Origin of the sequence: Pseudorhizobium tarimense (genome assembly GCF_022968135.1) — a bacterium.
Taxonomy (GTDB): Bacteria; Pseudomonadota; Alphaproteobacteria; order Rhizobiales; family Rhizobiaceae; genus Neorhizobium; species Neorhizobium tarimense.
On the sequence record NZ_JALJRA010000021.1, the window covers coordinates 1 to 56,382 of the forward strand.

At 61.6% G+C, this 56,382-nt stretch carries 52 protein-coding genes and 4 pseudogenes (1 of these 56 only partly in view); 25 read left to right on the plus strand and 31 right to left on the minus strand.

Annotation, left to right across the window (positions count from 1 at the left end):
• Nucleotides 1-213: 213 nt before the first annotated feature.
• Complete coding sequence (locus MUU54_RS20635) at nt 214-1,119, minus strand: LysR family transcriptional regulator (protein WP_247245848.1); 906 nt, start codon at nt 1,117-1,119, stop codon at nt 214-216.
• 67 nt (nt 1,120-1,186) lie between these two features.
• On the opposite strand from MUU54_RS20635, the gene MUU54_RS20640 reads away from it, so the two are divergent.
• Together MUU54_RS20640 and MUU54_RS20645 are read left to right on the plus strand one after the other, a co-directional pair.
• Entirely contained in the window at nt 1,187-1,519 is a 333-nt protein-coding gene (locus tag MUU54_RS20640) for a cupin domain-containing protein (protein ID WP_247245849.1), read from the plus strand.
• Between the two features lie 67 nt (nt 1,520-1,586).
• Nucleotides 1,587-1,994 (plus strand): VOC family protein, encoded by a 408-nt coding sequence (locus MUU54_RS20645; RefSeq protein ID WP_247245850.1) that lies wholly within the window; start codon nt 1,587-1,589, stop codon nt 1,992-1,994.
• A 647-nt stretch (nt 1,995-2,641) separates the two neighbouring features.
• Here MUU54_RS20645 and MUU54_RS20650 read toward each other — a convergent pair.
• From MUU54_RS20650 to MUU54_RS20660, 3 genes and pseudogenes are all read right to left on the minus strand, one after another.
• Complete coding sequence (locus MUU54_RS20650) at nt 2,642-3,001, minus strand: STAS-like domain-containing protein (protein WP_247245851.1); 360 nt, start codon at nt 2,999-3,001, stop codon at nt 2,642-2,644.
• Nucleotides 3,002-3,080: 79 nt separating this feature from the next.
• Entirely contained in the window at nt 3,081-4,040 is a 960-nt protein-coding gene (locus MUU54_RS20655) for an ATP-binding protein (protein ID WP_247245852.1), read from the minus strand.
• Nucleotides 4,041-4,498: 458 nt separating this feature from the next.
• Nucleotides 4,499-4,789: pseudogene (locus MUU54_RS20660) on the minus strand (reverse transcriptase domain-containing protein); the annotation flags it as partial.
• Nucleotides 4,790-5,177: 388 nt separating this feature from the next.
• Here MUU54_RS20660 and MUU54_RS20665 point away from each other — a divergent pair.
• The 3 genes from MUU54_RS20665 to MUU54_RS20675 are packed head-to-tail and all read left to right on the plus strand — an operon-like array spanning nt 5,178 to nt 7,832.
• Nucleotides 5,178-5,846, plus strand: coding sequence for a TadE/TadG family type IV pilus assembly protein (locus MUU54_RS20665; RefSeq protein ID WP_247245853.1), 669 nt, complete (start codon nt 5,178-5,180; stop codon nt 5,844-5,846).
• Nucleotides 5,833-6,432, plus strand: a complete 600-nt coding sequence (locus MUU54_RS20670; protein WP_247245854.1) for a TadE/TadG family type IV pilus assembly protein — start codon at nt 5,833-5,835, stop codon at nt 6,430-6,432. Before MUU54_RS20665 ends, MUU54_RS20670 begins: the two co-directional genes overlap by 14 nt.
• A gap of 17 nt (nt 6,433-6,449) precedes the next feature.
• Nucleotides 6,450-7,832 carry a TadE/TadG family type IV pilus assembly protein gene (locus MUU54_RS20675; protein WP_247245855.1) on the plus strand — a complete coding sequence of 461 codons (1,383 nt, stop codon included), beginning with the start codon at nt 6,450-6,452 and terminating at the stop codon, nt 7,830-7,832.
• A gap of 155 nt (nt 7,833-7,987) precedes the next feature.
• Here MUU54_RS20675 and MUU54_RS20680 read toward each other — a convergent pair whose 3' ends face one another.
• Both MUU54_RS20680 and MUU54_RS20685 read right to left on the minus strand, forming a co-directional pair.
• A complete protein-coding gene (locus MUU54_RS20680; RefSeq protein ID WP_247245856.1) occupies nt 7,988-8,644 on the minus strand; it encodes a hypothetical protein in 657 nt (218 codons plus the stop codon).
• A 288-nt stretch (nt 8,645-8,932) separates the two neighbouring features.
• Entirely contained in the window at nt 8,933-9,148 is a 216-nt protein-coding gene (locus MUU54_RS20685; RefSeq protein ID WP_312038857.1) for a DUF1217 domain-containing protein, read from the minus strand.
• Between the two features lie 818 nt (nt 9,149-9,966).
• Here MUU54_RS20685 and MUU54_RS20690 point away from each other — a divergent pair.
• A complete protein-coding gene (locus MUU54_RS20690; protein ID WP_247245858.1) occupies nt 9,967-10,275 on the plus strand; it encodes a hypothetical protein in 309 nt (102 codons plus the stop codon).
• A 134-nt stretch (nt 10,276-10,409) separates the two neighbouring features.
• Here MUU54_RS20690 and MUU54_RS20695 read toward each other — a convergent pair.
• Both MUU54_RS20695 and MUU54_RS20700 read right to left on the minus strand, forming a co-directional pair.
• Nucleotides 10,410-11,165, minus strand: a pseudogene (locus MUU54_RS20695) (ATP-binding protein); the annotation flags it as partial.
• Nucleotides 11,162-11,563: a GNAT family N-acetyltransferase gene (locus MUU54_RS20700; protein ID WP_247245859.1), complete on the minus strand. Its 402-nt coding sequence runs from the start codon at nt 11,561-11,563 to the stop codon at nt 11,162-11,164. The pseudogene MUU54_RS20695 and the gene MUU54_RS20700, both read right to left, overlap by 4 nt.
• 79 nt (nt 11,564-11,642) lie before the next feature.
• On the opposite strand from MUU54_RS20700, the gene MUU54_RS20705 reads away from it, so the two are divergent.
• The gene (locus MUU54_RS20705) at nt 11,643-11,801 is read left to right on the plus strand and encodes a hypothetical protein (protein WP_247245860.1); all 159 of its coding nucleotides are present in this window, start codon (nt 11,643-11,645) and stop codon (nt 11,799-11,801) included.
• A gap of 225 nt (nt 11,802-12,026) precedes the next feature.
• On the opposite strand, the gene MUU54_RS25215 is transcribed toward MUU54_RS20705, so the two are convergent.
• From MUU54_RS25215 to MUU54_RS20720, 3 genes and pseudogenes are all read right to left on the minus strand, one after another.
• Nucleotides 12,027-12,335, minus strand: coding sequence for an AAA family ATPase (locus MUU54_RS25215; RefSeq protein ID WP_247245861.1), 309 nt, complete (start codon nt 12,333-12,335; stop codon nt 12,027-12,029).
• 856 nt (nt 12,336-13,191) lie between these two features.
• Nucleotides 13,192-14,145 carry a 1-phosphofructokinase family hexose kinase gene (locus MUU54_RS20715; RefSeq protein WP_247245862.1) on the minus strand — a complete coding sequence of 318 codons (954 nt, stop codon included), beginning with the start codon at nt 14,143-14,145 and terminating at the stop codon, nt 13,192-13,194.
• A gap of 96 nt (nt 14,146-14,241) precedes the next feature.
• A pseudogene (locus MUU54_RS20720) lies at nt 14,242-14,989 on the minus strand (alcohol dehydrogenase catalytic domain-containing protein); the annotation flags it as partial.
• A 372-nt stretch (nt 14,990-15,361) separates the two neighbouring features.
• On the opposite strand from MUU54_RS20720, the pseudogene MUU54_RS25220 reads away from it, so the two are divergent.
• Both MUU54_RS25220 and MUU54_RS20730 read left to right on the plus strand, forming a co-directional pair.
• A pseudogene (locus tag MUU54_RS25220) lies at nt 15,362-15,620 on the plus strand (heavy metal translocating P-type ATPase); the annotation flags it as partial.
• Nucleotides 15,621-15,705: 85 nt separating this feature from the next.
• A complete protein-coding gene (locus MUU54_RS20730; RefSeq protein WP_247245864.1) occupies nt 15,706-15,930 on the plus strand; it encodes a hypothetical protein in 225 nt (74 codons plus the stop codon).
• A 29-nt stretch (nt 15,931-15,959) separates the two neighbouring features.
• Here the strand turns inward: MUU54_RS20730 and MUU54_RS20735 are convergent, their stop codons facing one another.
• From MUU54_RS20735 to mscL, 5 genes are all read right to left on the minus strand, one after another.
• Nucleotides 15,960-18,791 (minus strand): EAL domain-containing protein, encoded by a 2,832-nt coding sequence (locus MUU54_RS20735; protein ID WP_247245865.1) that lies wholly within the window; start codon nt 18,789-18,791, stop codon nt 15,960-15,962.
• 56 nt (nt 18,792-18,847) lie between these two features.
• Complete coding sequence (locus MUU54_RS20740; RefSeq protein ID WP_247245866.1) at nt 18,848-19,642, minus strand: FecR family protein; 795 nt, start codon at nt 19,640-19,642, stop codon at nt 18,848-18,850.
• A gap of 83 nt (nt 19,643-19,725) precedes the next feature.
• A complete protein-coding gene (galE, locus tag MUU54_RS20745; RefSeq protein WP_247245867.1) occupies nt 19,726-20,760 on the minus strand; it encodes a UDP-glucose 4-epimerase GalE in 1,035 nt (344 codons plus the stop codon).
• A 141-nt stretch (nt 20,761-20,901) separates the two neighbouring features.
• Nucleotides 20,902-22,071, minus strand: coding sequence for a pyridoxal phosphate-dependent aminotransferase (locus tag MUU54_RS20750; RefSeq protein ID WP_247245868.1), 1,170 nt, complete (start codon nt 22,069-22,071; stop codon nt 20,902-20,904).
• A 97-nt stretch (nt 22,072-22,168) separates the two neighbouring features.
• The gene (mscL, locus tag MUU54_RS20755) at nt 22,169-22,597 is read right to left on the minus strand and encodes a large conductance mechanosensitive channel protein MscL (RefSeq protein ID WP_239998624.1); all 429 of its coding nucleotides are present in this window, start codon (nt 22,595-22,597) and stop codon (nt 22,169-22,171) included.
• Nucleotides 22,598-22,770: 173 nt separating this feature from the next.
• Here mscL and MUU54_RS20760 point away from each other — a divergent pair, with 173 nt between their 5' ends.
• Nucleotides 22,771-26,277, plus strand: coding sequence for a PAS domain-containing hybrid sensor histidine kinase/response regulator (locus MUU54_RS20760; protein ID WP_247245869.1), 3,507 nt, complete (start codon nt 22,771-22,773; stop codon nt 26,275-26,277).
• A 176-nt stretch (nt 26,278-26,453) separates the two neighbouring features.
• The gene (locus MUU54_RS20765; RefSeq protein ID WP_247245870.1) at nt 26,454-27,674 is read left to right on the plus strand and encodes an OpgC family protein; all 1,221 of its coding nucleotides are present in this window, start codon (nt 26,454-26,456) and stop codon (nt 27,672-27,674) included.
• Nucleotides 27,675-27,693: 19 nt separating this feature from the next.
• On the opposite strand, the gene MUU54_RS20770 is transcribed toward MUU54_RS20765, so the two are convergent.
• Both MUU54_RS20770 and MUU54_RS20775 read right to left on the minus strand, forming a co-directional pair.
• Nucleotides 27,694-29,226, minus strand: a complete 1,533-nt coding sequence (locus MUU54_RS20770; RefSeq protein WP_247245871.1) for a D-arabinonate dehydratase — start codon at nt 29,224-29,226, stop codon at nt 27,694-27,696.
• Nucleotides 29,227-29,280: 54 nt separating this feature from the next.
• Nucleotides 29,281-29,982, minus strand: coding sequence for a FadR/GntR family transcriptional regulator (locus tag MUU54_RS20775; protein ID WP_247245872.1), 702 nt, complete (start codon nt 29,980-29,982; stop codon nt 29,281-29,283).
• Nucleotides 29,983-30,201: 219 nt separating this feature from the next.
• Here MUU54_RS20775 and MUU54_RS20780 point away from each other — a divergent pair, with 219 nt between their 5' ends.
• The 9 genes from MUU54_RS20780 (at nt 30,202) to MUU54_RS20820 (ending at nt 39,167) form a co-directional block, all read left to right on the plus strand.
• Nucleotides 30,202-31,752 (plus strand): sugar ABC transporter ATP-binding protein, encoded by a 1,551-nt coding sequence (locus MUU54_RS20780; protein WP_247245873.1) that lies wholly within the window; start codon nt 30,202-30,204, stop codon nt 31,750-31,752.
• A gap of 7 nt (nt 31,753-31,759) precedes the next feature.
• Complete coding sequence (locus MUU54_RS20785; RefSeq protein WP_247245874.1) at nt 31,760-32,779, plus strand: ABC transporter permease; 1,020 nt, start codon at nt 31,760-31,762, stop codon at nt 32,777-32,779.
• Between the two features lie 100 nt (nt 32,780-32,879).
• A complete protein-coding gene (locus tag MUU54_RS20790; protein ID WP_247245875.1) occupies nt 32,880-33,821 on the plus strand; it encodes an ABC transporter substrate-binding protein in 942 nt (313 codons plus the stop codon).
• Nucleotides 33,822-33,885: 64 nt separating this feature from the next.
• On the plus strand, nt 33,886-34,899 hold the full coding sequence (locus tag MUU54_RS20795) for an aldo/keto reductase (protein ID WP_247245876.1): 1,014 nt from the start codon (nt 33,886-33,888) through the stop codon (nt 34,897-34,899).
• Nucleotides 34,900-34,903: 4 nt separating this feature from the next.
• Nucleotides 34,904-35,740, plus strand: a complete 837-nt coding sequence (locus tag MUU54_RS20800) for an amidohydrolase family protein (RefSeq protein ID WP_247245877.1) — start codon at nt 34,904-34,906, stop codon at nt 35,738-35,740.
• 10 nt (nt 35,741-35,750) lie between these two features.
• Entirely contained in the window at nt 35,751-36,758 is a 1,008-nt protein-coding gene (locus tag MUU54_RS20805; RefSeq protein ID WP_247245878.1) for a zinc-binding alcohol dehydrogenase family protein, read from the plus strand.
• A 9-nt stretch (nt 36,759-36,767) separates the two neighbouring features.
• Nucleotides 36,768-37,097: an L-rhamnose mutarotase gene (locus tag MUU54_RS20810; protein ID WP_247245879.1), complete on the plus strand. Its 330-nt coding sequence runs from the start codon at nt 36,768-36,770 to the stop codon at nt 37,095-37,097.
• Between the two features lie 31 nt (nt 37,098-37,128).
• Nucleotides 37,129-37,863, plus strand: a complete 735-nt coding sequence (locus tag MUU54_RS20815) for an SDR family oxidoreductase (protein ID WP_247245880.1) — start codon at nt 37,129-37,131, stop codon at nt 37,861-37,863.
• A 26-nt stretch (nt 37,864-37,889) separates the two neighbouring features.
• Complete coding sequence (locus MUU54_RS20820; RefSeq protein WP_247245881.1) at nt 37,890-39,167, plus strand: L-fuconate dehydratase; 1,278 nt, start codon at nt 37,890-37,892, stop codon at nt 39,165-39,167.
• 78 nt (nt 39,168-39,245) lie between these two features.
• On the opposite strand, the gene MUU54_RS20825 is transcribed toward MUU54_RS20820, so the two are convergent.
• The 8 genes from MUU54_RS20825 to MUU54_RS20860 form a co-directional block, all read right to left on the minus strand.
• Nucleotides 39,246-40,664: a mannitol dehydrogenase family protein gene (locus MUU54_RS20825; RefSeq protein WP_376742227.1), complete on the minus strand. Its 1,419-nt coding sequence runs from the start codon at nt 40,662-40,664 to the stop codon at nt 39,246-39,248.
• Entirely contained in the window at nt 40,664-41,860 is a 1,197-nt protein-coding gene (gene uxuA / locus MUU54_RS20830; RefSeq protein WP_247245883.1) for a mannonate dehydratase, read from the minus strand. Before uxuA ends, MUU54_RS20825 begins: the two co-directional genes overlap by 1 nt.
• 10 nt (nt 41,861-41,870) lie before the next feature.
• On the minus strand, nt 41,871-42,914 hold the full coding sequence (locus MUU54_RS20835; RefSeq protein ID WP_247245884.1) for an L-idonate 5-dehydrogenase: 1,044 nt from the start codon (nt 42,912-42,914) through the stop codon (nt 41,871-41,873).
• Nucleotides 42,915-42,923: 9 nt separating this feature from the next.
• The gene (locus MUU54_RS20840) at nt 42,924-44,330 is read right to left on the minus strand and encodes a TRAP transporter large permease (RefSeq protein WP_247245885.1); all 1,407 of its coding nucleotides are present in this window, start codon (nt 44,328-44,330) and stop codon (nt 42,924-42,926) included.
• Between the two features lie 3 nt (nt 44,331-44,333).
• A complete protein-coding gene (locus MUU54_RS20845) occupies nt 44,334-44,906 on the minus strand; it encodes a TRAP transporter small permease (protein ID WP_247245886.1) in 573 nt (190 codons plus the stop codon).
• A gap of 68 nt (nt 44,907-44,974) precedes the next feature.
• Nucleotides 44,975-45,952 carry a sialic acid TRAP transporter substrate-binding protein SiaP gene (locus MUU54_RS20850; RefSeq protein ID WP_247245887.1) on the minus strand — a complete coding sequence of 326 codons (978 nt, stop codon included), beginning with the start codon at nt 45,950-45,952 and terminating at the stop codon, nt 44,975-44,977.
• A gap of 35 nt (nt 45,953-45,987) precedes the next feature.
• Nucleotides 45,988-46,737 (minus strand): FadR/GntR family transcriptional regulator, encoded by a 750-nt coding sequence (locus MUU54_RS20855; protein ID WP_247245888.1) that lies wholly within the window; start codon nt 46,735-46,737, stop codon nt 45,988-45,990.
• A gap of 193 nt (nt 46,738-46,930) precedes the next feature.
• Nucleotides 46,931-47,896: a bile acid:sodium symporter family protein gene (locus MUU54_RS20860; RefSeq protein ID WP_247245889.1), complete on the minus strand. Its 966-nt coding sequence runs from the start codon at nt 47,894-47,896 to the stop codon at nt 46,931-46,933.
• A gap of 165 nt (nt 47,897-48,061) precedes the next feature.
• Here MUU54_RS20860 and MUU54_RS20865 point away from each other — a divergent pair, with 165 nt between their 5' ends.
• The 4 genes from MUU54_RS20865 to MUU54_RS20880 all read left to right on the plus strand — a co-directional run bounded on the left by MUU54_RS20865 (nt 48,062) and on the right by MUU54_RS20880 (nt 50,162).
• Nucleotides 48,062-48,424 carry an ArsR/SmtB family transcription factor gene (locus MUU54_RS20865; RefSeq protein WP_247245890.1) on the plus strand — a complete coding sequence of 121 codons (363 nt, stop codon included), beginning with the start codon at nt 48,062-48,064 and terminating at the stop codon, nt 48,422-48,424.
• A gap of 2 nt (nt 48,425-48,426) precedes the next feature.
• A complete protein-coding gene (locus tag MUU54_RS20870; RefSeq protein ID WP_247245891.1) occupies nt 48,427-48,957 on the plus strand; it encodes an SRPBCC family protein in 531 nt (176 codons plus the stop codon).
• A gap of 117 nt (nt 48,958-49,074) precedes the next feature.
• Complete coding sequence (locus tag MUU54_RS20875) at nt 49,075-49,446, plus strand: CidA/LrgA family protein (protein WP_247245892.1); 372 nt, start codon at nt 49,075-49,077, stop codon at nt 49,444-49,446.
• Nucleotides 49,443-50,162, plus strand: coding sequence for an LrgB family protein (locus MUU54_RS20880; protein ID WP_247245893.1), 720 nt, complete (start codon nt 49,443-49,445; stop codon nt 50,160-50,162). The genes MUU54_RS20875 and MUU54_RS20880 overlap by 4 nt, the downstream gene beginning before the upstream one ends.
• 7 nt (nt 50,163-50,169) lie before the next feature.
• Here the strand turns inward: MUU54_RS20880 and MUU54_RS20885 are convergent, their stop codons facing one another.
• The 3 genes from MUU54_RS20885 to MUU54_RS20895 form a co-directional block, all read right to left on the minus strand.
• Nucleotides 50,170-51,480, minus strand: a complete 1,311-nt coding sequence (locus tag MUU54_RS20885) for a mechanosensitive ion channel family protein (protein WP_247245894.1) — start codon at nt 51,478-51,480, stop codon at nt 50,170-50,172.
• A gap of 89 nt (nt 51,481-51,569) precedes the next feature.
• Entirely contained in the window at nt 51,570-53,147 is a 1,578-nt protein-coding gene (locus MUU54_RS20890) for a DHA2 family efflux MFS transporter permease subunit (protein ID WP_247245895.1), read from the minus strand.
• 38 nt (nt 53,148-53,185) lie between these two features.
• Nucleotides 53,186-54,385 carry an HlyD family secretion protein gene (locus MUU54_RS20895; RefSeq protein ID WP_247245896.1) on the minus strand — a complete coding sequence of 400 codons (1,200 nt, stop codon included), beginning with the start codon at nt 54,383-54,385 and terminating at the stop codon, nt 53,186-53,188.
• Nucleotides 54,386-54,516: 131 nt separating this feature from the next.
• Here MUU54_RS20895 and MUU54_RS20900 point away from each other — a divergent pair, with 131 nt between their 5' ends.
• On the plus strand, nt 54,517-55,200 hold the full coding sequence (locus tag MUU54_RS20900; protein ID WP_247245897.1) for a TetR/AcrR family transcriptional regulator: 684 nt from the start codon (nt 54,517-54,519) through the stop codon (nt 55,198-55,200).
• A gap of 183 nt (nt 55,201-55,383) precedes the next feature.
• Here MUU54_RS20900 and MUU54_RS20905 read toward each other — a convergent pair whose 3' ends face one another.
• Both MUU54_RS20905 and MUU54_RS20910 read right to left on the minus strand, forming a co-directional pair.
• On the minus strand, nt 55,384-55,617 hold the full coding sequence (locus tag MUU54_RS20905; protein ID WP_247245898.1) for a hypothetical protein: 234 nt from the start codon (nt 55,615-55,617) through the stop codon (nt 55,384-55,386).
• Between the two features lie 683 nt (nt 55,618-56,300).
• Nucleotides 56,301-56,382: the end of an SOS response-associated peptidase gene (locus MUU54_RS20910; RefSeq protein ID WP_247245899.1), read on the minus strand. It continues 548 nt past the right edge of the window; only the last 82 of its 630 coding nucleotides appear in the window; its start codon lies off the right edge, out of view; it ends in the stop codon at nt 56,301-56,303.

Below are 56,382 nucleotides of genomic sequence, written 5' to 3' on the forward strand. Positions count from 1 at the left end.
GCACGATCTAATATAGACGGATGACAGCCACTCCGGTCAAACCGGCCAAGTCAATGCGCATGGAAATGAGCGCTTACAATTAAAGATAGAGATTGGTAACTACGGTGGAAGACCGCAGGTTGCGGCCGGGGTTCTACGCGAGTGCAGCGCCTACAAGACATTGTGCGTTAGCGCCACCGGACACAGCGGCGACGCTCAACTAATGGAAGACGACTATTGCTGCCTCTCAGGGTAAGCACCCCCAAACAGCGGCCGTAGCGCGTGGAATTCGCGTGCAAGGAAGTCGGACAAGGCCCTGATCCGCCCGGTGTGTCGCAGTTCACTATGCGTGAGGAACCAAAGATCACTCGACAGTTCATCAATGGGTTCGCCGACCCTGGTGAGCCTTGGATCGGCGTCCGCAAGGTAGCAGGGGAGGATACCTTGCCCGAGACCATTGGCGACGGCTTCGGCAAGCGTATAGAGACTGTTTGCTTGAAGCGCGGCGTCGGCGTATCGGCCAGCTTGCTTCAGCCAGCGAACCGAGGCCAGGTGTCCCAACTCAGCATTGGGGACAACCCATGGCTGAACGCTCGAAACTCCCTCGGCCATATTGCTTCGGTACACTGAGACTGCAATCCGGCAGAGCTTCCTGCCAACCAGGCTCTCGGGCGGCTCACCGCCGGCACGCAACGCGGCGTCGACTTCTCGCTGGCGCAGATTCGCCATACCAATGCCTGAACGGAGGTCGAGTAGGATGGCCGAGTGTTCCGCTCTAAAGCGCTGTATCAGCGGCATCAGCGGACCCGCTATCAGAGTGTCGACGGTAGCCAAACGTACTGTTCCAGCTGCGTCGGAAATTTCGTTCCGGACACGCGCCTCCAGCGCACCAATCTCCTCGTCAAAGCGTTCAGCCAACGCGGCCGCCTCTCGCCCTGCCGCGGTGAGAGAGACGCCGGTCGTATCACGATGGAAGATCAGAGTATCTAGCCGCTGCTCCACCGCCTTCGCATGACGGAATACCGTAGGAGTACTGACGCCGAGACGTACGGCAGCACCCGCGAATGAACCCGATCGCGCCACCGCCAGAATCAGGCTGAGATCGTTCCACTGAAGTCGCTGCTGCACGTAATCCAGCATTTCATTTTTGTCGCTACCCGATTTCCATTTTTAGCGCCTATTGTTCCAACAGGCAATGGAGACCCTCATGAGGACCATCGATAGCGAATGGATACACGAGACGACGCCTTTATATGGCGAGTTCGAGGGAGAACGATGTGGATCCGACGTCTCGATCATATTCACCCGGCTCGACACTCCGGGTAGAGGGCCGGCACTTCACCAGCATCCCTATTCCGAGACGTTTCTCATCCGGAAGGGTGTTGTCCGTTTCACGCTCGGAAAACGGAGAGTGGATGCTGTGGCGGGTGAGATCGTGGTGGCCACACCGGAGACGCCGCATCAATTTGTGAGCCTTAGCGATGAGGTCGAGATGATCGACATCCATGCAAGTGGCCGGTTCATCACAGAATGGCTGTAGCCGCGGCCGACTTCGGCCGCCGGTGCCAAAGCAGCGCGAACAGAGTTTAACCAGGAAAGGATAAGCCATGTCAAAAATGATCTTCGTCAATCTGCCTGTGAAGGATTTGGCTGCGGCTACCCGCTTCTATGAGGCGATCGGTTGCCAGAAGAACGACCAGTTCAGCAATCATCAGGCGTCGAGCATGGTCTGGTCGGACGTCATAACGTTTCAGTTGCTGTCGAAAGACTATTTTGCAACCTTCACGCCCAAGCCTGTCGCTGACGCGCATGCAACTACCGAGGTGCTGATCGCACTCAGTCACGACAACCGACAGCATGTGGATGCCATCGCGGACGCGGGAGCGGCGTCGGGCGGCAAGGCCGATATCCGGGAGCCCCTTGACTTGGGTTTTCTCTACAATCGCTGTGTCGAAGATCCCGATGGCCACGTATTGGAGCTGGCATGGATGGATGTGAGCACGCAGGCAACATGACAGGCGGCTAATCCCGGCCCACTTGTTAGGTGTATCCGAGGCAACGGCGTTTTAGCTCACCAGTTCGGAGCCAGCCAGAAATTGTGAAGCCGGTTCCGTCTCCACCTTCCCGTTGCCTTCTGAGGAAGGCGGAACGTCAGGCCCAGGAACGCCAGGAAGCTTAGGCTTTCTAACTAAGCACCGACATCGATCGCACGGTGAAAGAGCCTACCCAGCGACAGTACATCCCGTCGCGCCCGCCTCAGGAGGTGGACTATCTGAGCGGTGAGATCGTAAATATCGATTGCTCGCTCAGCATCGATGGAAGTCCGAGAGCTTTCAAACGCTCCACCAGTCGCGAGGTTGAAGAGCTCGAGGGACATCTCCCGATACTTTGATGCTTCCGCGCTGCAGAGGCTATCCATCTCCGAATACAGATGTGTAGTTGCGGCATGCGCAGCTCGCACTTTCGCAGCGGCCGCTCGCTCCTCATCCTGGCTTGCCGGGACCTTCAGCCAGTACGCTTGCGCCGCATCGCAGAATTTCTCGATGTCTTTTATGTGCTCGTTGATTAGGGCCGCATCTTCGGATCTAGCGACCCGATACTGCTGCAGGAACCAACCCAGGAGTGCACCAACTACTAGGAAAGTTGATTTTTCCCACATGGGTTAGGAATGCAGGACGCCATCGAATTCAGGCTGCGCACTCTTGATGTAGCCAGAGATCGAGTCTCGGAAGATCATCAGGTGCGGTTTCGAGCACTCTATAACCAACAGTTGCTCGAGTTCATCTCGAGTAAAGCGACGCTTCCTGATGAGGCCAGCGAAAGCCTCTTCCAGGAACGAAGAACCGAACGTCCGAACACCGTCGATATTGACGACGACCTTCTCCGAGCCGTGCGACGTTTTGGCACGGGTCAACGCCGGCAGAAGCACGGAATCTCGGAAAGTCTCGCCGTTGTGGGTCCCGTCCGTCGGAAAGCGACCGGACGGGTAAGGGCTGAACTGTTTTGCCAAATCGATGTTCATTTGCGCACAACCAATTCGTTCGTAGGAAGTTCCATTGCCCACTCTATTCTACGGCAGGACGTCATGTCCCCGTCGCGCATTATATAGCAGCCACTATGGCAAGCGTACCGCCGAGGGAGTATGGTACTGCACCTGAGCTAAAGCGTCCATTTGGGGCCCGGGTACACCAACCGCCACGGCTGAATACAGTCAGGCGGCCTCGACCAATCCGCTTTATAACGTCGATGATCTGCGGCAGACCCTTGCCACGATGCTTCTGATCAGTGCGGGACCCACCGTACTTCATCGCCGCCCGGATATATGTACCATCATTCTCGAAGTCAAACGAGGGCTGCTGACGTAGGGTGCGGCCCAGGTAGTTGTACACCTTCTCCAGTCTCTCTATCCGAGGATACGTCACAGGTATCGTCACCCCTTGGTCGTACACGACTACTGTTAAGGAATGATTGCGGCGATCTGCCGTCGCTGAAACCCAGAACCGACCGATGTGAGGATAGATGGGCTGGTAGTCATCAGGATAGGCGTGGCCGGTGACATTGCTCAGAGCTTCGCTTAAGCCGGTAAGCAGATCAATTATTACGGATTCCGGAATGCTGCTTGTCGGGTTCATGAACTCGCCGAGCTTTTGGAGCGCTGCATCTATCCGCTCCAGATCATCAGCATTCTGACTGCTCACGATCTGCATGGTTCGCACGTCACCTTCATCGATGACGACGTCGGTACGCTTGGGTGTGATCCCAACAATCTCGAAAAAACCAAGCTGGTACAGTTTACGGAAGACTTCGTCGTTCCATCGGTCCAGTACTACCGTGGGCGGGACCTCATCCAGCATCGTTCGCATGCGTTCATACTCGGCAGCCAGCACAACCGCCGCGGCCGTTGAAATGGATGTTGGGTACGAGAAGTCATTGTAGCCTATCAACTGCGGCGAGCGTCCAGGCGATCTGCGCACCAGCGGCTTTTTCTTCTTCACTGCAATGCTGGTGCCTCGCCGCAGAAGCTGTAGGAAGCGAATGCTGTCGCGGGTGTTTGTGGTCAAGCACAGGTTCTTCGGCGGCCGGGATGGTGCCGTCTTACAGACTGCCCACTCAGGTTCTCCGCCTTGCCAAATCTGGACCCAATTGCCGTCCCGCCTTGGCCGCATCCTTGGCCGAGACGGCTTCCGGAACCGGCGCCAACGCCTTCTCCGTTCATTAGCCGCTCGATGCGCATGCCAATTCCTGCAAGCCGCCCCCAGTTTCTTCAAATGCCCCAGCTTCCAATGCTTTATGATTCCCGTTCACGTTCGACCATGGCACCTTCCTCGTCAAGCAAGCATCATGTTCAAAAACCGTCCATAACGCAGTACGGAGCGGATTTTTATTATTGCTTAACAGTTCTTTATCTATTGTGCACGCCTCCCTTGGTAAGGGAGAGGCCGAGAGTTCAAATCTCTCTAGCAGGACCATCCTTCCCTTGTTAATTCAATGAACTCGTTGCCTTGCGGGGGGGGGGGCGGAACTTGCGGCCGAAGACGCTGGCAACGGCGCTCTTGTCCTCGTTCACCGTCAGGTGAAGTCGCCGTTAAGGCGCCGCAGCAGAGCCATTACCCCGCTCACCCGCTCGGCTCGACCGCACATAGTTATTGCAGTCGTCGGCATAGCGGCAGAAGGCATGGCCCGGCTGTTCAAGTTCCTTGTCCACCTCATCCAGCAGCACATTGGCCAAGAGCGGCGACAGCGGTCCGCCCCGCGGCGTGCCTCTGATCCGCTTGATGACCCCATCCCCATCAACAATATCGGCGTTCAGATCGCGGTCGGTGGTTTGATCCCCAGCTTCACACCGACAGAATGCGCCAACGTCAGGGCCGCTGGATATGACCCTCGTTTAAACAGGATCTGCTCTAGCCGCACCTGACCGAGACAATCCCCCTCAGGTGCAGGATCTGTCTCGTTCGCTGAGTGATCTTCTCGATAATCCTATGCCGCCATCTGGCCCAACTCTAGCGAACGCTGTCGACTCCTCTGCATCGCCTCCGCGTATGCCGACATTGCCTCGCCCCGGAAGCATCCTTGGTCTTAAGCCTCTTCCTCCTGAGGGCTTGAGACCAGCCTCGCCGGCAACCCGACCAAAAATTGGTTCTTTCGCCTTTCGGCTACTGGCGGGGATATGGCTTTGGCTCCAACCAGGAACAGCAATGGCAAAAGGCACAGATTTGATGAAAATGAGCAGGAATACATTTGCTGGTTATAAAGTTCTCGATGTTAGGAATACCCTGTCACAGAACAGAGGATTCCACTTGAGGCGGCTGGACATTGTTAGCTTTCAGCGCTCTGAAGATGGTGCGACAGCGGTCGAATTCGCCATGGTCGCTCCCGTTCTCCTGTTCATGACTTTTGCCATCGTCGAAAGCGGTATCGCCTTCGCGGCGGATATCATCTTGAAAAACGCTACGTACGACGCGGCACGAACTGGACGAACCGGGTTCGTCTCTGAGGATTCAACCCAGGATGCTACTGTAAAGCAAAAGATCCTGTCACAGGCGGGCATGATCATGGACGTCGACAAGCTCGTTATCACCAGCCTCTCGTACAAGAGCTTCGATGATCTGAAAAAGCCGGAGCCGTTTGTCGACAAAAACAAGAACGGCCTCCGTGATGACGGCGAGAACTATACCGACGTCAATGGGAACGGAAAGTATGATCTCGACCAAGGCACCACCGGCTACGGTGGCACTGCACAAGTCGTCCTCTACACAGCGACTTACCCGTGGACGTTCCACACTCCCATCCTCAAGGAAGTGATCGGCAACAATGGCACGATTGCTTTGACTGCAACTGCAGTCGTCCAAAATGAACCCTACTGATATGCAGCGGCTGAACCAAAGCGCGCGTGCTGCCTTCGCCTTCGCTCGACGCTTCCTCGCGAACGAAGAAGGTGTGGCCGGTATCGAGATGGCGATGATTACGCCAGTCTTATTGACGCTTTTGTGCGGCGGCAGCGAAATTGCCTATTACTGCAGGTCACACTTCCAGGCTTCACAGATGGCCTCGACCGTAGCGGATGCTGTGTCCCGCTATGAGTCACTGACGTCGTCGGATATTACCTCGATTTTTTCCGTCTCCTCAGAGGTAATGGGCACCAGCGACTTTGCAACGAACGGCTATGTCATCCTTTCCTCGGTATCCCGAACCGACGGGGCAGAACCCCTTGTTTCCTGGCAATGCAAAAGCGGAGCGCTTGTGAGCGAGAGCCGCATCGGCAAGTTGAACAAGGCAGCGACTCTGCCAGGCGGTCTTACACTGGATACATCGGACAATGTCATCATTGCAGAGGTCTTCTACCGCCACACCCCCATCTTCACGAGCTTCGTCCCGCTGGAAAATCAGCTCTTCAAGACTGCAACGTTTCGTCCTCGCCTTGGCAGCTTGACGACGGCGCCAGGCTGTTAGTCAAAGGGAAAACGACCTTGACCTTGCGTTCCTTGATGTTTCGTTTTCGTGAGGACCAGGAGGGCGCGGTGCTGCCGCTTGTCGGGGTTGTCAGCATCGCTCTCATCGGCGCGACGGGCTTCGGTATTGATACTGCTAGACTGGTTCTTATGCACTCCAGCCTGCAGCGGGCGATTGACGCGGGCGCACTGTCGACCGTGGCTAAACTGGACAAAGCGACCATTGACGCGCAGTTGCGCAAATTCACCGTGGCCAACTTCGCCGAAGGACAGATAGGAGCAACCATTGACAGTTTGACCTGGTCCCTTTCCAGCGATGACAAGACCCTGACCGTAGACGCGACTGCGAGCGCCCCGACGACGTTCATGAACATCCTCGGCGTCGAAACGATGAACACGAGCGCGCAGACCGTCATCGAGCGCTCAACTACGGGCCTTGAGCTGGCACTGGTATTGGACAACACAGGTTCTATGTCAGGTTCACCCCTGACGAGCTTGAAATCTGCTGCGAACACACTGGTGGACACGCTTTTTGGCGATGATGCGGTGGCAGAAAATCTTTATGTTGGCATCGTCCCCTTCTCGCAGACGGTGAACGTCGGAAAGAGCCACACTGATTGGCTTGCTTCGGGAGCGCTATCGTCTCTCGATTGGGGCCCAACCTCGTGGGGTGGGTGCGTTGAGGGCTTTTCTTCAAGTACTGACGACATGTCGGATACCGTCCCGTCTACGAAGCCGCTGACTCCGTACTATTGGGAGGATGATGACTACCAAAATGATTGGATCAGCACCAAGGGCAACAGCGGCAAGAAAACCTACGACTCAAACCTCAGCAATGCGAACGGCCCAAACAAATACTGCCCCGCTGAGGTTACGCGGCTTACTCCGAAGAAAGCGACGATCAAATCCGCTATCAGCGCCATGAATGCAGTTGGCAACACCCATATCAACTTCGGCGCGGTTTGGGGGTGGCGCATCCTTTCGCCCAAATGGCGCGGCATTTGGGGCGGCGACATGGCAACGTATGAGCTGCCACTCGACTATGGAGCACCACACATGAGCAAGGCGGCAGTGATCATGACAGATGGCGAAAACACAATGTCATCATCAATCTATACGGCCTATGGTTGGCTTTCAGAGAAGAAGCTGGGAACGAGCAATGAAGGCTCGGCCGTTACCCAATTGAACAACAGGTTGAGCAGTGTCTGCACTTCGATGAAGAACGCGGGAATAATCATCTATACCATCGCTTTTAATGGCCCGGACACAAGCACGCAAAAACTGATGCGCGAGTGCGCCACGCAAGATGCGTTCTATTTCAATTCGCCAACGAACGCGGCTCTCCAGTCAGCCTTTCAGCAGATAGGGGACTCTCTCTCGAACCTTCGTATCAGCAAGTAACGCAAGAGCTCCCGGACCCTCCGTTTTGAAACTGGCTATTCGCTTCGATCTCGTCCATCACCGACCAGCCGGAGCATTACGGCGATGCCTACAAAAAACCCGCCCCAGGCGGTGGGGCGGGTTGACGATCCGGGCTGGTGCCTAGGGACGGGTGTTCAGAACGGACGGTTCGGCATGTCGTCGATGCTGATCACGCCGTCATCGTTGCGATCCATGCGAGCAAACAGCTTGTCCACGGCAACGGTTACTTCCGCCTTACTGAACTGGCCGTTCTCATCCGTGTCTGCCTGACGGTTCAGGTGCATTCCACCCATCTGCGGGCCCATTCGTCCGCCGTGATGCATGCCACCGCGTCCACCTTCGTGACGGCGATCTGCATGCTCGCCGCGGCGACCGGGACGGCCGTTGCTGTGAGCCTTGTCATTGCCGTCATCGTTGCTCTGAACCATCTCCTGGCGGCGCTCTTCACGACGTTCCGCACGTTCGGGGCGCGGATTGTCCTTGCGGAAATCTTCCATCTTGGCTTTGCGATAAGCGCGCAACTCACCGGGGATGAGGTTTCCGTCCTTGTCAGCGTCCATTTCGGAGAACAGCGCTTCCTGGCGTGCGGAGAGCTCTTCTTTGGTGATCTTCGCATCCTTATCGGCGTCTGCGGTCTTGAGCAGGCGGACGAACATCATCTCCTGCATCATGCCGCCTCTGGCGACGTGGCGGCCTGGGCCGTCCCCTCCGGGTGCTGCAAAGCTTGGCAGAGCGGTGCTGGCGACGAGGACGGCTGCAAGTGATGCCAGGATGACTTTGTTGATCTTCATGAGAGGCTTCCTTCTTGTTCTGGTTACAACCCATACGTAGGCCGCAGCGACATGAGGGACCACTTAAACATCCGTAACATGGATGAACGTTCGGTAAGGATCAGCGCGACACGACACCGAAGTGGGGCGCCGAGATCGTCGGGCACATAGCCCGTGTGGCTATCCTCGCCCGAGAGCGTCTCCCGGGGCCTGGCATCGTGAATGCCCTGCATCGTTTCGGTGTAAAAGGCGGCTTCGGCATCCGCCGCCTCGCACGCCACCGTCAGTTCCTCACCATCAGAAAGCGCGTCATCCGACGATATAATCGGGGCGGTATCGCGCATCGTTCCGGCCGACTGTGCCAGAACCGGTGTCTTCACCTCCCCAATCCGCGGTGAAGTTGAAGGCCTGCGCCAGCGTGACGAAGCGTCCGTCCTTTAACTGGTGGAAGTAGCTCTTCGGATCCAGCAGGTCGCTCTTCGGGACGTTCTTGATCGTCAATTGGGAGACGCCATCCGGATCGATGCCGACCGCCTTGAGCGCAAATTTGGTAGACGCTCGTAGTCCCTAGAACTATTTCCGCCAAGCCGAATGCGCTGCATGTGATCGCCGCCGATCTAGTAAGGCCGAGGACCCTCTCCATGTCGAAATGCGCCCCATCATCGACATCGTCCTACCTATGGCTAACGGCGGGTGACGCCTTGTTGAACCGGCAGAGGAGACCGCGGGGGTGTCGAGTGTTCTGCCGGGCTCGATTGAGGGCGTGACGTGCTTGTGGGGCTGCGAGTTTCGCACGGCTGAAGATCCAAGGGACGTCGGGTAGCGGATGACTCGTTCGATATCGCCAGCCCCGTTCGCCAGACGCAGCGTCTTTGGCGTTATCCCCAGCAACTTCGCCGCGCCGCCCAGGTTAAGTCAAGGCTCGACCCCATGGATCTGTGGACGGAAGACCGTAACCTTGCGATATGCTCTCAGCGCAGTTGGTCGCTTACGTGTCTAGCGACTGAGCATGCGCTCGAGATCACGCACGCGTTTTTCCAGGTCGCGAACCTGGGAGGCGGCGACGAAATCGTCGTCTCCCTGAACGGCGGCGTAATCGCCCTCAAGCCTGCGAGGCTTTGAGGCATAGAGCTGGGGAAGGGAAACTCCATCACGGCGTGCACATAGGAAGCTCATGCCCCGGCTGCGTGGATCCCTCCACCGGCCAAACCTCTTCGGCGACTGATCAGCGTCGCCGGCCACGATCGCTTTCCCGTCTTGATGGCTCGCGAGTGATCCTCGACTTCGCAAAGAGTTAAGGAAGCAAGGCTATAGCGGATGAATTCTATCGCAAAGGCTTTCAGATGATCAATTCAGTCTCCGCTTCAGCAGCCACGTCGATCACATCCTCTGCCTCATCGTCTAGTGGCGCTTCTGACTTAGAAGCTCAGGTCGCCGCAAAGAAGGCCGCATTGGCTGAGGCGAAGACCGATGAAGAAAAGAATCAAATTCAGAGCGAGATAGACGCGCTCGAAGCAGAAATAGAAAGCCAGAGCACCTCCGCAAAGGCAGAACAGCCCGCGCTTGCTCTCCCATCGGGAGAGAGCCCGCGCATCGGCACGAACAATTTTGACGACGACACAGAGTTCGGGAAACGGGTAGCCTATATCTGACCGCCTGCGAATAGACGTCTCGAAGAGCCTCTCGCGTAAAGTGCTCCCGAACCCCTTGTTCAATCAGTCGAACCATCAGGCCGGGGGTTAGCCTCCTTAGGATCTTAGCTCTATACACAGACCTGGCTCAATAGTCAGTCGAGCAGTTCCCGCAGGCCGCCTGCCAACTCCTTGGCTGTGTATGGCTTCTTCAGCCAGCTTCCGGAAGCTGAGAGCTCGCGCCTGGCGATCTCTGGCTCCGCACATCCAGAGGTGAAGAGAACCTTGATCTCGGGACGCTCGGCGCGAACGATCTCCGCCAGCTCGTCGCCCGTCATGCCGCCGGGCATCACCACATCCGTGAAAAGCAGCGCGATATCGGAATTCTGGCGAAGCTTCTCCAGCGCCTGGGCGCCGTTCTCCGCCTCGATCACCGTGTAGCCGAGATCGGTCAGGCGCGACACCGCAACCCGCCGCACCCGGGCATCATCCTCTACCGCCAGGATGGTCTCCGATCCGCCGAGAAGCGCCCGGCTTGCCACGGTTGGCGTCTCGGTCACCGTCCCCGTGTCGCTGGTGTACTGGATGGCCGGCAGGAAGATGCGCACGCTGGTGCCCTGGCCTTCCTCGCTGTAGAGCTGGATGTGGCCGCCAGACTGTTTGGCAAAGCCATAGACCATGCTGAGGCCGAGGCCGGTTCCCGATCCCACGCCCTTGGTCGTGTAGAACGGTTCGAAGGCGCGCTGTTTCACCTCTATCGACATGCCCCCGCCGTTGTCAGTCACGCTGACCAGGACATAGTCGCCGGTACGCACATGCGGATACATCTGCGCATAATCCACATCCAGCTTGATGCGCGAGATCTCGATCGACAGACGACCGCCGCGCGGCATGGCATCGCGTGCGTTCAACCCTCCGGAGGCTCCGATACCACGTCCAGAAAATCAGGCCTTTCGGGTGCGCTGCGCCAGAGCCGCACCGTTTGGCATCCCTCCTCCTCCGCCAGCCGGCGGGTGAACTCGATGAGCTCGCGGCTGACGCCGGCCTCGTCGATCAGGCTGATGGTCGCGAAGACGGGAACGTCAAACAGATCGCCGAGCTCCAAGTGTTTCATCGGCGTCATGCGAATCAGCCCCCGGATGTACCCGTTGCCGTCCTTGGCAGCTGCCCATTGCCGTCGCTGCTGTTCGGTCGCCGTCAGGCTCTTCCAGGTTGCCAGATCGAGGGACGGGACGACGACCTGCATGATTGCGAAGGAGCGCATCACGTCTCCCGGCGTCAATGTAGCGATCTCATATCTGTTGGCCACCCAGGTCTCCGTCCCAACAACTCCGCTTCCTGCCGAATGCATGCTTCGCAGAGTAGAAGCTGAGGACGAGCGGTCATTGATGCGCATCAACCTCGCCTGCCTCTGCAGTCTCGTCAAAGGCGTGGAGAACGATGCAGACGTTCTCATCCACCGGTCTCGCGGCTGGCAAGTGGCGCCACTCGATGCCCGCGGGCCGGCGCTCCAGCTGTGCCGCAAGAAGCGCTGTGTCCGCGTCTGAAGCGCCTCCCGAGCGGCCTGCGATCCGCTGCCAGAGCAGGGCTGGCTCCGCCTCCAGCCAAACTCCCTGAAATGCGACACCGGCGTCCGTGGCGGACTGACGGACAACCTGCCGGTTCTCTCGTCTCTCGAAGACCCGTCGACCACCGCGCATCCACTCCGGCCGAGAATGACCGCCGCACGCCATGCCATTTCGGCGTAGACCTTGCGCGACACTTCGGGCCGGTTAGGCCGCAGGCGGCAGGCGCGTCTCGGGCGGCACGTCATGCAGGCCCTTGCGGAGGCGATCGCTTTCGATGATCCTAGCTCCGGGTGCGGCTCCGAGATTGGGGGCAAGCGCATCAGCGAGCGTCGATTTTCCAGATCCGCTCAGGCCGCCGATCGCCACCAGCCTTGGCTGCTGTCTTCCGAGCAGCGCAAGCGCCAGATCGTAATAGGAACGCGCCTCGGCGGTGAGATCCACTTGCAGTTCCCCTTCCGCCTCTGAAGCTTGCGTCGCCGTCACATGAGCCCGCACCGCCGCGCGCGTCGCCATGAAGAATGGGAGAATGCAGAAGCATCCTCGTCCTGGGCCTCGTCGAGATAGCGGTTCATCACGAGGTTGCATCGGGAGCCGAGCGGTGAAAGCGGGCAATGGCGCGTGCGGTTGCCGTCATCAATGCCAGGCTCAGCCTTCCCTTGCCGACCATCCGGTCGAAAGTGCGGCCTGATCGAAGCGCACCATCTCCACCACAACGTCGACCACCTCCCCTCGCCGCCGAACACCAGCTTGCCATCCGGCTGGCGTGTGATCCGACGGTTCCCGAGATAGAGGTCCGGCGCCGTCATGCTGTTCAGACCTCGTCCAGACAGGACTTCAGCCGGAGCGGGATCGTAGAGAAGCCCACATGGGGGAGCTTCACCGCCCGCTTCATCTTGAAGGCGCGGTCGCCTGCCAGAAAAACCTACGAAGTGTGTGTCCGGATGATCTCGACCGGTTCGCTGATGCCAAAGGCCTCGGAGGCGCCGAGGAAGGCGATGACGGCGCTCTGATCTTGCATGATCACCGACTGGTCCTCCTGCCGCCTCTCGCACGCCGCCGCTAGCGGGCGAGCAGAACCGGCAGCTTCGTTTCTTCCAGAGTCGAGGCGGTAACACCCCGAAGATGCGCTGACGCATCCTCGAGTGACCGTATGCCCCCATCACGACGAGCTCAGCCTGCGTATCCACGGCATGCTGCTGCAGAGCCCTCTTGACGGACATGGCCCGCGCTGGTCAGCTGCTCGAGCATCTCCGTCAGCCCGGACAGCTTCGTGGCCGTCAAGCACAAGGTGACGGAAGCGGAGGCAACGACGGGCGCCGCCCCCTGAGGCTCACCGCTCGGCCGGGTGGCGATGCCGCCCTGCCCTCCCTCAGGTGGCGACAGCCTTCCCGTCGCGAAACGCCGCGTCACCATTCTCGAAGAGCTGGAACACATCCTCCCGCTGGCATAGTTCGGTACCCGGGCTCATCACGGTCGCGGCGCCGGCCGCCACCCCGAAGCGGAATGCCTCCTCGAGCGGATAACCTTTCGTCAAAGCCCAGACCATGCCGCCGACGAAGCTGTCGCCGGCGCCGACCGTCGAGCCGACCGGGACCTCGAAAGATGGCACCTTGATAGCACCCTCCGCAGTCACCAGCACCGCCCCTTCCCGCGCCATTGAGACGCAGACGTATCGCACGGCCCCTTCACGGATCAATTCCTGCGCGGCGGCAATTGCCCCAGCTTCATCCAGTTGCCGGCCGACGATCCCCTCCAGTTCATCGAGACTGGGCTTGATCATGAAGAGACCGCCGATCTCGAGCGCTTTCTTGAGCGATGGACCGGACGCATCGAGGATAAAGCGTGCTTCACGTCCGGCGAATATCCGCGCCATGTGCGCGTAGGCATCCTCCGGTAGTCCGCGCGGAAGGCTACCGCTGACGACGACATAATCCGCGCTGGCTCGCTCCAGGAATTCTAAGGCCTCGCCATACTCCTGCGCACTCACCACGGGACCTTCGGGCACGAACCGGTATTCGCGGCCGGTTTCGATCTCCCTCACCATGAAGGCCACCCGGATCGCGCCTTCGATGGGAAGAGCATAGAGGTTGACCGCCATCTTCCGGAGCGTGTCGACGAGGACGGCGCCAGTCGCGCCGCCGGCCATCACCATGAGGTCAGGACGTTCGCCGAGTTCGGCAAGCACGCGCGCAACGTTGACGCCGCCGCCACCGATATTCTGGCGCTGGTTGCGGATGCGCACCTTCTTCGTCGGCACGACGTGATCCGTCTCATTGGAAAGATCGATCGAGGGGTTGAGAGCGACGCACAGGATGGAAGCCATGTCTTCTCCAGTCTTGCGAGTTTGCGCCCTTGGCGCGGTGAAACTGTTGGCGGGCCGTCCTGCGGCGAACCTACGAGCAGAACGTACAAGTCATGATCAAGGTACAAGAACGGCGGCCCCCGACAACCGGCTGGAACGCAGATCGCCGAGGGCGAGATTGGCGTCGGCCAGCGGGTAGACCGTCGTGTGCGTCACAACATTGGCGGCGTGTGCGATTGGAAAGAACTCCGCGGCACCTGCCCGCGTCAGGTTGCAACAGACGAGATGCTCCTCTCGCCCCAAAGGAGCGCATAGGGCATCTGCGGGATGTCGCTCATGTGGATGCCGCCGCAGATAACCCGGCCGCCTCGACGCACGACCTTCAACGCCTCCGGCACCAGTTCGCCGAAGGGCGCGACGATGATGGCCGCATCGAGAGGCTCAGGCGGCAGATGGCCGGAGAAGCCGCCCCAGGCAACGCCGAGGCGTCTTGCGGAATCCAGCGCCTGCTGATCTCCCACCTTCAGGAAGGAATGGACGCGCCGCTCCTGTCACACACAGATCTGAGCGATGATGTGCGCCGCGGCGCCGAAGCCGTAGAGACCGATGCTTCCGCCCTCCCCCGCTTTCTTCAGCGACCGCCATCCGATAAGCCCGGCGCAGAGGAGCGGGCAAGCGCCACCGGATCGGCGTCCTCGGGCGGATCGAAGGCATAATCCTGATCGGCCACAACATGTGTCGCAAAGCCACCATCCCGGGTATAGCCGGTGAACTGCGGCGTATCGCAGAGGTTCTGTTCCCCGTTGGTACAGTAGGGGCAATGACCGCAGGTGTGGCCGAGCCTGGGAATGCCGACGCGGCGGCCTATGCCGGCATCGTGCGTCTCGTCGAGCAGGCGCGCAACCAGAAGGCGCCGATGTCGCGGCTGGCGGATCGTTACCCCGTCGATTTTCGGCTGATCACGATCATTGTCACGCTGGCCGCTGGGGCTGTCAGCGGCCACCCGGTACGTGCCGTCGCTGTGCTGGTCGTCGCCACGCCACGGCGGCGACCGGCTTCTGCGCAGGCTCCGGGACATGGGGATCGACCATGTGGTGCTTGCAACGGGCGATCATCGCGACGTCGCCGAAAGCCTCGCCTCTGGCATGGGTTTCGATCAGGTTCTCAGCGAACTCAGCTCCGACCAGAAGGTGGTCGCGTCAAGGCGGCGCATCAGTATGGACCGTGATGATGATCGGCGACCGCGGAAGCCGCCGACGTCGTGCTGCTCGTTGATGACCCGTATTCTCTCCGGCATCGGTATCGCGCGGCGCTGCCGAGCCACTGCGTTGCAGAGCATCATGGTCGGAATCGGTCTTTCCCTGTGCGGAATGACTGCCGCTGCACTGGGTTACCTGCAACCGGTGCAGGGAGCTCTGCTGCACGAGGCGATCGATGTCGCTGTCATTTTCAACGCGCTGCGGGCGCTCCGCTCCGGCGAGGAGTATTCAGGTTAGTTGGCGAAACGTCATGTGCCGGACACCGGGGCGAGATAATTTCGTCTCAATTGTCGGCTAGGTTGGCTGCAATGGAGGTGACGCCATGTCGAGCGATCTTACAATTTCGGAAGTCCTGTCCGATCCGCTGATCGGCCTGATGCTCAAGGCGGATGGGCTGGATCGCGATGCGTTTGCAGATCTCCTGGGGGCCGCAGCTCGCGACCAGCTGCAGCAGAAGCTGTCGCAGTTGCGGGAACAAAGAGCGACGCACTTCTACGCGCGTCTCTCGGACTGGCAGGCCACAAGCCAACATCGCAGCCATTGCTGAGCTGCGCCGTAGAAACCTTTCCGGCACGGTCAGCCCGTCGCGCTGAGCGCCGTTGGCAGCTGCTGTTCGAGTGATAGAAGCTCGTCCGCAGTCTGAGGCTTGCCGAACAGATAGCCCTGTCCTTGCTCGCAGCCAAGGTTTGCCAGCATCTGCCATTCCGCAGGTTCCTCGATCCCTTCACAAACCACCGACATCCCGAGGCCTTCGGCAAGCGACTTGACTGACCGAACGATCGCCTGGTTCGCCGGCTTACCCGTGATTCCGCGAACGAAGGACTGATCGATCTTGATCTTGTCGAAGGGAAAGCGGGCGATGTAGCTCAGCGACGAGTAGCCCGTTCCGAAGTCATCCAGCGCCGTCCGAAGTCCCAGCGAGCGCAACTCCGTAAGTTCTTGCAGGAGACGTCCCGGATCGACAAGGAAGGTCGATTCCGTGACTTCGATATGCAGGCGATCCGGCGCAAGGCCTGAGGCTGCAAGCGCGGAACGGACATCGGCGCAGAGGTCGCCCTTGGCGAACTGGACTGCCGAGACATTGACGGCGACGGGAATATCGGACGGCCAGCTTGCGGCGGCCGAGCACGCCTCCATCAGAACCCAGCGTCCAAGCTCGCAGATGAAACCATTCGATTCCGCCACGTCGATGAACTGCACCGGAGAGACAAGGCCAAGTTCCGGGTGCCGCCAGCGGATCAGCGCCTCGCAACCGCATATCCTGCCGGAGGCTAGATCCACCTGCGGCTGGTAGAGAAGAAAGAACTGTTCGTCCCGCAGCGCCGAGCGCATCTGCTGCTCGAGCCGCATTCTCCGTGCCTGCTCGACCGCCGCGATCGGCTCGTAGATGTGCGAGCCCGAGCCGCCCACTTGCTTGGCCTTGTCCAGAGCCAGTTCGGCCGCATCCACCCAGTCGGACGCATCGCCGACACAATGGCTCGCAAGACATGCCCCTACGCGCGCTTCCAGCCTGATCTTGGTGGTTGCGGCATCGAAGCTGCGACCGAAAAGAGCGAGCAGCTTTGCGGGAAGTCCGGCCAACTGGTCTTCGTCAGCAAGGGATACGGCCACGCAGAAGACGTCGCCTCCGAGGCGGCCGACGAGGGCCTGATCCGGATCGGCGGAAACGTCTCGCGCTCCGGCCATCAGCCGCTTTGCCACGCCTCGCAGAAGGTGATCGCCGACACCCCGGCCGAACGTCGAGTTGATCGTGCCGAAGCGATGCAGATCGATCGCTGCGACGGCTATTACCTGTCCACCGCTCGTGCTTTGTCCGATGCGGTGCACGAGCTCGCGCCGGTTCAGCGTTCCCGTTAGGTCGTCGAGCTGCGAAAGCCGGCGCAGCTTGGCCTCATAGGTCTTGCGGGCGGTGACATCGCGCAACGTGACGCAGACGACATAGGAACTCGCCTGCTCACCTTCGCTGGTCAGGTCCTCGAGGCGCGAGACGGTGAAGCTCACCTCGAGTTCGATGTTTTCGCCATCGCGGGAGATCGTAAGTTCTTCATGGTGGCTCGGCTGCAGCGCCACATCGGTCGCGCAGCCTGCCACCGCCTTGTCCAGCGCTTCAACAAGCGCTGCCGGAGCAAGATCCCGGAAGCTCTTGCCTCGCCTCAGCAGGCGATGAATGCCGAAGAACGTTGCTGCGGAGCGGCTGTGCTCGATGATCATCCCCTGAGCATTGATCACGATCACCGCATCGATGCTGTCGTTGATCACCCGCTTGAGGATGCGGCGCGCATTGCGCTGGTCGGCGCTTGCCATCTCCGCAAGCCAGTTGCTGAAGCCGACCTTGTCGAGGAGCAGTCCGGCCAGCGCCATCGTCAGGATGACGTGAAAGGACGTGGACGGAAGGAGCAGCGACCACTCCTTCTGGAGAAGGAAGCCTGCGGCCTCCACAACGCCGGCAATTCCAACGGCGCCTGCGGTGGCCACTCTTACGCGACAGCGGCGCAGCCAGCGGAAGGCTCCGCCCAGTACCAGCACGAGGGCCAGGCCTAGCGGCCAGGCCGGCAGCCACTCCGGCACGCGATCCTGCAGGAGTGTCTCGGCCGCAAGAATATGCAGCATCGGGCCGCTGAGGATGCCGTGGACGGGTACCGGGAGAACATCCTTCAGCTCCGTCGCATACGCGCCAACCACAACGGACTTGCCATTAAGCAGACGCGGACCGACGGCCCCCCGAAGCAGGTCTGCAACGGAGACGGCAGTCACCGTTTCTGGTCGGATGGAGAAATCCACGGGCAGTTCCGATATCTCGGGGGCCTGCAGACCAGACAAGGCGATAGACGCTGAGGGGAGCGGGACGCCATCCATCAACAGGCTCGCATCCATCCTCCTCACCGATCCGCCATCGCCGGGAAGAACGTTTGCTGCCACCAGCCACGCATTGTCGGCAAACTGCGCGATCGGACGGGAGATCGAAGTGGCTTCGGCCTCCTGCACGTTCTGGTGCTGCTCGAATGCCGGCAGCATGACGCCGCCGCCTGCGCGCTCCAAGGCGGCAGACAGCTGATCATCTTCTTCCGCATCCGATGGCGTGCTGAAGTCGACATCGAAGAAGATGTCCTCGGCGCCGCCTGCGACGAGCGCATCGATGATGTCGCCGTGGATAGAACGGGGCCAAGGCCAGGTGCCGACCTGATCGAGCGCCTCCTTATCGATGGCCGCGAACACGAAGCGATCGGAGGCCTCTCTCGGCGCATATTTGCTGCGCAAATCGAATACCTGATTGTCCAACTGCCGGATGATTGTCAGCGTGGGAAGCGCGAAGGGCAGCGACAGGAAAAGCACGGCCACCGCCAGCCGCACAGCCCCGGTGCGGCTAGCGTTTCTCGAGGCGAAGCGATTTAGAAGCGGCTTCAGCACCCTGCTCCCCTTTCCTTCCACTCCTGGTCGTGGCGATGGGCAATCATTTCTGCGCCTCAGTTGCGGCCGCCATTGCCGTTCCCAGCGCCGTTGCCATTGCCGCCGCCGTTGGCTTTTACGCCACCGTTGCCATCGCCGCCGCCTCTACCGTCACCGTTGCCATTGCCGCTACCGTTGTCGCCATTGGTCTGGCCGCTGAAGCTGCTCACGCCCAGTCCCGTACCGATCGGCGAAGGCTGGCCCACCGCGGGGACAGCCGCCTGCGTGGGTTCCACGGAGGACACCGAAGGTGCTCCGTTGCCTGCAACGGCAATGTTCTGTGCCTGATCGACCCTTGCCTGCTGCCCGGGACCCACGTCCGTGCTCTGGCCACCGGTGAACGAGGTGACCTGCACCAGACCACGATCGACCGAGACGGATGCATCGCGGCTGGTCACGGTCACGGTGAAGCTCCTGCCCTTTACCACAGCGGCCAGTAACGGCGTGTGCACATAGGTGTGCGGCCTGCTGCGCTTTTCGATGTCGGCTGCGATCTGTCCCGTCCGCTGAACGACCTCCGTCTTGCGCGACAGCAACCCTTCCCTGGTGATCACGGCAGCGAGCGTCTTTGGCTCGATGGCCAGTCGCTCCGTGCGTCGGGTCAGGGCCAGACGTCCGCGGGGGCCTGTCGACACCCAGGCATTGTTCGGAACCGCCATGCCTCTCTGCAGGGAGACCCAGTTCTCGCGGTCCACCGTGTACATGACCTCCTTCGTCGTCCGTTCGACCTGCCATTCGGCGGCGAAGGCGGTGGCGGCCGAGAGACAAACGAAGAGAATTGTCGTGAAGATCTGGCGCAGATGGCTGAGCATCAGAATTCCTCCCTTTTGCCCAGCACACCATTATCTAATTAAGAATCCATTCAATTAGATGACGGCAATGAAACTTCGATCCGTTAGAATGATGCCGACGCCAGTTTATGGCGAATGGTGCGCAGGTCGCCGTCCTTGCGTTCTACGAGCGCCCGCTCCCAGGTAAGCGCCGTCGTCACGATCAGGTCCAGGTCGTCGTGACGCGGCACCCAGCCGAGCAGCTCGCGAGCAACCGTGGAATCCGCCACCACACTTGCCGCGTCGCCCGGGCGGCGCGGGGAAAGGTTCACCACGAACTCTTTGCCGCTCACACGCTTCACCGTCTCCAGCACCTCCAGCACCGAATAGCCGCGGCCATAGCCGCAATTGGCGATCAGTGCGTCGCCGCCTTTCCTGAGATAGTCCAGCGCCATCAGATGCGCGTTCACCAGGTCCGTCACGTGGATATAGTCGCGCACGCCGGTGCCGTCCGCGGTTGGATAGTCGGTACCGAATACATCGACCGCATTTCGGTGCCCCAGGGCGGCCTCGCAGGCGATCTTGAGGAGATGCGTGGCACCATCCGTCGATAGCCCGCTCCGCCCCTGAGGGTCGGCGCCGGCGACGTTGAAGTAACGCAGCGCCACGAAACGAAAATCGTGCGCCACGGCCGCGTCCTTCAGCATGAGCTCCGACATCAGCTTCGACTGGCCGTAGGGGTTCTTTGGCAGCGTCGGGGCGCTCTCCACAACCGGCCGGTCGTCCGCCACGTCGCCATAGACCGCAGCGGTGGACGAGAAGACGAGGTGACGGATCCCAGCCTCTATGGCCGCCGCCGCGAGAAGACGGGTGTTGCTGGTGTTGTTCTCGTAATATTCCAGCGGATGCGCCACCGATTGCGGAACGACGATCGAGCCGGCGAAGTGCAGGATTGCGTCGATGTTGTTCTCCGCGAAGACCTGCGCCAGAAGATCGCGATTGCCGACATTGCCCAGATAGAAGCGGGCAGCGGGTGGGACCGCCCAGCGGAAGCCGGTCGACAGACGATCGAGCACGACCACTTCCTCGCCCGCATCCAGCAGAGCCCATGCCATGTGGCTTCCGATATATCCGGCACCGCCGGTGACGAGGACGGCCATTTCGATACTCCCTGCCTTTGTTTATTGGCAGGGATCGAAACATCTCTTGTCTTCATCAATGCTTACGTAAGACGGGCTTCGGCGGGTTTATTCCCCGTTACAGCTAAGTAAGCGCTGCTGAATTCGCTCGCCTTTTAGCGATCAAAGCTCGGCGATGTAGTCGGCCAAGCGATCCGCGGCTTGGCGCACCTGCTCGGGGTTCCGGAGGAAGCAGGCACGCAGGAAGAGCTCGCCACCCGGTCCGAAGGCGGAGCCCGGCGCAAGCGCCACCTGCACCTTGTCGACGATGTCGAGTGCGGCGGCGCGACTGTCACTGACCCCATCGACCCTAAGGAAGGCATAAAGCGCGCCCTCAGGCTTGAGCGTCTGGACCCGGTTGGTGGCGATCAGTGTGTCGCACAGGATGTCTCGAGAGATGCGGGCCCGCTCGATGTTCTCGCGGACGAAGTCGTCACCCTGATCGAGCGCGACGACGCAACCGCGCTGCAGGAACTGTGGGACGCCGGAATTGGAATACTGGATCAGGTTCTCGATCACCTGTCCCATCTCAGGCGGAGCCACGAGCCAGCCGACGCGCCAGCCGGTCATCGACCAGTTCTTGGAGAAGGAATTGGCGAAAAGCACCCGGTCACCCTCTTCAATGATGTCCATGAAGGAGGGTGCGCGCGTGCCGGTGCCGTAGTGGTAGAGCACGTAGATCTCGTCGGCGATGATCCACAGGTCGTTGCGGCGAGCGAGATTCAGGATCGCGGCCAGTTCGTCCCGCGAGGCGGTCCAGCCGGTTGGATTGGAGGGCGTGTTGATGAACAAAGCCCGCGTGCGCGGCGTGATCAGTCGCTCGAGCTTCTCGATGTCGAGCGACCAGCCGCCATCGACGAAGTCCAGCGTCAGCGGCACTGCCTTCGCTCCCCCGATTTCGACAGAGGCGACGATGTTCGGCCAGGCCGGAGAGAGGTAGATGAGTTCGTCGCCCGGCTCCGTCAAAGCCTGCACCGCCAGCATGATCGCATGCATGCCAGAACCGGTGACGTAGAAGTGGTCGCTGGGAAGCGAGACGGAGAAGTGGCGGGCATAATATCTGGACAGCGCCTCGCGCAGCTCCGGGATCCCGCGCTGCCAGGTATAAAATGTCTCGCCTCCGAGCAGCGCTTCGCTGGCTGCCCGGTTGATGAAGTCCGGCGACGGCAGGTCGCCCTCGCCTGCCCAGAGCGGGATCAGGCCTTCACGATCTCGGGCATAGGTAATGACCTCGACGATGCCGCTTTCAGGAGCGGCAAGCGCGCGGGGGCTCAGGCTATCAAGCAACGACATGCAGAACTTCTCCGGCTAGAGGTTTCTCATAGCCCACCCGCGCCATGGAATCCCATGAGAATCCGTGAGGCTGGCATCGATTTGCGTGATGCGTCGACTAGCGCGTCTTCAGCAGGTCGCGGATCTCCGTCAGCAGCAGCACGTCTGCCGGCGGCGGAGCGGCGGCCGCTTCAACCGGCTGCTTTTCTTCCTTGATGCGGATGCGGTTCACAACCTTCACCATCCAGAAGATGATCCAGGCCAGGATCAGGAAGTTGATGATGACCGTGATGAAGCTGCCATAGGCGAAAACCGCACCCTGCTCCTTTGCGGCGGCAAGCGTCGGTGCCGTTACCGTGGAGGAAAGCGGGACGAAATAGTCGGAAAAATCGATGCCCCCGATGATCGCGCCGACAATCGGCGTGATGATGTCATTGACGAGGGAGTTGACGATGCCGGTGAAGGCGCCGCCAATGATGATGCCCACTGCCAGATCGATGACGTTGCCCTTGGCAATGAACGACCTGAACTCCGACACGACTGCCATTTTGTTTCCTTTCTCGAGGCGAGGTTCTTGAACAGCATCAACCTGGCACGCGCGTCTGGATTGTCTATATGGCCCGACCTCGATCCATTGAACTATTTGCCAAGAGCCGCGTGATTTCCTAGGCGGGGCTTTTATCCTATTGTCCCTCCCTCAATGCCCGAAGCGGAGGAGACATGCTTCCAGGCTGGCTGCTATTCCTGTCGGCATTCGGCTACATCCTGCTTTTGTTCGGGGTGGCGAGCTATGGCGACCGCAGAAGCCGCCGCTTTGGCGTGCCGGAGGGCGGGCGGCCTGTCGTCTATGCCCTCAGCCTTGCCATCTATTGCACCTCCTGGACCTATTTCGGCGGCGTCGGCCTTGCCTCCCAGCGCGGCCTTGAGTTCACCGGCATCTATATCGGCCCAATTCTCGCCTTCACTATCGGAATGCCGATCATCCGGCGCATCGTCGAACTGGCAAAGGCGGAGAAGCTGACCTCGGTCGCCGATTTTCTTGCCGCTCGCTATGGGAAGAACTCGGCCGTGGCGATGATAGTCGCGGTCATTTCACTGATCGGCGCCATCCCCTACATCGCCCTGCAGCTCAAGGCGGTTTCCAGTTCCGTCGCAGCGATTGTTGACGCTTCGGCCTACGGGATCGGCAGCGGAAATCTCTATTTCGTCGACCTCGCCCTGATCGTTACCCTGCTGATGGCCTGCTTCGCCATGGTGTTCGGCACGCGCCACACGGATGCGACAGAGCACCAGGACGGCCTGATCCTCGCCGTCGCGATGGAATCGGTGGTAAAGCTGCTCGCTTTCGCAACCGTCGGCATCGCCGTGATGTTCGTGCTCTTCGATGGGCCGTCCGACCTTCTGGCGCGTGCATCCGACAACCTGTTCGTCACCTCTGCCCTCTCCTACGAAACCCCGATCAGCCGGTGGCTGATGCTGATTGCGCTGTCGGCGTTCGCCATCATCATGCTGCCGCGGCAGTTCCACGTGACGGTGGTGGAAAACCGAACGGCGCGGGAGCTGCGTATGGCGGCCTACCTGCTGCCGCTCTACCTGATCGCGATCAACATATTCGTCATTCCGATCGCCATGGCCGGACTGATCTCCTTTGGCGGCACCGGCAATGCGGATCTGTACGTCCTACTCCTGCCGCTCGAGAACGAGATGCCGCTGATCTCGCTGATCGCGTTCATCGGCGGGTTTTCCGCTGCGACGGCGATGGTGATCGTCGCCTCGGTTGCGCTCTCCATCATGGTGTCCAACGACATCGTCATGCCCGTCCTGTTGCGCCGCAAGCTGATGCGCCGCTCCGTTCACCGGGCGGACTTCACCAAGACCCTTCTGCGCGTCCGCCGCACCTCCATCATCGTCGTGCTGATGCTGGGCTACGGCTACTACCGTGCTGCCGACAGCGCCACCGGCCTTGCCTCGATCGGGCTTTTGTCCTTCGCCGCGATCGCGCAGGTCGCGCCCAGCTTGATCGGCGGCCTCGTCTGGCGCCGGGCGAACGGTCGCGGTGCCATCCTCGGCATGACCTTCGGCTTCCTCGCCTGGGCCTACCTGCTTTTCGTGCCAAGTCTCGGCGGGGCGAACAACGCTCACCTTGCAGCGGCCGTGCTTCACTTCCTGTTCCCCGGCACGGAACTGTTCGGTGCAGACTCCGACGCCTTTGTGACAGCTACCCTTTTCAGCCTGATCCTCAACAGCATGGCCTTCGTCTTCGGCTCGCTCTCGCGCAATCCGAAGCCTCTCGAACGCATCCAGGCCGGTATCTTCGTGAAGCGGCGCAAGCGCTCCCAGTTCGCGACCCGCAGCTGGAAGACCCGGGTCAGCGTCGGAGACCTGAAGACCACCATTGCCCGTTACCTGGGCGAGGAGCGTATGGAACGCTCCTTCGCCAATTTCGCCCAAGGGAGCGGCCGGCCGTTGGAAGACGATCAACCGGCCGACATGGCGCTGATCCATTTTTCCGAGCAGTTGCTTGGCAGCGCCATCGGCTCGTCGTCTGCCCGGCTCGTGCTGTCGCTCATCCTGCAGAAGGCCGAGGACGCCAATGCGGACACAGCCTGGCTGCTTGATCAGGCGAGCGAGGCGCTGCAATACAATCAAGACATGCTGCAGACCGCCCTGTCGCAGATGGACCAGGGCATCGCCGTCTTCGACAGCTCCTATTGCCTCACCATCTGGAACCGGCGTTTCCGCAGCCTTCTCGACCTGCCGGAGCAGGTTGGCCAGGTCGGCTATCCCCTTTCGGACATCATCTCCATCCTGGTGGAACGAGGGGACGTCAAGTCGGGTGAGCGGATCGAGGTCCTGCGGCAGTTCCAGACGCTTGATACGCCCTTCCCGCTTGTTCTTGGCGACGGCAAGCGCATCATCGAAGTGCGTTCGAACGCCATGCCCGACAAGGGCATCGTCGCAACGCTTACCGACATCACCGAGCGGGTGGCGGCCGACCGCGCGCTGAAGCAGGCGAACGAGACGCTGGAGCAGCGGGTCGAGGAGCGGACGGCGGAGCTGACGCGTGTCAACCGAGAGCTGGCGGAAGCGCGCGCTTCGGCAGAAGAAGCCAATCTAGGCAAGACGCGGTTCTTCGCGGCCGCCGGACATGACATCCTGCAGCCGCTCAACGCCGCCCGGCTCTACACCTCCGCCCTCGTCGAGCGGCTGGGCAGCTCCGACAACAGCGCGCTCGTCCGCAACATCGATTCCTCGCTGGAATCGGTGGAAGCGATCCTGGGGGCGGTTCTCGACATCTCCCGTCTCGACACCGGGGCGATGAAGCCCCGCGTGACGTCCGTCGAGCTGGACGAACTGCTCCGGCGCATGGAAACCGATTTCGCCCCGATGGCCCGGGAAAAGAACCTGGAATTCGTCGTCGTGACAAGCTCGCTGCGCATTCGCTCCGACGTCAACCTTCTGCGGCGCCTCGTCCAGAACCTCGTATCGAACGCCATCAAGTACACGATCAACGGCAAGATCCTGATCGGCGCGAGACGGCGCGGCGACCAGGTGGTGATCGAGGTCCTGGACTCCGGGATCGGCATCCCGCCGGGCAAGTTCAGGACCGTCTTCAAGGAGTTCACGAGGCTGGACGAAGGGGCTCGCACGGCCTCCGGGCTTGGTCTTGGACTATCGATCGTCGATCGCATCTCGCGGGTGCTCAACCACCCGGTGGAGCTGTCCTCCATCCCTGGCAAGGGCACGATCTTCCGCGTACGGGTTCCGCGGGATCTATCGGCCACCCAAGCGGCGCGGCCGGCCGAACAGGTCCCGCGGCGCCGGCGCTCGCAGCCGCTCAACGGGCTAAGGGTGCTTTGCCTGGACAACGAACCGAAGATCCTCGAGGGAATGAACCTCTTGATCTCCGGCTGGGGCTGCACGGTCGGACAGGCGACTTCGCTGGCCGATGTGGAGCAGCTCACATCATCGCGGGAACCGCCTCCAGAGGTGATCGTCGCGGATTATCACCTGAGCGACGGCAACGGCGTGCAAGCCATCCTCGCACTTCGTCAGGCCTATGGCTCGGAGATACCCGGCCTCCTCGTCACCGCCGACCGTACGCTGGACGTTCGCGCCGCCGCCGAACGGCACGACATTGCAGTGCAGCACAAACCGCTTCGGCCGGCCGCGCTCCGCGCTTATCTGACGCAGGTGGCGGGCATCAAGCGCGTCGCTGCGGAATAGCTCCTCCTGTTCATCTACCAGTCATCCGGCCTTCTCTAGGAAGCATCTACGCCTGACGCGGCGAGGGGAACCGACCTCTCATTGTTGCGTTTGAAGCCAAGAATTCCTGGCCCACGAAGGCCTGACCGACCGGGCGACCCAAGCGCATCGGCACGGCACAACGGAGACCGCGACCGATGAAACGGTTTGATATCATTGATGGTATGCGAGGCTACTTCCTCGTCTTCATGCTGATCAACCACCTGATCTTCGCCGGCGGGTACTGGCTGGTGAAGGTCAACCACAACCAGCTCGCCTTCGTCGAGGACGCCCAGGGCTTCGTCTTCCTCTCCGGCCTGCTGATCGGCATGGTCTATGCCCGTAAGATGGTGAAGAACGGTTATGCTGCAGGGCGGCAGGCGATCTACTCGCGCGCCTTCGAACTCTATCGCTACGCGATGGGCATCGTGCTGGCCGTGATGGTCGCACAGATGTTCCTGCCGGACGCCTATGCCGTCTGGTACAACTGGCTCGGCTACACCACGTTCGACGATCCGCTGCGTCTTGCCGCGATCGCCACATTCCTGTTCCAGCCGACCTTCATGGACATCCTGCCGCAATACATCGTCTACATGCTGTTTGCGCCGCTGCTCGTGAAACTCGTCCTGGAAGACAAGTGGCATTATGTGCTCGCCGCTTCCCTTGTCCTTTGGATGGCAGCGCAGCTGGGCCTCCAGCGCATCGTCACCGAGCCTGTGAACCAGCTCGTGATGGGGCCGGACGATCAGGGCATCCGCGCCAGCTTCAACCTGCTCGGCTGGCAGATCGTCTTCTATTCGGGCCTGGTTCTCGGAGCGATGACCTCCGCCGGCAAGATCGATTGGGGCCGCATCCTCACGCCGGAGAACACGTTCATCCCGAAGATGGCGCTGATCGTCGTCCTGTTCTTCCTGCCGCTCCGGATCATGACCGCCAATGGTCTGATGCCCGACTTCATGATCGGCAAGTTTGCGGCCATGGAAGTGCGCGCCGACTTCGGTCCGGTCTATCTGTTGAACTTCATCGCTGTCGCAGCGCTCGTCACCTGGCTGCTCGTGGCCGGCCCGAAGCACCCGTCTAATTTCGTCCGCAGCGCCGCCGGAGTACTGACCTGGGTCTTCTCACTGAAATTCCTGCAGCTAATCGGACGCCACTCGCTTTACGTCTACGTGTGGCACGTGGCGATCGTCTACGCCGTCTATTATTTCGACGGCCGCTCGCCGGAGCTCAGCCAGCTGACGAAGACCCTGATTGCCTTCGTTGGTATTGGCCTCCTTGCCGTCCCCGCAATCTGGCGGGAGCGCGAAAAGTTCTTTGGAACGCCTGCCACTCCGGCTCCGGGCCTGAAGCCGCAGCCGAGGGTCGTCGGAAACCGCTAAACGCTGGAGGCGCGGTGGCTTAGGTCACCGCGCCGATCTGCCACGGCACGAATTCGTTGTCGCCGTAGTCGTAGATCTCGCTCAGGGTCTTCTTGCCCGATGCGACTGCGATGATGTCCTCGAAAATCCGCTGACCCGACTGCTCGATCGTCTCCTCGCCAGTGACGATCCCGCCGCAGTTGATGTCCATGTCCTCCTTCATGTGTTCGTACATCTCGGAGTTCGTGGCGATCTTGATGCAGGGCGACGGCTTGAAGCCAGACACGGAGCCGCGCCCGGTGGTGAAACAGATCACGTTGCAGCCGCCAGCAACCTGTCCCGTGACGGCAACCGGGTCGTAGCCTGGTGTGTCCATGAAAACGAAGCCCGGCTCGGTCACCTGTTCGGCAAACTCGTAGACGGCCTTCAGCGGCATTGAGCCGCCCTTGGCGACTGCGCCCAGCGATTTTTCTAAAATGGTAGTCAGGCCGCCGAGCTTATTGCCATACGAGGGGTTGTTGTTGAGCTCGTCGCCGTTGCGGGCAGTATAGTCCCGCCACCAGTCGATCCGCTCCAGAAGCTTGTGGGCAACGTCCGGCGTGACGGCACGCCGCGTCAGCAGGTGTTCTGCACCATAGATCTCCGGCGTTTCCGAAAGAACCGTCGTTCCGCCATTGCGAACGATCAAGTCTGAAGCGTAACCCAACGCCGGATTGGCCGAAATGCCTGAATAGCCGTCAGAGCCGCCGCATTCGAGAGCCACCTTCAGCTTGGATAGCGGCTGGGGTGTTCGGACGGCGGCGTTCACCGTCGGCAGCATCTCCTTGATGATCTCGATTGCCGCATCGATCGTCTTCTTCGTGCCGCCATGCTGCTGGATCGTCATGGTGCGCAGCCGGTCGCCCTCCTCCATCTTATAGTGCTCGAGGATGGGGCCGATCTGGTTCGTTTCGCAGCCGAGGCCAATCATCAGGATACCGCCGAAGTTAGGATGCTTGGCATAGCCCTGGATCGTGCGGATGAGGACCCGGTAACCTTCGGATTTGTTGTTGAGCGCACAGCCGCCGCCGTGAGTCAGCGCCACGACGCCGTCGACATTGTCGAAACCGTCCAACCCGCCCATGCGGTTGAAGTAGTCGGCAATGTAGCGGGAAACGGTGGCGGAACAGTTTACCGAAGAGATGATGCCGATATAGTTGCGGGTGCCGGCCCCGCCGATGCCGCGATCATAGCCCATGAAGGTCCGCCTCTCGTTTTCCGGCAGCATGCCCTTCTCTTCGACATCGATGCTGAACTGGTGCTCATGCTCGGATGGCAGCATGGCAAGGTTGTGCAGATGCACGTGGCTGCCTGGCTCGATGTCCTGCGTCGCGAGACCAATCACCTGCCCGTACTTCTTCACCTCCGCTCCGGAGGGAATGTGCTTGATTGCCACCTTGTGGCCGCGACCGATCAGCTCACGGGCGACGAGATCGCCGTGGCCGACCAGCCCGCCGGCCTGAACGGAGCGGCGGACAACGCCGACATCGTCGTCGGCATTTAGAATGATGATCGGTGAAATGATGGCATCCATGGCTGCTTCCTCCTCCCCGGAGGTTCTCCTGCTACGATAGCGAAATGGGTTTGGTCACCGCGGCTCGTTTTCCATCCAGCGGCGCTTCGATTCCTCCAGATGCGCATGCATCATGGCCTGCGCGAGAAGAGGGTCGCGTGCATCGAGCGCGTCGTAGATTGCCTCATGCTCACGAAGGGCATTGCGCCAGGTCTCCGGCGTCTCGAACCGCGTGCGGATTTGCGCCGACAGCGGGCTGTGGCGCTCGTCGAATAGGTCACCGACGATATGGGCAAGGACCGAGTTGCCGCTTTGGCCCGCGATGGTCAGATGGAAAAGCCTGTCCTGATCCAGAGGCTTGCGCCCCGCCGCGATTTCCGAGCGCATGGCGTCGAGCGCCTCACGAAGCGACGTCAGGCCTTCTGCGGAAATCCTGGCTGCGGCAGCAAGCGCCACGCTCCCCTCGACCGCAGCCCTCGCCTCCATCAACTCCACCGGGCTTTCGCCCATCGATCCGGTCTGCCAGGTACGGCGCTCCGGCTCCGCGGTGATGTAGATCCCCGAGCCCATGCGGATTTCGACGCTGCCTTCGATCTCGAGCGCGATCAGCGCCTCGCGCAACGACGGACGCGACACGCCCAGCTGTTGCGCAAGATCACGTTCGGCCGGCAGGCGGGCACCGGAGACAAAGTGACCACCCTGGATCAGCGCCCGTATCTGGTCGGCAATCTGCTGGTAAAGCCTGCGCGGCTCGGCGGCCTTGATTGGTCCATTCATTTTCATGTCACCACAAATGTGGTCTTACCATAGCCGTTAAGGACGTCCGGAGCAAGCTCGACGCGTGCTTCCGCGACCCCGTTTCCGGCCCCTCCAGTCCATTCCTGCTGCCCATAGATACGTTATCCGAATAATTGGCTTGACCAGTTTCATCGTGCGGGTTTAACCATTGGGCGTCGGCGGTTGGAGCTTGGCCGACACAGGAGGGAGGAGGTCACCATGCAGCACAAGGCTGACATTCGACATGCCCGTGCGGCATCGCCGGAGCGCAGAGCCCTGTTGCGCCTTGATGGCATCACCAAGGAATTTCCGGGCGTCATGGCGCTCTCGGACGTGCACTTCGATCTCTTCCCGGGAGAGGTTCATGCCGTCTGCGGCGAGAATGGTGCCGGCAAATCCACGCTGATGAAGATTATCAGCGGCGTCTACCAGCCAACCTCGGGCTCGATCGTCTACAAGGGCCAGGAGAGCCGCTTTGCGTCTCCTCTGGAATCCGAAGCCGCCGGCATAGCGATCATCCACCAGGAGCTCAACCTGGTCCCGCACCTCTCGGTCGCGGAGAACATCTATCTGGCGCGCGAGCCCCGCCGCGGCTTCCTGGTGGACCGCAAGAAGCTGCGCGCCGATGCGAAGCGCTGCCTGGACCGGCTAGGCATAGACATCGATCCGGAGACGCACGTGCGCAACCTGTCGGTGGCACAGAGCCAGATGGTGGAGATTGCCAAGGCGCTGTCGCTCGATGCCGAAGTGCTGATCATGGATGAGCCGACCTCGTCACTGACGGAGCAGGAGACGAACCTGCTGTTCCAGGTCATCCGCGACCTCAAGGCCTCCGGCGTCGGCATCATCTACATCTCCCACCGGCTCGACGAGATGGAGGAAATCGTCGATCGTGTCACGGTGCTGCGCGACGGGCGCTATATCGCAACCGACAACTTCCACGACACGACTGTCAACGAAATCGTCGCCAAGATGGTCGGGCGGTCGCTGGAGGAGAAGTTTCCGGAACGGCTATCCGAGCCGTCTGAGGAGATCATCTTCAGCGCAGGCGGCCTGACACGGCGGGGCGTATTCTCCGATGTGGGCTTCTCCCTGAGGCGTGGAGAGATCCTCGGATTTTCCGGCTTGATGGGTGCGGGGCGAACGGAAGTGGCCCGCGCAATCTTCGGAGCGGATCCTCTCGATGCCGGCACGATCACGATGCACGGTGAAACGCTGACGATCAGCTCCCCGCGCGACGCAATTGCCGCCGGAATTGCCTATCTCTCTGAGGATCGCAAGGCGCAGGGGCTGGCCATCAAGATGCCGGTCGATGCCAATGTGACGCTTGCCAACATGGACGAGGTTTCGAACGGTTTCGGCATGATCGACTTCGCGAAGCACAACAAGGTGGCGAACGATTATGTCGAGCTCCTCGACATCCGGACCCCTTCGATCAAGCAGCCGGTTCGGCTTCTGTCCGGCGGCAACCAGCAGAAGATCATCATCGGCAAGTGGCTGTTCCGCAAGCCGAAGGTGATGTTTTTCGACGAACCCACCCGCGGCATCGACGTGGGCGCGAAATTCGCGATTTACAAGATCATGGACGAGCTTGCCGCCGAGGGCATCGGGGTGGTGCTCATAAGTTCGGAGCTTCCCGAAATCCTCGGGATGACAGACCGCGTCGCCGTGTTCCACGGCGGGCGCATCACCGGCGTTCTCGAGACCCGGAACACCGATCAGGAAGAAATCATGCGTTACGCCTCGGGCTACGGTCCGAAGGCGCACTGAGGGGACAATGGCCGATATCAGCGAACAGGGAAGCGTCCGGTTGAGCGACCGGCAGAAGGACATCATCCAGAAGTTTGCCGCACTCGGCAGCCTTTTCGTCCTCGTGGCGGTCTTCTCGCTCACCAGTAGCGCCTTCTTCACCGTCAACAACGGCATGACGATTGCGCTCCAGGTGACGTCGATCGCGCTGCTCGGCATCGGGGCGACCTGCGTCATCATCACCGGCGGCATCGACCTCTCCGTGGGTTCAGTCCTTGCCCTTTCTGGCGTCGTCGCCGCGCTTGCGGTGCGCGACTGGGGTGTTCCGGTGCCGTTTGCCATGCTGATCGGCATCCTGACCGGCTCCCTTTGCGGTTGGATCAACGGCCTTCTCGTCACCAAAATGAAGTTGCCGCCGTTCATCGCCACGCTCGGCATGATGCTGATTGCCCGCGGCGTCGCCCTGCAGATCACCGGTGCGCGGGCCGTCTCCGGCCTCGGCGAATCCTTCGGCGTCCTGGGCAACGGCTCGTTGTTTCGCGTCGTTACGATTGGCGATGACGGCTTTCCGAATGTCAGCTTCCCGGGCATCCCCTACCCCGTGATCCTGATGGTGGTGATCGCGATCGCTGTCTCGATGATGCTGAACCGCTCAGTGCTCGGCCGCCATATCTATGCGGTCGGCTCCAACTCGGATGCAGCACGCCTTTCCGGCGTCAACGTCAGCCGCGTCGTCAGCTTCACCTATGTGCTGTCCGGCACGCTCGCCGGCCTGACCGGATGCGTATTGATGTCGCGCCTGGTCACCGCGCAGCCGAACGAGGGCGTGATGTACGAACTCGATGCGATCGCCAGCGCGGTGATCGGCGGGACCTCGCTCATCGGCGGTGTCGGCACGATCTCCGGCACGGCCATTGGCGCGTTCGTGATCGGCATTCTGCGCAACGGCCTCAACATGAACGGCGTCTCCGCCTTCACACAGCAGATCATCATCGGCCTCGTCATCCTGGGCACCGTCTGGATCGACCAGTTGCGCAACCGCCGATGAGCGAGGAGGCGGTGCCCGTGGCTGCATGGAGCCGCAGAAGCAATGGGAGTGAGGAGCTCCCGCCAACCGGCCGGTGAGGCCAATGAAACTGGAGGAAAACATGAAAAAGCTTGTCACAGCACTGCTCACATCCGCCATTGCGTTCGGCGCCTTTTCGGCCGCGCAGGCCGGCGAGATCGCCGTCATCGTCAAGACGGTCAATTCCACCTTCTGGCAGAACGTCCAGAAGGGCGCAGAGGCCGCAATGAAGGACGTCTCCGAGCACACGATGACCTTCCAGGGTCCGGCTGCTGAATCGGCCATCGCCGATCAGGTCAACATGGTCGAGAACGCGGTCAACCGAGGCGTGGCCGGTATCGTGCTTGCCCCTTCCGATCCGGACGCCCTGGTGCCGGCGGTCAAGAAGGCCTGGGAAAACCGCATCCCGATCGTCATCGTGGACTCCATGCTCGCCGATGGCGCGGAGCAGTACTACCAGTCCTTCCTTGCCACCGATAACAAGAAGGCAGGCGAACTGGCGGCCAAGGCGCTGATCGACCAGATCGGCACCGAAGGCAAGATCGCCGTCATGTCCTATGTCGCGGGTGCCGGGTCCGAAATCGGCCGTGTCGGCGGCTTTACCGACTACATCAAGAACAACTCGAAGCTCGAGATCGTCGGCCCGTTCTACTCGCAGTCCCAGATGGCGACCGCGCTCAACCAGACGACGGACGTGCTGGCTGCCAACTCCGACCTCAAGGGCATGTTCGGTGCCAACGAGCCGACGGCGATCGGCATGGGCCGCGCCCTGAAACAGGCTGGCAAGGCCGGACAGGTCGTGGCCATCGGCTTCGACGGCAATCAGGACCTGCAGGAGTTCGTCAAGGACGGCACGCTCGCTGCCATCATCGTTCAGGGCTCCTATCAGATGGGTGAACTCGGCATCCAGACGGTCGCAAAGCTGATCAACAAGGAAAAGGTCGAGAAGAACGTCGATACCGGCGTCGTCGTCGTCACCAAGGGCAACATCGACAAGCCGGAAGCCAAGAACGTCCTTTACTAAAGGTCCTCCCCCTGACGCGCATCGCAAATGATGCGCGTCTCTTTTCCGGCCAGAGGAGAAAATCATGAACGTCGCCGACACACGAACCGTACCCCGTCGCCCCGTCGACGTCACATTGATGGGCCTCGGCTGCGCTCAGATGGGAAATCTTTACCGGGTCACCAGCTATGAAGAATCGGCAGGCGCATTCCGGGCTGCCTGGGATGCCGGCATCCGCTATTTCGATACGGCCCCCTTCTACGGCTTCACCCGCTCCGAGCGCCGGCTCGGCACGATGCTGACGGACCTTCCGCGCGAGTCTTACGTGCTCAGCACCAAGGTCGGCCGGGTGATGGAGCCGGACGAAACGGTCGGCGAGGAAGAGGACGGCTACGTGCAGCCCCTGCCCTTCCGGCCCGTCTACGACTACAGCTACGACGGCATCATGCGCTCCTTCGAGGCGAGCCAGCAGCGGCTCGGTATCCTGAAGCCCGACATCCTCTACGTCCATGACATTGGCCGCATGACCCATGGCGACAAGCACGAGCACTACTGGAGCCAGTTGACCGACGGCGGCGGCTTCAGAGCTCTCGGCAAGCTGCGCGATGAAGGCTCCACCAAGGCGGTCGGCCTCGGCGTCAACGAGTGGCAGGCCATTCGCGACGCCATGGAAGTTTTCGATATCGACGTGTCCATGCTCGCCGGCCGCTACACGCTCCTCGAGCAGGAGAGCCTGCCGCTGATGGACGAGTGCGCGCGCCGCGGTGTCGGCGTCGTCATCGCCGGCCCGTTCAACTCCGGCATCCTCGCCGGCAACAAGAAGTTCAACTACGCCGATGCTCCGGCCGACGTGCTGGCCCGGGTCGATGGCCTGCGCAAGGCCTGCGAAGAAGAAGGCGTATCGCTGCAGGCTGCGGCGCTGCATTTCCCGCTCACCCATCCTACCGTCGTCACCATCGTTTCTGGTGCCCGGACCGCCGAACAGATCAGCTCGAACGTCGCCTGGTTTTCGGAGGAGATTCCCACCAGTTTCTGGCAAGCCCTGCGCGCCCGTGGCTTAATTGCCGAAGGCGCACCGCTTCCGCGCAAGGAGGCGTAAGGCGATGCGCGTCGATGCCCACCAGCATTTCTGGCGGATCGCCGACCGGGCGGGACAATGGCCGCCCGCGGAGCTCGCTGCGATCCACCGGGATTTCATGCCCGACGACCTGCGGCCGCTCATCGCAGAGGCGAGTGTCGATGGCACCGTGCTGGTGCAGACGATGGAGAACGAGGCGGATACCGCCTTCATGCTGGGCCTAGCCGACAGCAATCCCTTCATCCTCGGGGTCATCGGGTGGGCGGATTTGAAGGCATTGAATGCGCCGCTCGCGATCGCACGGCTCGCAGGCCACCCGAAGCTTAAGGGCTTCCGGCCGATGCTGCAGGACATCGCCGATGACGGCTGGATCGGTGATCCATCGCTCAAGCCGGCGATCTCCGCGATGATCGAGCAGGGCCTGGTCTTTGATGCGCTCGTCCTGCCGCGCCATCTCGATGCGCTTTTTGACTTCGCCCGCCGCTCCACACGTCTGCCGATCGTCATCGACCACGGCGCCAAGCCTCTGATTGCCGAAGGCAGGTTCGCTGAGTGGAGGCGCAAGATGGCGGCTCTTGCCGACCTTCCGAACGTCCACTGCAAGCTCTCGGGGCTCCTCACCGAAGCCGGCGATCAGAAGCCCCAGGCGATCCGTCCTTACGCAGAAACCATTCTCGAGCTCTTCGGTCCGCACCGCGTGATCTGGGGCAGCGACTGGCCGGTGCTGCGGCTGGCGGACGATTATCAAGGGTGGCTCACCCAGTGCCTCGACATCGTGCCGGCGGAGCACCAGGACGCGGTCTTCGGCGCAAATGCCGTCCGTTTCTACAATCTCGGCGGCAAGCGCCGCCAAACTTCATGACAGGCTGACAATGCTGACGATCATCTGCGATTCTCCCGGAACCCTTTCCGCCATCGACCGGCCGAAGCCGACGAGGGGCGAAGGCGAGGTGCTGGTCCGGCTGCGCCGCGTCGGCGTTTGCGGCACCGACCTGCACATCTTCACCGGCAACCAGCCTTACCTCTCCTATCCCCGCGTCATGGGCCACGAGCTTGCCGGCACGGTCGAGGAGGCGCCGGCGGGCAGCCAACTCACGGTTGGCGATACGGTTTCGATCATCCCCTACATCTCCTGCGACCATTGCAGCGCCTGCCGCAAGGGGAAGACCAATTGCTGCCGCAACATCGGCGTGCTCGGCGTTCACCGCGACGGGGGCATGACGGAATATCTCAGCCTGCCGCAGGAGTTCGTGCTAAAGGCCGGCGGCCTCAGCCTCGACCAGGCGGCCATGGTCGAGTTTCTCGCCATTGGCGCCCATGCGGTTGCGCGGGCCAAGGTGGAAAAAGGCCAGAAGGTGCTGATCGTCGGCGCCGGTCCGATCGGCATGGCCGTCGCCATCTTTGCCCGGCTCGATGGCGGCGAGGTCACGCTTCTCGACGGACGCGCTGACCGGCTGGAGTTCGGGAAGGCCCATCTTGGCGCCGCCCATGCCGTGCAGGTCGGCGAGGGCGACGAGGCAGCGCTTTCCAAAATCACTGACGGCGACTTCTTCGACGTCGTTTTCGATGCGACCGGCAATCCGAAGGCGATGGAGCGCGGCTTCGGCTTCGTCGGCCATGGCGGCACCTATGTCTTCGTCTCAATCGTCTCCAGCGACATCAGCTTCTCCGATCCGGAGTTCCACAAGCGCGAGACCTCTCTTCTCGGCAGCCGAAATGCGACGATCGCGGACTTCGAGCGAGTGATGGCGGCAATGCGCGCGGGTGACGTGCCGGAAGCACTGATCACCCACCGCATGATGCTTGGCGAGGTGCCGGAGCGGTTCGCCGGCCTCACCGATCCGGCGGCCGGCGTCGTCAAGGCAATCATCGAAGTCTGAGGAAATACGATGCAGCGCATGGGCATGGTGATCGGCGTCGCGCCGGGCATGGTGGAAGAATACAAGCGGCTCCACGCCGCAGTCTGGCCGGAGATCCTCGAGCTGATCTCCCGCTGCAACATCCGCAACTACACGATCTTCCTGCGCGAGCCGGATAACCTGCTGTTCGGAACCTGGGAATATCACGGGACGGACCTCGAAGCCGACATGGCAAAGATGGCGGCGGATCCGAAGAACCAGGAATGGTGGTCCTTCACCATCCCCTGCCAAAAGCCGCTCAAAACCCGTAAGGAGGGGGAATGGTGGGCGATGATGGAAGAGGTCTTCCACCACGACTGACGCCTTCCCATGATGATAGCCGAGGAATGACATGACCAAAAGCCTTGCACGAAAGACCGTTTTTATCACCGCCGCCGGCCAGGGCATCGGCCGGGCCTCAGCCATCGCCTTCGCTGAAGCCGGGGCAATGGTGCACGCCACAGACATCAACGAGCAGGCGCTTGCCGATCTGCCGAGGGTCGAAAACCTGAAGGCCTCAAGGCTCGACGTGCTCGACGAGGCGGCGGTAAAGGCCGCGGTGGATCAGATCGGCCAGGTCGACATCCTCTTCAATTGCGCCGGCGTCGTGCATGGCGGCTCCATCCTGGAGATGAAGGACAGCGACCTCGACTTCGCCTTCGACCTCAACGTCAAGGCGATGATCCGCACGATCCGCGCGGTGCTGCCCGGCATGCTGGAGCGCAAGGACGGCGCGATCATCAACATGTCGTCCGTCGCGTCCAGCATCAAGGGCGTGCCGAACCGCTTTGCCTACGGCACGACGAAGGCAGCCGTGATTGGCCTGACGAAGCATGTGGCCGCTGACTACGTGACGCAGGGCATCCGCTGCAACTGCATCTGCCCGGGCACCGTTGAAAGCCCCTCGCTGCAGGACCGCATGCGCGCCCAGGGCGATTATGAAACTGCACGCGCCGCCTTCATCGCGCGCCAGCCGATGGGCCGCCTCGGCTCGCCGGAGGAGATCGCCGATCTCGCCGTCTATATTGCGGGCGCCACCTACACATCCGGCCAGGCCTTCTGCATCGACGGCGGCTGGACCATCTGACATCCTACTCCACCACAGAGATTGCCATGACCCGCATCACCGATCTTCGAGTCTTCGACCTGCGCTTCCCTACATCCAAGAGCCTGGACGGGTCGGACGCGATGAACCCGGATCCCGATTACTCGGCTGCCTATGTCATCCTCGACACGGACAGCGAGGGTCTGTCGGGCCATGGCCTCACCTTCACCATCGGCCGCGGCAATAACATATGCTGTATGGCGATCGACGCGATGCGGCATCTGGTGGTGGGACAGGATCTGGACACCTTCCGCCAGAACCCCGGCAAGTTCTGGCGGCATCTGACAAGCGACAGCCAGTTGCGCTGGATCGGGCCCGACAAGGGCGCCATGCACCTTGCCACCGGCGCCGTCGTCAACGCCTTCTGGGACCTTACTGCCAAGCAGCAGGGCAAGCCGGTGTGGCAGCTGGTCTCCGAGCTCTCGGCTGAGGAGATCGCCGACATCGTCGACTTCCGCTACCTCACCGACGTGCTGACGCGGGATGAGGCCGTGGCGATCTTGAAGAAAGCTGAGGCCGGCAAGGCGGAGCGCATCGCCACCCTGAAGCAGGATGGCTATGCGTGCTACACGACGTCCGCCGGCTGGCTCGGCTATCCGGAGGACAAGCTCCGCCGCCTTTGTCAGGAAGCGGTTGATGCCGGCTTCAACCACGTCAAGATGAAGGTCGGCCGCGACCTTGAAGACGATATCCGCCGGCTGACCATCGCCCGTGAAGTGATCGGTCCCGACCGATACCTGATGATCGATGCCAATCAGGTCTGGGAAGTCGATCAGGCAATCGACTGGGTGAAGAAGCTTGCCTTCGCCAACCCCTTCTTCATCGAGGAGCCGACCAGCCCCGACGACGTCGCCGGCCATCGCAAGATCCGTCAGGCGATCGGTCCCGTGAAGATCGCCACCGGCGAGATGTGCCAGAACCGCATCATGTTCAAGCAGTTCATCGCCGAAGGCGCGATCGATATCGTTCAGATCGATTCCTGCCGCATGGGTGGTCTCAACGAGGTGCTGGCGGTACTTCTGATTGCTGCCAAATACAACCTGCCCGTCTGGCCGCATGCCGGCGGCGTCGGCTTGTGCGAATATGTCCAGCACCTCTCGATGATCGACTACCTTGCCGTCTCGGGCACCAAGGAAGGTCGCGTGATCGAATATGTCGACCACCTGCACGAGCACTTTGTGGACCCCTGCATCATCAAGGATGCCGCCTATATGCCACCATCGCGCCCGGGCTTCTCCATCGAGATGAAGCCGGAGTCAATTGCGGAGTACACGTTCAGGGGGTAACAAGCCTCCGCTAACGAAAAAGCCCCTCGGCCCGATTGGAGCGAGGAGCTTTTTTTGTTTAGGCGTCCGGCGATGGACTTAGATCCGGCCCGCCTCGATCTCCGCCAGCTTCGCGTTCACCCGGTCCCGCCAGCCACGATTGTCGATCAGCGCCTTCGGGAAGAGCCCCGGCAGCGCGAAGAACGCCGCTAAGGCATCATCGCCGGCCGGCTCGGCAGCTGCACGACGCAGTTCCTCCCGCCGCGGATCGTCGATGTTCGGCGTTCGCTTGGCATAAGCGATCCATAGCGCGGTCGCGAGTGCTGCCGTCTCAGCATCTTCGCCCTTGGCAAGGGCCTCGGCCGTGCCAGCGAACAGCCGCTGCGGCAGCTTTTGGCTGCCGTCCATGGCGATCTGCTTTGTCCGGTGGGCGATCGTCGGGTTCTCGAAGCGCTCTATCAGCTGGTCAATGTACTGGTCGAGATCGATACCGGGCACCGGGTCCAGCGTCTTGCGCGCGGACTGCATGTGCCGGCGCGCCAGGTCACGATATTCCGGAACGGCCATGACGTCGCGCACATACTCCAGCCCCTTCAGCTGCCCGAGATAGGCGATCATGGAATGGGCGCCGTTGAGGAGGCGCAGCTTCATCTTCTCGTAAGGCTCGACATCGTCGACGAAGAGCGCGCCGGCCTGGTCCCAGGCGGGCCGGCCGGAGATGAAGTGGTCTTCGATGACCCATTGCATGAAGGGCTCGGTTTCGAGTGACAGCGCATCCTCGGCGCCCAGCATCTCGGCCGCCCGCGCACGGCTCTCATCGGTCGCCGCAGGCACGATTCGGTCCACCATGCTTGAGGGGAACGCACCATGGCCGGAGATCCAGTTCGCCAGCGCCGGATCGCGGGCACCAGCCATCTCGATCACCAGGCGGCGGACAATCCGGCCGTTGGTCGGCAGGTTATCACAGCAGAGAACGGTGAAGGGCTCCTGCCGGGCCGCATGACGGCGGGCGAGGCCTTCTACGATATAGCCGATGACGCCTACGGGCGCGCTCGGATTGGCGAGATCGGCCGCCACTGCCGGATGGTTGCGGTCCAGGCCGCCAGTACTCGGATCGAGCCCGTAGGCTTTTTCCGTCACCGTGATCGTGACGATCTTGATCGCCGGATTGACGAGCAGCGCCAGCAGTTCGTCGCGGTCCTCCACCGCCGAAATTCCACGAACGATGGAGCCGACCACCTGCGCGCTTTCACCGGCACCGCTGCGGGTCACCACGGAATAGAGATGGTCCTGCGCCCGCAGGTCGCGAACGATGTCGAGCGAGCGCAGGCTGACGCCAACGATGCCCCAGTCGCCCGGTTCCTTGGCCAGCGCCAGGTCGTTGTAGACTGCCTGGTGCGCACGATGGAAGGCACCAAGCCCGATATGCAGGATGCCAGGCTTCAGCGTCTTCGGTTCGAAGGCGGGCTTGACGACGGTATCGGCGAGCGGGGTCGAGGCTGACAGTCTTTCCATGATCAGGACAATCCGTATCTGGAGTGGGACAACGCGCGTTCGATGCCGCGCAGTTCGGCGAGGCCCTTCAGCCGGCCGATCGCAGGATAGCCGGGCTGGGCGCCGCGGGTGAGGTCGTCGAGGATCTCCTGGCCGTGGTCGGGGCGCATCGGGATCTCGTGATCCTCCCGGCCCTCCGCCTGGCGGCGCTTTTCCTCGGCGAGAAGTTCCGCGATCACAGCCACCATGTCGGTATGACCCTCAAGGTGCTCATCCTCGAAGAAGGAGCAAGGGGTGACTTCCTCATCGCGATGGACATTGCGCAGGTGGACGAAGTGGACACGCTGAGCCAGCCGCTTTACCATGGCCGGCAGGTCGTTATCGCCGCGGGCGCCGAGCGACCCGGTGCAGAAAGTCACGCCATTGGCGCGGCTGTCCACTGCGTTCAGCATGTGGAAGTAGTCGTCCTCGGTGGAAAGGATGCGCGGCAGGCCGAGCAGCGCCCACGGCGGGTCGTCCGGATGAGCACAGATGTTTATGCCGACCTCTTCGGCGACCGGCGTCACCTCCGAGAGGAAGTCGACAAGATGCTGCTGCAGCTTTTCGCGGTTGATGCCGTCATAGGTCGCCAAATGATCGCGCAGCTGCGGCAGCGTGTAGCCGTCGGCCGAGCCAGGCAGGCCCGCGCCGATATTCTTGGAGAGCGCGGTGCGCCGATCATCCGGCATCTCTTTGAAGCGCTTGGCGGCTTGTTCGACGATGCCCTCGTCATAGTCCTCCGCCGCACCCGAGCGCTCCAGGAGGTGGATGTCGAAGGCGACAAAGTCGATCAGATCGAAACGCATTGCCCTTGCCCCGTGGCGCGTCGGCCAGCGAAGGTCGGTACGGGTCCAGTCGAGGACCGGCATGAAATTGTAGCAGACGGTGCGGATGCCGCTGGTCGAGAGACGGCGGAGCGTCTCCTGCCAGTTGGAAACATGCTGGCGCCAGTCACCGGTCTGCGTCTTGATGCTTTCCGACACCGGCACGCTCTCGACCACGTCCCAGAACAAGCCACCCGCCTTGATCGCCTCGTGGCGCTTGGCGATCTCCTCCACCGGCCAGACGTCTCCGGTCGGGATGTGATGCAGGGCGCTGACGATCCCCTTGGCGCCTGCCTGGGCCGCATCCTCCACGCTTACCTTGTCGACCGGGCCGAACCATCGCCACGTATGCCGCATGAAAACTCCTTCAGGAGAGAAATGTAAGTTGAACCTTACAGGCAGTGGCTCGATCGCCAGCCTGCTCGAATGCCTCTACCGCTTCCGTCACGGGGAAGCTGTGGGAAATGATCGGCCGCACGTCGATCTCGCGGCGGCCGATCAGATCCGCCGCCTGCTCGAACTCCAGGTCAAAGCGCTGCGTGCCGACCCAGTGCAGTTCCTTGCCGACCAGCGCGTTGAGCGGCACGGTCACGTCACCCGTCACGCCCACCTGGACGATGAGGCCGCGCGGCCGGACCGTGGTGGTTGCACTGCGGATCGCCGGCGCAGCCGCCGAACACTCGAAGGCGACGTCGAACTGCCCCTTGTCCTGCTCGAAGGCCGCGAGGGCCGCAGCATCCGTCGCCACGTTGATGGTCTGGTCGGCGCCCATGGCTCGGGCACGATCCAGCGCGGCATCGGTCAGATCGGTCACCACGATCTTGGCCGCACCCGCGTGGCTGGCCGCGGCCACCGTCAGCACGCCGATAGGGCCGGCGCCAGTGACGAGCACCTGCTTTCCGTTGAGGTCGCCGGCGCGCGCGACTGCATGCAGGCAGACCGCCAGCGGTTCGGCGCAGGCCGCCTCGCCCGCCGTCACCGTTTCGGCGACCGGCACGCACTGCCTTGCCGGCACCACCAGCCAGTCGCGGAACATGCCCTGGGCGTGCGGCAGCCGCATGGCGCTGCCCATGAACTGCATGTCGAGGCAATGGATCGGCAGGCCTTCCCGGCAGAAGCGGCAGTGTCCGCAGGGCTGGCTCGGATTGACGGCGACCAAGTGGCCGACTGCCAGCCCAGAGACCCCCTCGCCCAGCGCCTCCACATACCCCGCCGCCTCGTGCCCGGGGATGATCGGCTCGCGCACCCGCACCGGGCCAAACCCGCCGTCCTGGTAGTAGTGCAGGTCGGAGCCGCAGATCCCGCCCGCCGCCATCTTCAGCAGTACCTGACCTTCGCCGGGTGCTGTGAAAGGCGCTTCTTCGACCTTCAGGTCCCGCTGCCCATAGAGGCGGGCAAGTCGTGTTAGCATCATCCGCTCCTATCGCAGCAGACCGAGCTGGGTCGGCAACCAGAGCGTGATCGCCGGAATGAACGTGATCAGCAGCAGGGCCACGAAGAGCGGGATCATCCAGGGCAGGATCGCCATCGTCGTCCGCTCGACCGAAAGCTTGGATATGCGCGAGAGCACGAAGAGCACCATGCCGACCGGCGGCGTCAAGAGACCGATCATTAGGTTCAGCGTGAAGATCAACCCCATGTGGACCGGATCGATCCCGTAGCGAGCGGCAATCGGCATCAGGATCGGCACGAGGATGCTGATCGCCGCAATTGTGTCGAGGAATGCACCGACGATCAAGAGCAGGATGTTGACGATGATCAGGAAGGTCCACCAGTTGTCCGTCAGCGAGAACATGAAGTCGGAAAAAAGCTGGGCTGCCTGGCTGACCGTCAGAAGCCAAGCAAAGATGGAGGCCGTGGTGACGATGAAGAGTACCGAGGCGGTCGTTTCGATCGTGTCGAAGCTTGCCTTGGTTAGCGTGCGCAGCGTCATTGTCCGATAGCGCACTAGGCCGAGGAAGAGAGACCAGATCACGGCTGCGACGGCTGCTTCGGTCGGCGTGAACCATCCCATGGTCATGCCGCCGATCAGAAGAACCGGCGTTAGCAGCGCCATCACTGCGGAGAAGTCGAAATACCAGTCGAGCGCGACGAGCGCGACGAGCGCGATCAGCACCGCAATGTTGATCGAGAGGCCCGCCAGGATGAGCAGATAAACGGCCGCCGGGAAAGAGAGAACGATAAAGATCTCAAGAGATGCCCCCGCGAGCCTTCTCAGTTCGAAGGGCGTATCTGAACCCCAGCCCTTGCGATGGGCGAAGATGAAGACGGTCAGCATCATCAGGCCGGTCATCACGAGGCCCGGCAGGATGCCGGCCATGAAGAGCGCGCCGATGGAGACGTTTGCCATCATGCCGTAGATGACGAAGGGCAGTGACGGCGGGAAGATCGGGCCAAGCGTGGCGGAGGCCGCGGTGACCCCGACGGCCGCCTCCACCGGATAGCCGTGATCCTTCATCGCCTTGATCTCGATCGTGCCGATACCCGCGGCATCCGCAAGTGCTGTGCCCGACATGCCGGAGAAGACGACCGAACCGATGATGTTCACCTGTGCCAGCCCACCCTTCATCCAGCCGACGAGCGCCAGCGCGAAGGAATAGATGCGGCCGGTGACGCCGGCGATGTTCATCAGGTTGCCGACGAGGATGAAGAAGGGCACGGCGATCAGCGGGAAACTTTCCACGCCGGCAATCATACGCTGCGCCGCAATGATGTCGGGGGCGACGCCATAGATGACCAGATAGAGAAGCGAAGAAACGCCGAGCGACACCGCGATCGGTGCGCCCACGATCATGAGGGCGAGAAAGGACCCAATAAGAAGCAGCACTGGTCAGACCCCCTGAACGCCGGTTTCGTTCGCCTTTTCGCGAACCGTCTTGTCGTTGATCATGTCCTTGACGAAGTTCTGCACCGATCGCGCCAGCATCAGTGCAAAGGCGGCGAAGACGGTATAGAAGACGTAGCCGCGCGGCAGGTTCACCGTCACCATGCGCTCGTTGCCGACGATGGCGATATAGCGCCACATCAGCCAGGTGGTGTAGGCGAAGAAGCCGATGACGATAATATCGACCAGAAGCTCCAGCCCCCGTCCCAGCTTGTGCGGCAGGAAGCGGTAGAGAATGTCGACGGAGATGTGCCGGCACATGCGCACGCACATCACCGAACCCATGAAGACGATGACGACCAGGCAGTTGGCTGCGATCTCTTCCGTCCAGGCCAGGCTGTTGTTCAAGGCATAGCGGGTGAAGAACTGCAGGAAGACGCAGATCGCCATCACCCAGAAGACAGCCATGTTGAACCAGTCCTCCACCGCATAGGGTGAGAGGTCGACCGGGCCCGCCTCCTCCTCGAAGGCATGTGCCATTTCCTCGACGCTGATGGGCGCCTGATGTTGATCCTGCATGGAAATCCTCCGCCGGTCGTGAGAAGCGACGAGCGCCCGGCGGTTCACCGGGCGCTCGTCCAGCGTGGTTACTGGACGGCGCGGATGGCTTCCCAGTCTTCCTTGTTGTAGCCGAACTCCTCGAAGCTCACCTTGTCGAGGACGGCCTTCTCGAAGTCGGGCTTGTCGACTTCCGTCACCGTGATGCCCATGCCCTTGAACTTGTCGACCAGCGCGTTTTCACGCTCCTCGATGATCTTGGTGCTGCGCTCGGCGGCTTCCTGCATCACCTCGGTGAAGATCTGCTTGTCTTCGTCAGAGAGCTTCGACCACAGCATGCCGGACACGACAGTGTTCAGGTGGTCGACGATATGGCCGGTGAGGCTGATGTTCTTCTGCACTTCGTAGAACTTCTTCGCCTCAATGGTCGTCAGCGGGTTTTCCTGCGCCTCAACCGTACCATTCTGAAGCGCGAGATAGACTTCCGCGAAGGCGATCGGCGTGGTGTTGGCACCGCATGCACGCGGCATGGCGAGATAGGCCGGAACGTCCGGCACGCGGATCTTCAGGCCCTGCATGTCGGCACACTTCTCGATCGGCTTGTTTGAGGTCGTGTGGCGCGTGCCGTAATAGGTGACGGCGGTGATGTGGTTGCCGCCCGACGCTTCCTCATACCCTTGAGCAAGCTTCTTGAAGACGTCGCTCTTGGTATAGGCGATCAGGTGGCTCGGATTGCGGAAGATATAGGGGTAGTAGGTGACGCCGATCGGCGGATATTCGCGCGATGCGAAGCTCGAGCCGGAGATGATGATGTCGACTGTGCCAAGCTTCAGCCCCTGGTTGATGTCGGCTTCCTTGCCGAGCTGTGAGGCCGGGAAGACGTCGATCTTATAGCGGCCGTCGGTGCGCTTGGCGATCTCCTCCGCCGCCCAGACCGATTCCGTGTGGAACGGCTCGGAGGTTTCGTAGACATGCGCCCATTTCAGCGCGGTCTGTGCCTGGGCCGCCAGGGCCGAGACCAGAACGGCTGCCGTGGCGCCGAGAATGGTGGTGAGTTTCAACTTCATTTTCTTCCTCCCAGGTTGAAGTCAAAAGGGCATGCTTACTCTCCGCCGGCACATCTCCATGAGGCGGGTATCGTACTGTCGGCCGGCTCCTCGCCGAAACTCTCCGACAGCCGGATCTGCGACTGGTCGAGATGCGCGCGCATGGCAGCGCGCGCAGCTTGCGGATCGCGGGCGGCAATGGCATCGCGAATGGCGCGATGCTCCTCCATGGCAGCCCGCCATGTCTGCGGATTCTCGAAATAGCTTGCGAGCTTCTCGAAATACGGCGTCATGCGCAGATCGTGGATGCTGCCGACGAAGCGGTTCAGCGTGCCGTTATCCAGAATGTCGGCGACCGCGACGTGGAAGTCGCGGTCCAGCGCCAGCGCTACCGGCCGGTCCTCGAGGCTCTCGGCCATGCGGTCGAGAAGGCCGTCGAGCGCCGAAATCTGGTCAGGCAGGACCACGCGGGCCGCTTCTTCCGCAATGGAACATTCCACAATGGCCCTCGCCCTAAGAAGTTCGAAAGGCCCTTCGGCTTCCACTTCCGGCAAAGGGGGTTGAACGGAAATCGGCTTAGGCGAGGACACATAAACGCCTGATCCCATCCGGATGTGAACGCGACCTTCGACTTCGAGCACGATAAGAGCTTCACGAACAGTCGGACGGGAGACGGCAAGGAGCTCTGCAAGCTCACGCTCGGCCGGCAGCCGAGACCCGTCGGTAAAGACACCGCGGTCGATCAGGCTGCGCATCTGGTCCGCCACCTGATGATACAGGCGGCGTGATTTCACGACCGAAAACATGAACCCTCCCAACGCGCCCTCCTCGACGCGTGACTGGTAAGCTGGCCTTACCAATACCGAGACTCATATATTGATGTCTGACAACCTGTCAATGGCATGCTTTGGACATCCGGCAGGCAATATCTGGCGCAAGATGAGCCGCGTCTACCATGCAAAAAAGCCAGCGCCGGCTGAATGCCGACACTTGTTCTGGTCAAAGACGGGGTGCTACCGGTTCCGCGGCAACCGCGACGTCATCGCTGCGTCCGGAGAACCAGTTCGCGAGAAGCGCGCCCGAGATGTTGTGCCACACGCTGAAGATCGCGCTCGGCACGGCGGCGACCGGCGAGAAATAGGCGTTGGCAAGCGCTGCGCCGAGGCCGCTGTTCTGCATGCCGACTTCGATGGCGATGGCCTTCCTCTTGGCGAGCGACAAGCCGAACGCCCTGGCGGCGAAGAAGCCGAGCAAATAGCCGAGACCGTTGTGGAGCACGACGACGGCAAAGATCATCAGTCCGGACTGGGCGATCGCGCCTCTGCTGGCGCCGACAACGGCAGCAACGATCAGGACGATGCCGACCACGCTGACCAGCGGCAGGACAGGAAGAGCACCACGCACGAGGCCGGGCGCCAGCTTCTGCAACGCAAAACCCAAGGCCAATGGCACGAGTACGACCTTCACGATGCTGAGGAACATGGCCATCGCATCGACCGGCAGGTAGTGGCTGGCAAACATCCAGACCAGGAACGGCGTGATGATCGGCGCGGCAAGCGTCGTTACCGATGTGCAGGCGACGGAGAGAGCGACGTCTCCTTTGCTCAGGAAAGTCATGACATTGGAGGACGTGCCGCCCGGGCAGCAGCCGACCAGAATGACGCCCGCGGCCACTTCCGGCGACATCGGGATGATCCGCGTCAGGAGCACGGCGAGCAGCGGCATGATGAGGAACTGCGAAACGACGCCGATGCCGACTTCGACCGGGCGCTTCACCACTTCCTTGAAGTCGTCGACCGAGATGGTCAGCCCCATGCCGAACATGATGATAGCGAGCAACGTGACGATCCAGGGCGCCAGCTGCTTGAAGGTTTCGGGGAAGAAGAAGCCGCCGACAGCGAAGAGGATGACCCAGAGGGCAAAGCTCTTGCCGACGAAGGCAGAAAAGGATGAAAGAAATTTCAAGACGGACCTCGATTTAGGTTGTTCTGCTTCGCCTTTATGACGCCCTCCGAGGCTGTCAAGGCCAGCTTCAGGCGCGCCAGTTCGCCCGGCCTAAATCCGGATCCAGAAAGATGTTACTCAACCAAACGGTTGACAAACGAGTTGATCTGATAGATATTCAACTACATGGTTGAATTAAGCACACCTCAGCTCGACATCGTGTTCCACGCCCTTGGAGATGCAACGCGAAGAAGCATGCTGCGGCAGCTTTCGTCCGGCGACCGCACGGTCGGCGAACTGGCGGCCCCTTATGCAATCTCCCTTGCGGCCGCGTCCAAGCACATCAAGGCGCTTGAACATGCCGGGCTCATTCGGCGGGAGGTGCGCGGGCGCACCCATGTCTGCCGCCTTGAACCCGGGCCGCTGGCAAGTGCTCATCAATGGCTGACCTTCTACGAGCGCTTCTGGGAAAGCCGCCTCGATGTGCTCGAACGCGTCCTCCGGGAGGAGGCAAACGGCAACCCCGCCAATAGCAAGACAGGAGACTGAGCATGAATGATACCGCCACCCTCGACGCCTATGGCGTCCTCACCGAACCCGCTACCCTGAAGATCGAAAGGTTGCTGCCCGGCACCGTCGACCGCGTGTGGGCCTATCTGACGCAAAGCGAGTTGCGCCGCCTGTGGCTCGCGTCCGGAGAAATGGAGTTGAAGCCGGGGGCTTCTTTCGAGCTGATCTGGCGCAACGAGGAGCTTTCCGATCCGCCCGGCCGACGTCCGGACGGTTTTCCCGAAGAACAGCGGATGGAGAGTTACATCATCGCGGTCGATCCTCCGCGCAGCCTCACCTTTGCCTGGCGGCAGGGAGAGGTGGAGTTCCGGCTGATGCCATCCGGCAACCAGGTGCTCCTCACCATCATCCACCGACGCATTTCCGATCGTGCCAACACGGTGATGATCGGCGCCGGCTGGCACATGCACCTCAACATTCTCACCAGCCGCTTGGCCGGGCAAAAGCCTGAAACGTTCTGGGATGGCTGGACGCGGCTGCGAGAAGAATACGATCGGCGCATCCCTGCTTAAACCGAGGACGGATCCCTCCGCCCCGGCGGGGTCCGTCGCCCTGCCAGCATGGTCAGCCTGAGATGACCCGGCTTCGGCAATCCGCTAGTCTCTGCCTCCCTTACCTTGGAGGTAGTCATGTTACGCGGCCTTGCGGCTCTTCTGTTTTTTCAACTCCTTGGCGAGAGCCTGGTCTTCCTCACAGGCGTTCCTGTTCCAGGGCCGGTAGTCGGGCTCGTGCTTCTCTTCCTCGTTTTGCTGGCGCTTCGCGGCCGCTGGCGCGAAACGGTAGCGGCGGTGGAGGCTGCGGCCGGAGCGCTGCTCGGCAATCTCGGCCTTTTTTTCGTGCCCGCCGGCGTGGGTGTGGTGGCACTATGGGGCGTGGTGCAGGACGAAGGCGGCGCGATCGCTGCAGTTCTCGTTCTCTCCGCAATCTTTACCCTTGCCGTAACCGTCTGGACCTTCCTTGCCGCGCGGCGTCTGCTCGGCCACAAGGATACGGCTGCATGAAGAGCCCCGTCGACCTCTGGGTCTATCTCTCCACCTCGCCGCTCATCTGGCTGACGTTGACGCTCTGCACCTGGATCTTTGCCTCCGAGATCTCACGCCGTCTCGACCGCAACCCGCTGGTCAATCCGGTGCTGACATCCATCCTGCTGCTGTCGCTGATCATGACCGTCTTCGACATCCCCTATCAGCAGTTCTTCCAAGGTGCGCAGTTCGTCCACTTCCTACTCGGCCCGGCAACAGTTGCAATCGCCGTCCCGTTGTCCCGCCAATGGGAAAGGGTCCGGCGCCTGCTGCTGCCGATTGCGGCCGCGCTTTTGGCCGGATCGCTGGCGGCAGTCTCCTCCGTGCTGTTGCTCGGCGCATTGACCGGCCTTTCGCAAGAGGTGCTGATCTCCTTTCTGCCGAAGTCGGCAACGGCTGGGGTCGCCATGGCGATCTCCGCCTCGCTCGGCGGCAACCCATCGCTCACCGCCGTGCTTGTCATCCTCACCGGCATCATCGGCGCACTGATCGTCACGCCCTTCATGAATTTGATGGGCATCCGCGACTACGCCGCCCGCGGCTTTGCCGTTGGGCTTACCTCCCACGGCATTGGCACCGCACGCGCCTATGAAGTCGACGAGACGGCGGGGCTCTTTGCCGGAATTGCCATGGCGCTCAATGCCGTCGCCACGTCGATCGTGGTGCCGTTGGCTGCCGCCTGGCTGAACGGATAGCGTTGGCCTAATCATGCTCCGGCGGTGCCGGAGCCTTGGCGATCTCGACCGGCGTGCGCATGATGATCTCGCGATGGGGGAACGGGATCGAGATCCCGGCTTCCTTGAACGCATCCCACAACGCCAGCAGCACCTGCCCGCGAACGTTGGTGAGGCCGTTGGCCGGATCCGAAATCCAGAAGCGGAGCTTGTAGTTGAGCGAAGAATCGCCGAAGGCGGTCATCCAGCAGACCGGAGCCTTGTAGGTGTTCGCGACGCGCGGGACTGTGGCTGCGGTTTCGAGCGCAATGCGGATCACCTCGTGCGGATCGTCCTCGTAGGAGGTGCCGAAGTCGACGTCGATGCGGACGAAGTCGCTGGAAAACGACCAGTTCACCACCTGCTGGGAGATGAAGTCCTCGTTCGGAATGAGGTACTCCTTGCCCTCGCGGGTGATCACCGACACGAACCGCGATCTGAGGTCACGGATCGAGCCGAAGGTATCGCCAAGCGTGATGGTGTCGCCTGGCTTAATCGACTTGTCGAGCAGGATGATGATGCCGGAGATGAAGTTCGACACGACCTTCTGAAGCCCAAAACCGATGCCGACGCCGACGGCGCCGGAAAACACGGTGAGCGCCGTGAGATCGATCCCGGTCGCCGATAGCGCGATTGCGCCGGCTATGATCATTAGCGTGATCTTGATCAGCTTGCTGATCAGCACCTTCAGCGAGGGCGACAGGTCGGCGGACCGCTGGATCCAGTGCGACAATACGTTGCCGAGCAGCACCGCCAGCCACACAAGGGCCACTGCAAGAATAACGGCCTTCACCACAATCAGCAGCGAAAGCCTGAGCGTGCCGACGGTGATTGCGGCACTGTCGAGGGCGGCATAGAGTGGCTCGTCCAGACCGAGCGTGTGGACCGCCACGTAGCTCCAGCTCAGGATGGCGACGACCCGCGACAACGTCGGATTGCGGATGATTTTCGTTAATACCGAGATGACGAACCAGGCAGCCACCAGCGTCAGGGCTGTGGCAAGGAGCCAGCGTTGCGACGGCCAGACAAAGAGAGACATGACGGCTTCGGCAATCCAGAGCCATATGACGAGGTAAAGCCACTTCAACCGCCGCATAAAGGCTATGATGACCCGCAGAAGGTCCGGATTGCCCTTGATGTGGCGCGCCCGCGCCTCGACTAATGGTTCAGTACGCGAGGCCAGAAGCCACGACAAGATGTATCCGGCGAGGATGATCAGCGCCTGGTAGAGTGTCCATTCGTTCAGGACGAAGGTCCCGATCCAGACTTCAAGCTCCCGGATTGCTGTCGTTACGTCCACGGCGCGGCCTCTTGTTCCAACCTGCGCCTTAAACCCGTTTGGCCGCAGATTGGTTCATCAGACCTCCGTCTAGCCCGGTGCATTGCGCTTCAGTGGCCGCCGCCGCCCCCCGCCTGTCCCGACGGCTTGGCGATCAGCGTCACCATGACGATGAGGCTCCCGAACAGAACGGTGAGCAGCATGAAGACGTCGATGAAGGACATCAGCCAGGATTGCTGAGTGACGATGCCCGAGAGCTTCTGAACCGCAACCGAGCTGCCATCCAGTCCATAGCTGTCGTAGTTGGCGCCGACGCTGTTCAGCCAGTCGAGCGCTGCCGGATTGCCGAAGGTGATGTGTTCGGAAAGCCGCGCATAATGCTCGTCGGTGCGCTGGGTGAGCAGCGTGTTGATGATCGCCAGCCCAACAGCGCCGCCGAGGTTTCGGGTGAGGTTGAAGAGGCCCGAAGCATTGCGGATACGAGCAGGCGGAAGCGTGCCGAGCGCGACATTGTTGATCGGCACCATGCAGATCATCAGCGAGCAACCGCGCAGGATCTGCGGGATCAAGAGCTCGTAGAAGTCCCAATCGGCAGTCAGGCCGGTCATCATCCAGGTGCCGAGCGCGAAGCCGGCAAAGCCGATGCCCATCATCACCCGCGGGTCGAGACGCGAGGACAACATGCCGGCAACCGGCGCCGTGAAGAACATGGCAAGACCTGACACGAACATGGTCTCGCCGATCATGAGTGAGTCATAGCCGCGGATGCGTCCGAGATAGAGCGGGTAGAGATAGGTCAGGCCGTAAAGACCGATGCCCATGACGAAGGAGAAAAGCGAGCCAAAAGCAAAGTTGCGGTTGGCGAAGGCCTTTAGATCCACCACTGGGAAATCCACCTTAAAGGCACGCCAGAAGAAGACAGCGGCACCAGTGAGCATGACAACCGTGCCGATGACAATATGCTCGTCGCTGAACCAGTCCTTGTTGTTGCCCTCTTCCAGCACGTATTCGAGGGAGCCGAGGAAGAGGCCCATGGCGAGCAGGCCCCACCAATCGAACCGCTTCCACAAGCTCATTTCTGGCTCGTCGAAATCAATCATACTCCAGGCAACAGCCGTGACGATGACGCCGGGCACAATGTTGACGAGGAAGAGCCAGTGCCAGGAGAAGGCATGGCTGAGGTAGCCGCCGATGGTTGGACCTATGGTCGGTGCAAGGGTAGCCACGAGGCCGATCATCGGTGAGACGATCGATCGCTTCGACGGCGGGAAGATGGTGAAGGCGGCCGCAAATACCGATGGGATCATGCCGCCGCCGATGAAGCCCTGGATTGCCCGGTAGACGATCATCTGCTCGATGTCGGTGGCGGTGGCGCAGAGCATGCTGGCGAGCGTGAAGCCGCCGGCGCAGATGGTGAAGAGCACCCGCGTCGACAGGATGCGCGCGAGCGTGCCCGACAGCGGGATCATGATGACTTCGGCAATCAGGTAGGATGTCTGCACCCAGGCGACCTCCTCCGATCCTGCGCCAAGGCCTGCCTGGATTTCGGCAAGCGAGGCGGACACGATCTGAATGTCGAGGATCGACATGAACATGCCGAAGACCATCGCGAAGAAGGCGATGAGCTTGCGCTTGTCCATCGGCGGATCCGCAGGGAGGGCACCTGCCGTTGCGGCCGCTGTTGCCATGGCCGTTCTCCTTGAAGGGGCTGGAGTAGGCTGCCGTTTTACTGGGCGGCAGCCACGGCATCGCCGGATGGGGCGGTGCGGGTATCGACATCGACGACCACGCTCAAGCCCGCCCTCAAATGCCGGTCGGCAAGCGCCGTTTCCGGCAGGGAGATGCGCACCGGCACGCGCTGCACGACCTTTGTAAAGTTGCCCGTGGCGTTTTCGGCTGGGAGCATGGAGAAGACGGCACCGGAGGCCGGCGAGATGGAGTCCACCGTGCCGATGATGTCGTGTTCCTCGAAGGCGTCGACATGGACACGGACCTTGGAGCCGGGCTCCAGTTCGCTGATCTGCGTTTCCTTGAAGTTCGCCTCGATGTAGAGCTGCGTCAGCGGCACGAGTGCCGCAAGCCGCTTGCCGGCCGAGACGAGATCGCCCGTCTGCACCGCCAGATTGCCGACGATGCCGTCATAGGGCGCCTTCAACACGGTGAAGCCGAGGTCGCGCTCGGCCTGGTCGCGCGCGAGTTCCTGGGCGTGGATGGTGTTGACCGCCTCGCGGCGTTGCGCCTGCAGGAGGCCGATATTGGCTTCGGCCGAGGAAACGGCAGCCTGGCCAGCGACCAGATTGGCGCGTGCCTGTTCCAGCGCGACACGGGCATTGTCCACATCGGCCGCGGTGCCGACGGACTTCTCCGCCAGGCTGCTGGCGCGGTTGGCAGTGATTTCAGCGCCGCGCACTGCGGCCTCCAGCGCGCCCTGCTGGGCTTTGGCCTGCTTCAGCGCAGCTTCCGCGCCGGTGATCTGCGCATCGATGCGGGTGACGGCAAGCTTGGCAGCCTCGATCGCCGTTTCGGCGCGGCTAACCGCGAGCTGGTAATCTCCGCCGTCCAGCGTCACCAGCGGATCGCCTGCGTGCACCTGCTGGTTCTCGACGACATTGACCTTCTCGACATAGCCGGACACCTTGGGGGAGATGATGGCGATGTCGCCTTCGATATAGGCGTCGTCGGTGGAAACGAGAAAGCGGCCGTCGGTCCACCAGCCGTAGCCGTACCAGCCGGCCCCGCCGAGGAGGGCGAGCACGATGACAGGTAGCACCAGGTTGGGGCGGCGGCGCTTCGGCTTGGCTTCCGCTCCGGCCGTCGAGGCGGGTGCGGCGACCGCCTCCGCAGCAGGGGCGGAAGCGGGAGCGGCGGCCGGCTGGTCGTCACGGGAAACATCGCGCAGGGCATTCGCAGGCTTCGAAGCGGTCATCGGAGGCACCATTCGGCAGATTGGGTCGGCAAAGAACATCGAACCGCTCGGTTCGGTGAACTTGACATAGAGTGTCTTCCCGCACATATCAAGAGCAATCGAACCGAGCGGTTCGAAAAGGTAAAAGAGATATGAGCAGCAGAACAATCGAGAAGGCGGACGACGCTTCCGCCGCGGCCGCCGGCGGGGGACGCTTCGCCGCCGGTGCCGATCCGGCAAAGCGCGAGCAGATCATCGACGGCGCCAAGCGCGTCTTCATGAAGCTCGGCTTCGACGGCGCCAGCATGAACGACATCACCCGCGAGGCCGGGGTTTCGAAGGGGACGATCTACGTCTACTTCGAGAACAAGGAAGACCTCTTCGTCGCCATGGTCGACCGCGAGCGCGACCGCATTGCCAACGACATGCGCAACCTGCTTGCCGGCAGTGAGGCGGTGGAGGAAGGCCTCTACGCCTTCGGCACCAGCTTTGCCCGCCACATCACCTGCCCGGAAGTGGTGGGCGCCATGCGCACCGTGATCGGCGTCGTCGACCGCATGCCAAGCGTCACGCGCCGCTTCTTCCATGCTGCCCCCGGCAATGTGCGCCATGTGCTGGGAGATTTTGTCCAGCGCCACGTGGCGCTCGGCAACCTCGTTGTCGACGACACGGATCTCGCCGCCCGTCAGTTCATCGAGATGACGAGCGGCAGCTTCTTCAAGTTCCGCCTGTTCGGCGACCTGAAGGATGTGCCTTCCGAAGCCGACCTGGACCATGTGACCCGCGGCGCAATCCGCGTCTTCATGGCGGCCTACGGGCCGCCGGCGACGTGCTGAGCCTCCCGCCGTTACCGCATCACGACGGCTCGTCCCCGCCTTCCTGCGGCCAATCGAAGGCCGGCCGTTGTATTTCGGCTGGTCGGCCTTGTCCGGCGGGTAACCGAAGGCGGCCGGGAAGGCGGCGAGCACTTCCGGCTGACGGAGGCCTTTCGCAGCGACGCAGGGCGGGAAGGATTCGTGCTAGCGCGGCTCGTCGCTATACTGCTTCTCCGACAGAAAGCCGCGGCAGGCGGAAACGTCACAGGTCTTCCAGTAGCCGAGATAGCTCGTCGCGCGCTGGGTGAGCTTCTGCCATTCGCGTAACTTCTGGTGCCGGGTGAGTTTTTGGAAGTCGCCGTACGTATAGCCGGGCAGATAGGGTTGGTTATCAGCCTCCCGCCAGCGACGTCGCTTTTCCTCCTCGCTTTCTACCATCTCTTCGCCTGGCTTTTTCGGGCACGGGTTTTCGTTCAAGCCGGTGCCGGCGTGTCTTGTTGATCAGATCGGAGTGCCCACGCGACTGCGGAACCTCAAGTGTGGTTTTGTCTGTGGCTCCGCATCCGCGTGGCCTTTCGGCGTTCGTTCGGGGTGTCCAGCCCCTACAGGTGCCCGTCTCTCTGCGCACCAGGATTTCTCCTGATGCTTGCACGGCTTTCCCGAACGGACATGGCTGCCCGGGGGAGACTTGATAGGGTGGCGAGGATTGCGCCTGCCCGCCCATGGCTTTCACCTCTTCCACCCTCCCCGCACGTTGCGGCTTGGATGGAAGCGCCGCCCCCCCGCCTGCCCACGACCGTCTCGCGAAACACTCCGGCGACGGAGGCGGACCGATCATGAGCGTGGGTTTCGAGGGCGGGGACGCTGGAGGACGGGAAGAATCCTCTCACCTGCAAAATCTAGCACTTAGCCTTTGGCTAAGACGCTGATTTTGCTTCCTCTCACACAGCGGGAGAGGAGCCGGTGCCGGGATTTTCGGCTGCGGGACGCTCACGTTTGGGAGGTGCACGGCGGCTCCCCTCATCCTCGCGTTCGTCGCTGCAATCGATCGCCGGATCGATTGCTCCGCTGACCCGGACCGCTCCTCATCCTCAGGGTGAGGGCTATCCTTGTGCCTCGCCTCAGTCACTCCCCGAGCGCACCTCTTCCACATGGAGCGACCTTGCCGGCAGGGGGCGGAGGAGGTCGGCTTCGGGTTTGGTC

What these genes read in the sequence shown, in the direction of transcription:
- MUU54_RS20635 (WP_247245848.1), bottom strand. Translation starts at nt 1,119, where the DNA reads ATGCTGGATTACGTGCAGCAGCGACTTCAGTGGAACGATCTCAGCCTG.
- MUU54_RS20640 (WP_247245849.1), top strand. Translation starts at nt 1,187, where the DNA reads ATGAGGACCATCGATAGCGAATGGATACACGAGACGACGCCTTTATAT.
- MUU54_RS20645 (WP_247245850.1), top strand. Translation starts at nt 1,587, where the DNA reads ATGTCAAAAATGATCTTCGTCAATCTGCCTGTGAAGGATTTGGCTGCG.
- MUU54_RS20650 (WP_247245851.1), bottom strand. Translation starts at nt 3,001, where the DNA reads ATGAACATCGATTTGGCAAAACAGTTCAGCCCTTACCCGTCCGGTCGC.
- MUU54_RS20665 (WP_247245853.1), top strand. Translation starts at nt 5,178, where the DNA reads ATGGCAAAAGGCACAGATTTGATGAAAATGAGCAGGAATACATTTGCT.
- MUU54_RS20670 (WP_247245854.1), top strand. Translation starts at nt 5,833, where the DNA reads ATGAACCCTACTGATATGCAGCGGCTGAACCAAAGCGCGCGTGCTGCC.
- MUU54_RS20680 (WP_247245856.1), bottom strand. Translation starts at nt 8,644, where the DNA reads ATGAAGATCAACAAAGTCATCCTGGCATCACTTGCAGCCGTCCTCGTC.
- MUU54_RS20690 (WP_247245858.1), top strand. Translation starts at nt 9,967, where the DNA reads ATGATCAATTCAGTCTCCGCTTCAGCAGCCACGTCGATCACATCCTCT.
- MUU54_RS20705 (WP_247245860.1), top strand. Translation starts at nt 11,643, where the DNA reads ATGCGCATCAACCTCGCCTGCCTCTGCAGTCTCGTCAAAGGCGTGGAG.
- MUU54_RS25215 (WP_247245861.1), bottom strand. Translation starts at nt 12,335, where the DNA reads ATGGCGACGCGCGCGGCGGTGCGGGCTCATGTGACGGCGACGCAAGCT.
- MUU54_RS20715 (WP_247245862.1), bottom strand. Translation starts at nt 14,145, where the DNA reads ATGGCTTCCATCCTGTGCGTCGCTCTCAACCCCTCGATCGATCTTTCC.
- MUU54_RS20730 (WP_247245864.1), top strand. Translation starts at nt 15,706, where the DNA reads ATGTCGAGCGATCTTACAATTTCGGAAGTCCTGTCCGATCCGCTGATC.
- MUU54_RS20740 (WP_247245866.1), bottom strand. Translation starts at nt 19,642, where the DNA reads ATGCTCAGCCATCTGCGCCAGATCTTCACGACAATTCTCTTCGTTTGT.
- galE (WP_247245867.1), bottom strand. Translation starts at nt 20,760, where the DNA reads ATGGCCGTCCTCGTCACCGGCGGTGCCGGATATATCGGAAGCCACATG.
- MUU54_RS20750 (WP_247245868.1), bottom strand. Translation starts at nt 22,071, where the DNA reads ATGTCGTTGCTTGATAGCCTGAGCCCCCGCGCGCTTGCCGCTCCTGAA.
- mscL (WP_239998624.1), bottom strand. Translation starts at nt 22,597, where the DNA reads ATGGCAGTCGTGTCGGAGTTCAGGTCGTTCATTGCCAAGGGCAACGTC.
- MUU54_RS20760 (WP_247245869.1), top strand. Translation starts at nt 22,771, where the DNA reads ATGCTTCCAGGCTGGCTGCTATTCCTGTCGGCATTCGGCTACATCCTG.
- MUU54_RS20765 (WP_247245870.1), top strand. Translation starts at nt 26,454, where the DNA reads ATGAAACGGTTTGATATCATTGATGGTATGCGAGGCTACTTCCTCGTC.
- MUU54_RS20770 (WP_247245871.1), bottom strand. Translation starts at nt 29,226, where the DNA reads ATGGATGCCATCATTTCACCGATCATCATTCTAAATGCCGACGACGAT.
- MUU54_RS20775 (WP_247245872.1), bottom strand. Translation starts at nt 29,982, where the DNA reads ATGAATGGACCAATCAAGGCCGCCGAGCCGCGCAGGCTTTACCAGCAG.
- MUU54_RS20780 (WP_247245873.1), top strand. Translation starts at nt 30,202, where the DNA reads ATGCAGCACAAGGCTGACATTCGACATGCCCGTGCGGCATCGCCGGAG.
- MUU54_RS20785 (WP_247245874.1), top strand. Translation starts at nt 31,760, where the DNA reads ATGGCCGATATCAGCGAACAGGGAAGCGTCCGGTTGAGCGACCGGCAG.
- MUU54_RS20790 (WP_247245875.1), top strand. Translation starts at nt 32,880, where the DNA reads ATGAAAAAGCTTGTCACAGCACTGCTCACATCCGCCATTGCGTTCGGC.
- MUU54_RS20795 (WP_247245876.1), top strand. Translation starts at nt 33,886, where the DNA reads ATGAACGTCGCCGACACACGAACCGTACCCCGTCGCCCCGTCGACGTC.
- MUU54_RS20800 (WP_247245877.1), top strand. Translation starts at nt 34,904, where the DNA reads ATGCGCGTCGATGCCCACCAGCATTTCTGGCGGATCGCCGACCGGGCG.
- MUU54_RS20805 (WP_247245878.1), top strand. Translation starts at nt 35,751, where the DNA reads ATGCTGACGATCATCTGCGATTCTCCCGGAACCCTTTCCGCCATCGAC.
- MUU54_RS20810 (WP_247245879.1), top strand. Translation starts at nt 36,768, where the DNA reads ATGCAGCGCATGGGCATGGTGATCGGCGTCGCGCCGGGCATGGTGGAA.
- MUU54_RS20815 (WP_247245880.1), top strand. Translation starts at nt 37,129, where the DNA reads ATGACCAAAAGCCTTGCACGAAAGACCGTTTTTATCACCGCCGCCGGC.
- MUU54_RS20820 (WP_247245881.1), top strand. Translation starts at nt 37,890, where the DNA reads ATGACCCGCATCACCGATCTTCGAGTCTTCGACCTGCGCTTCCCTACA.
- uxuA (WP_247245883.1), bottom strand. Translation starts at nt 41,860, where the DNA reads ATGCGGCATACGTGGCGATGGTTCGGCCCGGTCGACAAGGTAAGCGTG.
- MUU54_RS20835 (WP_247245884.1), bottom strand. Translation starts at nt 42,914, where the DNA reads ATGCTAACACGACTTGCCCGCCTCTATGGGCAGCGGGACCTGAAGGTC.
- MUU54_RS20845 (WP_247245886.1), bottom strand. Translation starts at nt 44,906, where the DNA reads ATGCAGGATCAACATCAGGCGCCCATCAGCGTCGAGGAAATGGCACAT.
- MUU54_RS20850 (WP_247245887.1), bottom strand. Translation starts at nt 45,952, where the DNA reads ATGAAGTTGAAACTCACCACCATTCTCGGCGCCACGGCAGCCGTTCTG.
- MUU54_RS20855 (WP_247245888.1), bottom strand. Translation starts at nt 46,737, where the DNA reads ATGTTTTCGGTCGTGAAATCACGCCGCCTGTATCATCAGGTGGCGGAC.
- MUU54_RS20865 (WP_247245890.1), top strand. Translation starts at nt 48,062, where the DNA reads ATGGTTGAATTAAGCACACCTCAGCTCGACATCGTGTTCCACGCCCTT.
- MUU54_RS20870 (WP_247245891.1), top strand. Translation starts at nt 48,427, where the DNA reads ATGAATGATACCGCCACCCTCGACGCCTATGGCGTCCTCACCGAACCC.
- MUU54_RS20875 (WP_247245892.1), top strand. Translation starts at nt 49,075, where the DNA reads ATGTTACGCGGCCTTGCGGCTCTTCTGTTTTTTCAACTCCTTGGCGAG.
- MUU54_RS20880 (WP_247245893.1), top strand. Translation starts at nt 49,443, where the DNA reads ATGAAGAGCCCCGTCGACCTCTGGGTCTATCTCTCCACCTCGCCGCTC.
- MUU54_RS20890 (WP_247245895.1), bottom strand. Translation starts at nt 53,147, where the DNA reads ATGGCAACAGCGGCCGCAACGGCAGGTGCCCTCCCTGCGGATCCGCCG.
- MUU54_RS20895 (WP_247245896.1), bottom strand. Translation starts at nt 54,385, where the DNA reads ATGACCGCTTCGAAGCCTGCGAATGCCCTGCGCGATGTTTCCCGTGAC.
- MUU54_RS20900 (WP_247245897.1), top strand. Translation starts at nt 54,517, where the DNA reads ATGAGCAGCAGAACAATCGAGAAGGCGGACGACGCTTCCGCCGCGGCC.
- MUU54_RS20905 (WP_247245898.1), bottom strand. Translation starts at nt 55,617, where the DNA reads ATGGTAGAAAGCGAGGAGGAAAAGCGACGTCGCTGGCGGGAGGCTGAT.